This window comes from Alteromonas lipotrueiana, from assembly GCF_019249245.1.
Classification (GTDB): domain Bacteria; phylum Pseudomonadota; class Gammaproteobacteria; order Enterobacterales; family Alteromonadaceae; genus Alteromonas; species Alteromonas lipotrueiana.
Genome location: NZ_JAESDK010000017.1, coordinates 57672 through 107195, shown reverse-complemented (window position 1 = coordinate 107195; position 49524 = coordinate 57672). Strand labels below are relative to the sequence as shown.

Annotated in this window: 41 protein-coding genes, 1 tRNA gene and 2 pseudogenes (1 of these 44 cut by a window edge); 13 read left to right on the top strand and 31 right to left on the bottom strand. The window is 45.4% G+C overall.

What is annotated here, in order from left to right; genetic code table 11:
- Positions 1–97: 97 nt before the first annotated feature.
- Positions 98–844, bottom strand: a complete 747-nt coding sequence (locus tag JK130_RS12295) for an SDR family oxidoreductase (protein WP_218354620.1) — start codon at positions 842–844, stop codon at positions 98–100.
- Positions 845–962: 118 nt separating this feature from the next.
- Here JK130_RS12295 and JK130_RS12290 point away from each other — a divergent pair, with 118 nt between their 5' ends.
- Positions 963–1667 carry a hypothetical protein gene (locus JK130_RS12290; RefSeq protein ID WP_220099549.1) on the top strand — a complete coding sequence of 235 codons (705 nt, stop codon included), beginning with the start codon at positions 963–965 and terminating at the stop codon, positions 1665–1667.
- Positions 1668–1814: 147 nt separating this feature from the next.
- On the opposite strand, the pseudogene JK130_RS16680 reads toward JK130_RS12290, so the two are convergent.
- A pseudogene (locus tag JK130_RS16680) lies at positions 1815–2036 on the bottom strand (endonuclease III); the annotation flags it as partial.
- Between the two features lie 208 nt (positions 2037–2244).
- Between JK130_RS16680 and JK130_RS12285 the strand changes: the two are divergent.
- Positions 2245–2829, top strand: a complete 585-nt coding sequence (locus JK130_RS12285; protein WP_218354619.1) for a helix-turn-helix transcriptional regulator — start codon at positions 2245–2247, stop codon at positions 2827–2829.
- 112 nt (positions 2830–2941) lie between these two features.
- The gene (locus tag JK130_RS12280) at positions 2942–3268 is read left to right on the top strand and encodes a hypothetical protein (protein WP_218354618.1); all 327 of its coding nucleotides are present in this window, start codon (positions 2942–2944) and stop codon (positions 3266–3268) included.
- Positions 3269–3370: 102 nt separating this feature from the next.
- Here JK130_RS12280 and JK130_RS16675 read toward each other — a convergent pair.
- Positions 3371–3574: pseudogene (locus JK130_RS16675) on the bottom strand (endonuclease III); the annotation flags it as partial.
- Between the two features lie 268 nt (positions 3575–3842).
- Here JK130_RS16675 and JK130_RS12275 point away from each other — a divergent pair.
- Complete coding sequence (locus tag JK130_RS12275) at positions 3843–5273, top strand: serine hydrolase domain-containing protein (protein WP_218354617.1); 1431 nt, start codon at positions 3843–3845, stop codon at positions 5271–5273.
- Between the two features lie 69 nt (positions 5274–5342).
- On the opposite strand, the gene nth is transcribed toward JK130_RS12275, so the two are convergent.
- The 8 genes from nth to JK130_RS12235 all read right to left on the bottom strand — a co-directional run bounded on the left by nth (position 5343) and on the right by JK130_RS12235 (position 12489).
- Positions 5343–5975 carry an endonuclease III gene (gene nth, locus JK130_RS12270; protein WP_218354616.1) on the bottom strand — a complete coding sequence of 211 codons (633 nt, stop codon included), beginning with the start codon at positions 5973–5975 and terminating at the stop codon, positions 5343–5345.
- 9 nt (positions 5976–5984) lie between these two features.
- Positions 5985–6677, bottom strand: coding sequence for an electron transport complex subunit E (locus JK130_RS12265; protein ID WP_218354615.1), 693 nt, complete (start codon positions 6675–6677; stop codon positions 5985–5987).
- A 13-nt stretch (positions 6678–6690) separates the two neighbouring features.
- Complete coding sequence (rsxG, locus tag JK130_RS12260; RefSeq protein WP_218354614.1) at positions 6691–7329, bottom strand: electron transport complex subunit RsxG; 639 nt, start codon at positions 7327–7329, stop codon at positions 6691–6693.
- Positions 7330–7337: 8 nt separating this feature from the next.
- Positions 7338–8426 (bottom strand): electron transport complex subunit RsxD, encoded by a 1089-nt coding sequence (rsxD, locus tag JK130_RS12255; protein ID WP_218354613.1) that lies wholly within the window; start codon positions 8424–8426, stop codon positions 7338–7340.
- Complete coding sequence (gene rsxC / locus JK130_RS12250; RefSeq protein WP_218354612.1) at positions 8427–11027, bottom strand: electron transport complex subunit RsxC; 2601 nt, start codon at positions 11025–11027, stop codon at positions 8427–8429.
- 2 nt (positions 11028–11029) lie between these two features.
- The gene (gene rsxB, locus JK130_RS12245; protein WP_218354611.1) at positions 11030–11599 is read right to left on the bottom strand and encodes an electron transport complex subunit RsxB; all 570 of its coding nucleotides are present in this window, start codon (positions 11597–11599) and stop codon (positions 11030–11032) included.
- On the bottom strand, positions 11599–12180 hold the full coding sequence (gene rsxA, locus JK130_RS12240) for an electron transport complex subunit RsxA (protein ID WP_218354610.1): 582 nt from the start codon (positions 12178–12180) through the stop codon (positions 11599–11601). The genes rsxB and rsxA overlap by 1 nt, the downstream gene beginning before the upstream one ends.
- 232 nt (positions 12181–12412) lie before the next feature.
- A tRNA-Asn gene (locus JK130_RS12235) sits at positions 12413–12489 on the bottom strand.
- Between the two features lie 988 nt (positions 12490–13477).
- On the opposite strand from JK130_RS12235, the gene JK130_RS12230 reads away from it, so the two are divergent.
- From JK130_RS12230 to JK130_RS12220, 3 genes are all read left to right on the top strand, one after another.
- On the top strand, positions 13478–14842 hold the full coding sequence (locus tag JK130_RS12230) for an MATE family efflux transporter (RefSeq protein ID WP_484771502.1): 1365 nt from the start codon (positions 13478–13480) through the stop codon (positions 14840–14842).
- Positions 14843–14868: 26 nt separating this feature from the next.
- The gene (uvrB, locus tag JK130_RS12225) at positions 14869–16884 is read left to right on the top strand and encodes an excinuclease ABC subunit UvrB (RefSeq protein WP_218354609.1); all 2016 of its coding nucleotides are present in this window, start codon (positions 14869–14871) and stop codon (positions 16882–16884) included.
- Between the two features lie 176 nt (positions 16885–17060).
- A complete protein-coding gene (locus tag JK130_RS12220) occupies positions 17061–17987 on the top strand; it encodes a LysR family transcriptional regulator (RefSeq protein ID WP_218354608.1) in 927 nt (308 codons plus the stop codon).
- 106 nt (positions 17988–18093) lie between these two features.
- Here the strand turns inward: JK130_RS12220 and queC are convergent, their stop codons facing one another.
- Positions 18094–18753: a 7-cyano-7-deazaguanine synthase QueC gene (gene queC, locus JK130_RS12215; RefSeq protein WP_218354607.1), complete on the bottom strand. Its 660-nt coding sequence runs from the start codon at positions 18751–18753 to the stop codon at positions 18094–18096.
- 84 nt (positions 18754–18837) lie between these two features.
- Between queC and queE the strand changes: the two genes are divergently transcribed.
- Positions 18838–19518, top strand: a complete 681-nt coding sequence (gene queE / locus JK130_RS12210) for a 7-carboxy-7-deazaguanine synthase QueE (RefSeq protein ID WP_218354606.1) — start codon at positions 18838–18840, stop codon at positions 19516–19518.
- 21 nt (positions 19519–19539) lie between these two features.
- Positions 19540–20430 (top strand): type 2 periplasmic-binding domain-containing protein, encoded by an 891-nt coding sequence (locus tag JK130_RS12205; protein WP_218354605.1) that lies wholly within the window; start codon positions 19540–19542, stop codon positions 20428–20430.
- Between the two features lie 133 nt (positions 20431–20563).
- Here JK130_RS12205 and JK130_RS12200 read toward each other — a convergent pair whose 3' ends face one another.
- The 3 genes from JK130_RS12200 to JK130_RS12190 form a co-directional block, all read right to left on the bottom strand.
- Positions 20564–22978, bottom strand: coding sequence for a hypothetical protein (locus tag JK130_RS12200; RefSeq protein ID WP_218354604.1), 2415 nt, complete (start codon positions 22976–22978; stop codon positions 20564–20566).
- A 224-nt stretch (positions 22979–23202) separates the two neighbouring features.
- Positions 23203–24879: an asparagine synthase B gene (asnB, locus tag JK130_RS12195; protein ID WP_218354603.1), complete on the bottom strand. Its 1677-nt coding sequence runs from the start codon at positions 24877–24879 to the stop codon at positions 23203–23205.
- 290 nt (positions 24880–25169) lie between these two features.
- Positions 25170–26831 carry a M28 family metallopeptidase gene (locus tag JK130_RS12190; protein ID WP_218354602.1) on the bottom strand — a complete coding sequence of 554 codons (1662 nt, stop codon included), beginning with the start codon at positions 26829–26831 and terminating at the stop codon, positions 25170–25172.
- Between the two features lie 69 nt (positions 26832–26900).
- Between JK130_RS12190 and JK130_RS12185 the strand changes: the two genes are divergently transcribed.
- The gene (locus JK130_RS12185) at positions 26901–27767 is read left to right on the top strand and encodes a DUF3025 domain-containing protein (protein WP_218354601.1); all 867 of its coding nucleotides are present in this window, start codon (positions 26901–26903) and stop codon (positions 27765–27767) included.
- On the opposite strand, the gene JK130_RS12180 is transcribed toward JK130_RS12185, so the two are convergent.
- Positions 27764–28468 (bottom strand): YIP1 family protein, encoded by a 705-nt coding sequence (locus tag JK130_RS12180; RefSeq protein WP_218354600.1) that lies wholly within the window; start codon positions 28466–28468, stop codon positions 27764–27766. The genes JK130_RS12185 and JK130_RS12180 overlap by 4 nt on opposite strands.
- Positions 28469–28637: 169 nt before the next feature.
- On the opposite strand from JK130_RS12180, the gene JK130_RS12175 reads away from it, so the two are divergent.
- Both JK130_RS12175 and JK130_RS12170 read left to right on the top strand, forming a co-directional pair.
- Positions 28638–29420: an ABC transporter ATP-binding protein gene (locus tag JK130_RS12175; protein WP_218354599.1), complete on the top strand. Its 783-nt coding sequence runs from the start codon at positions 28638–28640 to the stop codon at positions 29418–29420.
- A complete protein-coding gene (locus JK130_RS12170; protein ID WP_218354598.1) occupies positions 29420–30613 on the top strand; it encodes an ABC transporter permease in 1194 nt (397 codons plus the stop codon). The genes JK130_RS12175 and JK130_RS12170 overlap by 1 nt, the downstream gene beginning before the upstream one ends.
- 190 nt (positions 30614–30803) lie before the next feature.
- Here the strand turns inward: JK130_RS12170 and JK130_RS12165 are convergent, their stop codons facing one another.
- From JK130_RS12165 to JK130_RS12095, 15 genes are all read right to left on the bottom strand, one after another.
- Positions 30804–32528 carry an SLC13 family permease gene (locus JK130_RS12165; protein WP_218354597.1) on the bottom strand — a complete coding sequence of 575 codons (1725 nt, stop codon included), beginning with the start codon at positions 32526–32528 and terminating at the stop codon, positions 30804–30806.
- An 18-nt stretch (positions 32529–32546) separates the two neighbouring features.
- Entirely contained in the window at positions 32547–33962 is a 1416-nt protein-coding gene (cysN, locus tag JK130_RS12160) for a sulfate adenylyltransferase subunit CysN (protein ID WP_218354596.1), read from the bottom strand.
- A 2-nt stretch (positions 33963–33964) separates the two neighbouring features.
- On the bottom strand, positions 33965–34753 hold the full coding sequence (gene cysQ, locus JK130_RS12155; RefSeq protein WP_218354595.1) for a 3'(2'),5'-bisphosphate nucleotidase CysQ: 789 nt from the start codon (positions 34751–34753) through the stop codon (positions 33965–33967).
- On the bottom strand, positions 34753–35346 hold the full coding sequence (gene cysC / locus JK130_RS12150; RefSeq protein WP_218354594.1) for an adenylyl-sulfate kinase: 594 nt from the start codon (positions 35344–35346) through the stop codon (positions 34753–34755). The genes cysQ and cysC overlap by 1 nt, the downstream gene beginning before the upstream one ends.
- 1 nt (position 35347) lies before the next feature.
- A complete protein-coding gene (gene cysD / locus JK130_RS12145) occupies positions 35348–36262 on the bottom strand; it encodes a sulfate adenylyltransferase subunit CysD (RefSeq protein WP_218354593.1) in 915 nt (304 codons plus the stop codon).
- A 309-nt stretch (positions 36263–36571) separates the two neighbouring features.
- A complete protein-coding gene (putP, locus tag JK130_RS12140) occupies positions 36572–38086 on the bottom strand; it encodes a sodium/proline symporter PutP (protein WP_218354592.1) in 1515 nt (504 codons plus the stop codon).
- Between the two features lie 144 nt (positions 38087–38230).
- Positions 38231–38938 carry a DUF3379 family protein gene (locus JK130_RS12135; protein WP_218354591.1) on the bottom strand — a complete coding sequence of 236 codons (708 nt, stop codon included), beginning with the start codon at positions 38936–38938 and terminating at the stop codon, positions 38231–38233.
- On the bottom strand, positions 38931–39443 hold the full coding sequence (locus JK130_RS12130) for a sigma-70 family RNA polymerase sigma factor (RefSeq protein WP_246587790.1): 513 nt from the start codon (positions 39441–39443) through the stop codon (positions 38931–38933). The genes JK130_RS12135 and JK130_RS12130 overlap by 8 nt, the downstream gene beginning before the upstream one ends.
- 163 nt (positions 39444–39606) lie before the next feature.
- Entirely contained in the window at positions 39607–41472 is a 1866-nt protein-coding gene (locus JK130_RS12125) for a DUF885 domain-containing protein (protein ID WP_218354589.1), read from the bottom strand.
- 40 nt (positions 41473–41512) lie between these two features.
- The gene (locus JK130_RS12120; protein WP_218354588.1) at positions 41513–43216 is read right to left on the bottom strand and encodes a BatD family protein; all 1704 of its coding nucleotides are present in this window, start codon (positions 43214–43216) and stop codon (positions 41513–41515) included.
- Positions 43216–45219 (bottom strand): vWA domain-containing protein, encoded by a 2004-nt coding sequence (locus JK130_RS12115; RefSeq protein WP_246587789.1) that lies wholly within the window; start codon positions 45217–45219, stop codon positions 43216–43218. The genes JK130_RS12120 and JK130_RS12115 overlap by 1 nt, the downstream gene beginning before the upstream one ends.
- An 8-nt stretch (positions 45220–45227) precedes the next feature.
- Positions 45228–46244 carry a vWA domain-containing protein gene (locus JK130_RS12110; RefSeq protein WP_218354586.1) on the bottom strand — a complete coding sequence of 339 codons (1017 nt, stop codon included), beginning with the start codon at positions 46242–46244 and terminating at the stop codon, positions 45228–45230.
- Positions 46237–46764 carry a DUF4381 domain-containing protein gene (locus tag JK130_RS12105; RefSeq protein WP_218354585.1) on the bottom strand — a complete coding sequence of 176 codons (528 nt, stop codon included), beginning with the start codon at positions 46762–46764 and terminating at the stop codon, positions 46237–46239. Before JK130_RS12105 ends, JK130_RS12110 begins: the two co-directional genes overlap by 8 nt.
- The gene (locus tag JK130_RS12100; RefSeq protein WP_218354625.1) at positions 46761–47717 is read right to left on the bottom strand and encodes a DUF58 domain-containing protein; all 957 of its coding nucleotides are present in this window, start codon (positions 47715–47717) and stop codon (positions 46761–46763) included. The genes JK130_RS12105 and JK130_RS12100 overlap by 4 nt, the downstream gene beginning before the upstream one ends.
- Before the next feature lie 4 nt (positions 47718–47721).
- Positions 47722–48678: an AAA family ATPase gene (locus JK130_RS12095; protein ID WP_218354584.1), complete on the bottom strand. Its 957-nt coding sequence runs from the start codon at positions 48676–48678 to the stop codon at positions 47722–47724.
- Positions 48679–49048: 370 nt separating this feature from the next.
- On the opposite strand from JK130_RS12095, the gene fadI reads away from it, so the two are divergent.
- Positions 49049–49524, top strand: partial view of an acetyl-CoA C-acyltransferase FadI gene (gene fadI / locus JK130_RS12090; protein ID WP_218354583.1) — the start only. The gene runs 835 nt beyond the window's last position; 476 of the gene's 1311 nt are visible here — the first part of the coding sequence; the start codon lies at positions 49049–49051; its stop codon lies beyond the right edge, outside the window.

Sequence of the window (49524 nt, the reverse complement as noted above, 5' to 3'; positions counted from 1 at the left end):
TTGTCTGATATTGGCATTCCGATATCCTTCTAAGGAGTTGATAAGAATGCCATTTACACAGATATTTTTACACTCTCGGCAAATTTCTTTGGGCCCTTCAAAGACCGCCAGAACAATCAATACAACTCCCTGTCACGTATGATGACCTCTCGCTTGCTAACCATACAATCGTTTCAGCGACTTCCTCAGGTGTTCCACCTCTTCCCATTGGTATAACATTTTTCAATCTTTCTACTCTATCGACTTCACCGCCCAAAGCGTGCATGGTCGTTTTTATTAAAGCCGGTCGTACACCATTTACTCTTATCCCTTCCCCTGCCACTTCTAGCGCTGAGCCGCGTGTAAAAGAGTCTATAGCGCCTTTAGAAGCCGCATAATCCACATATTCATTGGGTGCCCCAGACTTGGCCGCAATTGATGACACATTTATAATTGAGCCTCCTATTCCCCCATCTTTTGTCGACATTCTTTTTATTGCCTCTTTCGTACACAGGAAGCAAGACATCACATTTACTTCCAGAATACGCTTAAATCGCTCGGGTGAAATGCCTTCCAGCCGGCTTTGCACCTCCAAAATACCTGCGTTGTTCACCAGCACTGCCAGCCGACCCAATTTGTCGACAGCGTCAAACAGCTTTGAAACGTCATGCTCCTGCGATACATCCGCCTGTACGGCTATACATTCACTTCCTTTCTGTATTATTTGTTGTTTTATAATTCCTGCGTCTCGTTGCGAATCCTTGTAGTTGAGTACAATTGAAAACCCCTCGTCAGCCAAACGCATTGCTGTTTTAGCCCCAATTCCTTTACCACTGCCGGTAATAAGCGCGACACTTTTACTCATACGTTTTACCCAAAGATGTTATATTGTCGACAATATTATAAAAATAAAACACTTAAATAATAAAAAATACACTTTTAATGTTATTTTGTCGACATGTTAATTTCCTTGGGGAATAGGTTTGGATTATTACAACATCGCCGGAACAGTAAACACAGCGTTTATAATCGTGAGTTGGTATGGGGTATTTTCACAGTTAAGAAAAATATGGAAAAGAAAACGTACTTGCGACAATAACGTGCGTCCCACAGAGCTTTTGTCATTAAACCAGTTTACGGTAAGTTATCTGGCCTATTTATCTTTTTTTGTATACGGATACTCAATAGAGCCATTTAACCACTATATTGTCTGGCCCAGATTGATAGCGTCTTTACTGGTACTACAAATCATCACAGAAATTTTGTTAGACAGAAAATCAGCAAGATCTGCCATAAGCTTTGCTATCGCGGCTAGTAGCCTCATTCTGGCATTTATCGGCTTCATCTATGGCGAAACTATCTCAGACCAGGGAAAGTTATTATCTACCGCTATCATACTTGTGGTTTCAGCTTTAATTGCTCAAGGCTACTTCTATCAAATAAGGCTCATTGTAAAATCCGGTCACGCAGGAGCGGTCGATCTTAAAATGAGCCAGTTCATATTTATGATGGATATATCCACTATCGTATTTGCTTTAAGTATGGGGATAGCAGAAAGCTGGCCGCTGCTATTGTTAGCCGCTACAAGCGGTGTGACAAAGCTAATTATTATGTATCTTTTTAGATGGGTTGAAATGAGTCCGCTTGCTGCAAAGCGCAGAAACTCCAGACTATATCAAAGGGGTTGATAGGAGTTATTACCAAAACGGAAGGAATGTTATAACCGAGCTCACGGGCTTAAGCTGCGTAAGTGATTCAACGTCTGCTTTCACATATAGTGAGGCTCAGTGTTGGTGAATGCGAAGGTCCGCAATTCGCTTAAAGCGGTAGCAAAATTATTCCGTCTTATCCTTAAACTCGCACAAGTCTTCGATGATGCATGAGCCGCAGCGGAGCGTACGGGCCATACAGGTATAGTGGCGGTGTAAAATCAGCATGGTGAACATCCACTTTAGACTCTTTGGGCGAGACTTTTTCCAGTGGCTGTTCCATTGCTACCAACTGTTTGCCTTTGCCAGTTTGGTTCGGCTGGAAAACCGAAAAATGTGTGTGTCCACAATGTGGGTATTAAACCGCTCCTGAAAACTGCGTAGAACTCTCAGTAATGCAATAGTGGTTTAGAAACATACCGCCATGTAACCCCTTGTAATGGCGAGGGATTGGGGGCCTGTCGGTTAGTTGTCGTGATAATGGCGGCGCTTTGTCGTAAACAAATGAGGACTGTTCCTTTAGTGTTAGTTTCGAATTAACCAAAGGAATAGCGAAATGGATATGAAAATAAATTCGAGGTTAGTGGTAGGGCTTAGAAAGCAAAAAGCCTGGAGCCAGCAGCAGTTGTCTATCGTCTCAGGTGTCAGTTTAAGAACAATCCAAAGAGTAGAAAATGAAGGTAATGCGTCATTAGAAACGGTGAAGTCCATCGCATCTGCCTTTGAAACTGACATCCAGACGATTACCAAAGAGCCTGCTAAAGCTAAAACTTTTCACAGTAGCGCTCTTGCTGCGATGGCTTTTTTTGCCACTATCGTATTTGGTGTGTTGGCGACATCTTCAACTACCGCTGCCACCGGTATAGAGATTCAGTCAGATACTGTACGGCAATCTTATGATAAGACAGAGACCAGGTTTAAGGGCGGGGTTAGCGTATTTATACCCGAAAATATGGCTTTTGAAATATCAGCCATTGAGCATAACGACGTATTGTCGGACGAGCCATATCAACTGCGCTTAACCTCAAAAGGCATGGCGCTTTCAATACAAAACGCACGTATTATCCGGGCAGATGAAGGTGTGATAATAAAAGCGATTGAAGTAAAATCCAGTTCAGTAAGTCCCTATAGGGGCGGGTAGCAATGCAATAAAGGTTTCATTTTGCTCGTTGAAAACATCTTTCATGGGGCCGCAGCGCTTATATGTTCTGCGTGTTCTGGTCCTTTAACTTAGCATCAGGTATCAGTTTCGTATGAAATATCCAGTGACGCCCGATGGACGATATATGGTGGTTCGAGGACGGTTATGGCGGGTGGCCAATCCGAATCTTTCTGAGGCCGACCGTGCCTCATATGTTGGGGATTTAATGAACGCTCGCCGCGAAGTCAAAGCGGCTAAGGCTGCAAAGGATGAACCCCGGCTGGCCGTTGCGCGACGCTCGGTAGATGCCGCAAAAGTCGCCTTGGGCGAGCGCGGGCCTGTATGGTGGAACGATGGTGCCAAGGATTTTAACCGTTACCTGGCCAAAAATACTCCGTACCGCGTTTGGTACAAACAACTAAACCCATCAACGGATTAAAGGCCTGTGGGTACAACTTGTTGCGTAGAAAATTATGACTCTGATCGAGGGCGGCTCAAGCGTGGTTTCTGACTATCTGCGATTTATTTAAGGAAAATAGATCTACTCAGTGTTGTTGTCCTTGAACTCACACAACTCTTCGATAATACACGAACCCGAGCCAGGCTTTCTCGCGCTTCAGATATAACAGCCGTACAAAGTTAGTCAGCAGTGAACGTCAACTTTGAATTTTTTGCCTATCATATCTTTGCCTATGGCCAGTTTGAAGCGCCGGAAAATGTGGGTGTCGACGGCGATGGTGGGCCACCGAATTAGAATAAAAGTAAATGGAGTTATTTTTGGGCTAAAGATCAGTCAATGGATACTCCCCTTTTATTACACCCATATAAAATAGGCCTTTCTATCCATAACTTGGTTAAGAGCAAGAACAAGTAGCTAAGATCAATAATAAGTGGTTGAATTAATTAGGTTAAGATTCTTATTTTGTTATTTTCTGTTAAATATCAATTGGTTGTATTGTGGTGTGGACTTTGCTGTAAATGCCGTAAGGTATAATTAAAAGAACACTAAATCTATGAAAAATCTTACAATTTTAATATTAATCTTATACTCAGTGCTAACTATAATCGTGCATGCGAGTGAGGATATCCAAAAGGATGTCGGTACAGTTTTAAGGGACCTTGTAGACTCAAACCACCTGATTGGGACGCATTTTGTCGCAGTCGTTAATGAAAATGGCTTGTTATTTACAGAGCATCAATCAAACAGACCAAGGCCTTTGAATAATGATATTCAGTTTCTAGTAGCGTCTCATACAAAGGCAATGACTAGTACACTCTTGGCGACACTTCATGAAAATAAGGAAATAAATTTATTTAAGTCGGGAAATCAATACAAAAGAAGCATTTTAATCAACAAAAGGTTACAAGCTAAAAGTATCACTTTAGATCAATTGCTAACGCATACAGCAGGATTTACAAGTGTTCAACACACATTTAAAACTGCATTCTTAGGCTATGAAAACAAGAATGAGTTAGTTGAGTCTTTGAACTATAACACTCTAGTTGCGCCTGATTTTCAGTTCAGATATTCAAATACAGGCCCAATTGTTGCCTCAATGATTGTCGAAGCAGAGCTAGATAAAAGCTGGGGCGAACTGATGAAATCGCATTTATTCATGCCACTTGGCATGACCAGTACCTCGACAAAAATCAACAGCGACATATTGCCATCTATCGTCACGGGTAAAGACGGTAAGATATTTCGTCAAGGTCACTATAAAACGAATAAAACAATGCACGCTTCTGGTGGAGTGGTGTCAACTATAAATGATCTCTCTTTATGGCTGAAAGCAAACATAAACCAAGACTCTAAGGCGTTTGGCGGAAATAATGTATTTGAATATCTCCATAAAAAACAAGTCGAGCAAGACAATACTTATTTTACTTACCAGCGAAGCGGCTATTCATTAGGCTGGGATATCGCAAATTATAATGGTGAAGTGCTCCTAACTCGGTTTGGTAACTATGCTGGATATAGCATCCATGTTTCCTTTATGCCAAAACAAAAATTAGGCGTTATTGCTTTTACGAATCAAGATATAGCGTATGTGCTACCTCATGTTATTGCCAACTACGCCTATAACTCGATCACGGGCAAGAGTAATAAATTATCGCTCTTACAGCAGGAGTCTAAAAGGCTCGAACAATCAATAAGAAAATCGCTCTCCGCTGCTCCTGATGTTAGCCAAATATTGACTTCGAGTAATTTGCCATCGAACATCATAGGCGCTTATGAGAATGAAAATAAATGGCCTGTAATGAATATCTTTTTGGAAAACGATCAAGCTAAAGTGAGTTGGGGAGAATTAATAGGCTTACTGCTAAAAGTGGACGGGAAATACAAAGCTCACCTTGGGTCATTGCAAAGACCTCTAACTATAAAAATCGAAAATGATGGGAAAATAGGGCTTAAAAATGGTTCTCTACCTTATACGAAAATTTAGTTTTTCATTTTGTTGGTCGGCTATATCAGAAATAGCCGACAGTTTGTAGAGGTTTCCAATCTTCCCTGCTTACTCAGTCTTGTCCTTAAACTCACAAAGATCTTCAATAATACACGACCCACAGCGTGGTTTACGAGCAATACAGGTATATCTTCCGTGTAAAATTAACCAGTGGTGAACGTCCACTTTAAACTCTTTGGGCACGACTTTTTCCAGTTTTTGTTCCACCGCCACCACATCTTTGCCCATGGCTAATTTAGTGCGGTTGGAAACCCGAAAAATGTGCGTGTCTACGGCGATGGTGGGCCAGCCAAAAGCCGTGTTTAGCACTACGTTAGCGGTTTTGCGGCCTACGCCTGGCAGGGCCTCTAATGCTTCGCGACTCTGGGGTACTTCGCCCCGGTGCTTATCAAGCAAAATACGGCACATTTTGTGAACATTTTCGGCTTTAGCGTTATACAGCCCGATGGTTTTGATGTACTGCTTTAGCCCGTCTATCCCTAAATCCCAAATAGTCTGAGGCGTATTTGCTACCGGAAACAGCTTGTTGGTCGCTTTATTTACGCCCACATCAGTAGACTGCGCCGAGAGGGTAACTGCCACTAACAGCTCAAACGGACTGGAATAATTCAGCTCGGTGGTGGGATTTGGATTGGCATCACGCAGCCGTGAAAGCAGCGCTTTTCGTTTAGTATTGTTCATAATTATCAGTTAGCTGTCGGCCGTAATTCGGATTCGTGTCACTTTGTCGGTGGGGGCGGTCTGACGCGCAGCAGCCCGGTTATCAATTATATTTTTAGCCGCAATTAAAAGTCCCATCCCGATAAAGGCCCCGGGAGGCAATATCGCCAACAAAAATGGCTGATCGGTAACAAATATCTCCAATGGCCAGTTTTTGGCTATAGGACCAAACAAACGATCGGCCCCGGCGAGTAACGTACCCGAACCCAGAATTTCACGCATGGCTCCTAATAGCATAAGAACAATAGTGAAGCCGACTCCCATCATCAATCCATCAAATGCCGCCGGCGCCACTGGATTTTTTGAGGCGAAGGCCTCGGCGCGACCAATAATGGCGCAGTTGGTAACAATCAGCGGAATAAAAATACCTAACGATAAATACAACTCGTAGGTGAACGCGTTCATTAACAACTGAATGATAGTAACAAAGGCAGCAATTACCATTACAAAAACCGGAATACGGATCTCGTTACGTACAAAGTTTCGAACCACCGAAACGGTGACATTAGAGCCAATCAAGACGGCGGTGGTCGCCAGACCCAGCGCCAGGCCGTTAATTAATGTCGCTGTAACGGCCAAAAGCGGACACAAACCCAGCAGCTGAACCAGCGCAGGGTTATTTTTCCAGATTCCAGAGGATGCCAAATCCTGATATTGATTCATAGTCGCCTCTTAATTATGCCGCGGGATCCTGATAACAGTCCGCCGCACGGGTAAACAATGCTTGTTGATGGTCTTTAACATACAGGAGGGTACGCCGTACCTGATCAACCACCGCCCGAGGAGTAATGGTTGCCCCGGTAAACTGGTCAAATTCACCGCCGTCTTTTTCAACCTGCCAGGCGCTCTGCTCATTGGCATTAAAGGTTTTACCGGTAAATGATAATATCCAGTCACTGATGGCCAGCTCAATTTTATCGCCCAGCCCGGGTGTTTCTTTATGCTCTACTGCCCGTACACCTAGCACCGTAAGCTCAGTGGTGACGCCTACCACCAACCGAATATTGCCACTGTAACCATCTGGCGCAGTGGTCTGAATAGCCAGCGCTGCGGGTTTATCGTCCATGCGTGCCCGATAAACCCGGTGCGGCTGATTACGGCCTAGTATGGGTGCATCTACCACCGTACAATCCTGGTGCAACGTATTATTGTAATAGTCTGCAGGTACCACCTCGTTAAGCACACTTAGCAAACGTTGGCGTTGTTGCTGCGCTATTTTATCTTTGGTTCCCACAAAAGTCAGGCTGATAAGCGCGGTAGTTACCAGCGCAAAAATCGTTAGCATAACGCCATTTTTTGAAATGGTTTTTATCATTGCCAACATTACCTCTTGCTGGTAGAACGTGGGTTACGGTCGCGGCCGTAGGTACGTGGCTTGGTGTAATAATCAATCAAAGGCACTGCCATATTCATAATAATAACGGCAAATGCTACCGCATCAGGATAACCACCAAAGGTGCGAATGATAACCAACCAAAAGCCAATAGCAGCGCCAAACACCAACCGGCCTTTGTCTGTAGTTGAAGCCGACACCGGATCGGTGGCGATAAAAAAAGCGCCAACCAGTAAACTGCCGTTAAAAATATGAAATAAGGGCGAGGCGTAATGATCCATGTCCAGTAGATGCAATAACCCAGAAACCACCACAACACTGCCAATCATGGCCCCGGGAATATGCCAGTTGATGACTTTTAAGCGTAGCAGTACCAGACCACCCAACAGGTAGGCAACACTTAACCACGCCCAGCCCGCGCCCAAACTCGCCGCGAAGCCGCCGTTGAATATTGGCTCAAGTAAGGCTTCATGATAGGTCTGGCCACTGGCCAGCCCGGTTTTTACTGTATCCAGCGGGGTGGCCATCGTCACGCCGTCGGCCACGGTGCGCACCTGCGTAATATCAAGCCCACTGTTTGTATAGCCGGTAAAAATGAGCATTAACGTATCAATAAAACCCAAGGGTTCGGCCAGCATCGACATAGGCGGAAGCCACATGGTCATGGCAACCGGAAAAGAAATCAACAACACCACATACCCAATCATGGCAGGATTGAACATATTAAAACCCAGTCCGCCGTACAGCTGTTTAGCAATAGCGATGGCAAAGAAGGTACCAATAATAGTCATCCACCAGGGTAGAGTGGGGGGAATGCTAATGGCAATAAGCAGCGCCGTGACCACCGCGCTATAGTCACCCAGCGTGCGCTCTACATGCTTTTGTCGAAGTGTTAAAATTAATCCTTCGACAAGCAGGGCGGTAGCAACAGTAAGCGTGGCCTGAATAACCAGCCCCCAGCCAAACACCACCACCTGCAATATCATAGCAGGCAGCATGGCATAAATTACCAGTCGCATGACCTGGCCGGTATCACGTTTAACTCGCTGATGCGGTGAGCTGCTTAGAAATAATTTCATCTAGGTTTTATTCTCATCTGATGCGGCTTTACGAGCAGCTTGCTTGGCTTTTGCTTTAGCAACCGCGGCGGCAACCCGATCATCTTTAGAGGCAGGTTTGACCGGATCTGACTGCTGGTCGCCGTTATCTGACTCAGAGGGTGAGGGTATAGTCGCCTGCTGGGCTTTTTTAGCTTTGGCTTTCGCTACCGCAGCGGCGATCCGTTGCTGTTTTTGCTGATCAGCGTTTTGGCTCGCGTCTTTAGCCGCATTTTTTGTAGTCTTCGTTTTATCTGTACCCTCATCCTGACCAGAAGAAGAGATAACCTCATCGCTGGCAGAATTCCCGTTTTGTAACGCTTTTTTCGCTTTGGCGCGGGCAACAGCAGCGGCAATACGGCGTTGTTTTTCTGTTTCGGGGCCTTGTTTTAAAACCGGCTCGGTAACTGACTTTTCGGAATTTTCGACACACGGTTCTGCAGACTCTTCGGGCTGCATACCTGCTGCTTTGCTATCAGCATCAGCCTGGTTATTGCCATGACTCTCAGCAGTTGAATCTTGTGAATGTTTGGCGGCCTTCTTAGCTTTAGCACGAGCGACAGCCGCCGCTACCTGCGCTTTTTTGTCAGCCGTTTGGTCTTTGCCAGTATCAGCCTGGCTATTATCATGATCTTCAGCAGTTAAATCTTGTGAATGTTTGGCGGCCTTCTTAGCTTTAGCACGCGCGACAGCCGCTGCTACCTGCGCTTTTTTGTCCGCCGTTTGGTCTTTGCCAGTATCAGCCTGGCTATTATCATGATCTTCAGCAGTTGAATCTTGTGAATGTTTGGCGGCCTTCTTAGCTTTAGCACGAGCGACAGCCGCCGCTACCTGCGCTTTTTTGTCCGCCGTTTTATCTTCGCTTGCCACTGGAGTGGAGCTGTCATCAACTTTGTTGGTTTCTGAGTCTTGAGTATGTTGTGCCGCTTTTTTGGCTTTTGCTCTGGCAATAGCCGCAGACACCTGTTGCTTTTTCGATTCAGGCGCATCGCTACCCGAAGTGTCAGATACCTGTGTCGGTGTTTGTTGCTTTTTGGCTTTAGCGCGAGCAAGGGCAGCCGCGACTTTATCTTTAGGAGCCTCGTCAGATTTTCCGGACGCAGCGGCAGCTCGCGCCTCTTTCGCTTTACGGTGCTTTTCTTCGCGCTCAATTTTTTCACGTTCAAGACGGGCTTTTCGCGCCTCAAACCGTTCTTTGGCTTTTTCGGCCTTCGCTTTTTCGTCGCGCTGAACGCGAATTTCTGATTTTGCCTGCCGATAGTAATGTACCAATGGAATTTCGCTGGGGCAGACGTAAGCACAGGCACCGCATTCAATGCAGTCAAACAAGTCGTACTCTTCGGCTTTGTCGTATTCGCGCGCTTTGGCGTGCCAGAATATTTGTTGGGGCAAAAGGCTGGCCGGGCAGGCGTCGGCGCAAGCACCGCATCGAATGCAGGCACGTTCGTCCTCACCCTGGGTTAACTCGCCCGTGGCCGGCACCAATACACAGTTGGTAATTTTTACTACCGGAACCTGGGCATCGTTCAGAGTGAAGCCCATCATGGGCCCGCCCATAATAACCTGCGGCAGGGTTTGTTTACTGCCGTTGTACCCTGCATAGCCTAGTAAATGATTGATAGGGGTTCCGATAAGCGCCCATACATTATGCGGATTATCCAACGCTTCGCCGGTTAGTGTAACAACTCGCTCAATGAGAGGTTTACCCTGAAATACGGCATCGGCTACCGCATAGCAGGTTCCCACATTGAACATCACCACACCAATGTCGATGGGCAAACCTTCACGCGGCACTTCCCGGCCAGTCACTGCCTGAATGAGCTGTTTCTCGCCGCCAGCGGGATATTTGGTAGGAACACTGACTATTTTAATCTGAGGCTTGTCCTGACAGGCAATCTTCATCGCCTCCAGCGCTTCAGGTTTGTTGTCTTCCAAAGCCACAATAACCAGCTGTGGGCTGATTAAGTGCTGCAACACATCAATTCCCTGGCGCACCTGCCAGGCATGTTCACGCATTAGCCGGTCGTCAGCACTGATATAGGGCTCACACTCAGCGCCATTGATAATTAAAAATTCCGGCGCTTTCGTATTTGCAGCTTTAATATGAGTAGGAAAGCCCGCTCCCCCCATACCAGAGATACCTGCATGACATAAGGCTTCAATTATCTGTGTATCGGGCAAGTCTTTGTATTGCCCCAGGGGCGTCAGCTCTGTCCATTTGTCATCGCCGTCGGGCTCTAGGGTCACCGTGGGTTCGCTCAGACCACTGGGGTGGGCAATAGTGCGATCGCTTATTTGGCGCACTGTCCCGGAAGTGGGCGCGTGTACCGGGATAGCGAAGGGATGTGCACTAGTTGTAAGTGGCTCGCCTTTTTTTACCCGTTGTCCTACTTCAACAGCCAGACGCCCCTGGGTGCCAATATGCTGACGTATTGGAATAATAAGTTCGGGGGGCAACGGCGGGCGGGCAATAGCCTGGCGGTTCGACAGCGTTTTCCGGTCTTCAGGATGCACGCCCCCAGGAAATGAATACAGTTTGCCAGTTTCAAGTCGCTGGGTGATGGTGTCAAAGTCAGGATGCATTGCTACGACACCATCTTAATAGGGATATCGCCCTGTTCTGACTTTTTGAAGTCCCAGGTCCAGTTTGTGGGAGTTGGCTCTACAGGCACCATATCAATACAGTCGACCGGGCAGGGGTCTACGCATAAATCGCACCCGGTGCATTCACGTTCAATTACCGTGTGCATGTGTTTGGCCGCGCCTAAAATCGCATCTACCGGACACGCCTGAATGCACTTAGTGCAGCCAATACACTCGTCTTCGCGAATAAAAGCCACTTTTTTGGTGTCTTCTTCACCATGAGCGGCGTCTAACGGTTTTGCTTCAACACCCATCAGGTTAGCTAAATCTTTGATGGTAGACTCGCCCCCAGGGGGGCATTTGTTAATTTCGTCGCCATCTGCAATGGCTTGAGCATAAGGCCGACAACCCGGGTACCCACATTGCCCGCACTGAGTTTGCGGTAAGATTTCATCTATTTGATCAACCAGAGGGTCCGCTTCAACTTTAAAACGAATACTGGCATAACCCAGTAGCAGGCCGAACACTAATGCCAGCAAGCCAATGGCGATTAACGCGATGGTCATTGTCATTAAAATTTCACCAATCCACTAAAACCCATAAATGCCAGCGACATAAGACCGGCCGTCACCATTGCGATAGATGCGCCTTTAAACGGGGCGGGTACATCAGCGGCAGCCAATCGTTCACGCATGGCAGCAAATAAAATCAAAACTAAAGAAAAGCCGACGGCGGCGCCGAAACCATAAATCAGACTTTCCATAAAATTATGTTGTTCGGTTAAATTAAGTAACGCCACACCCAGAACCGCACAATTGGTTGTAATCAGCGGTAAAAATATTCCCAGCAATCGATAAAGTGTGGGACTGGTTTTGTGTACAACCATTTCGGTAAACTGAACCACCACGGCTATCACTAAAATAAACGCCAAAGTACGAAGATAACCCAAGCCCAAAGGCTGCAAAATATAGGTTTCGACCAAATAACTGGACACCGATGCCAGGGTCAGCACAAAAGTGGTGGCCATGGACATACCGATAGCGGTTTCAAGTTTGCTGGAGACCCCCATAAAAGGGCACAATCCAAGAAACTTGACCAGTACAAAGTTATTGACCAGCACTGTTCCAATAAGCAGAAGTAAAAAATCGGTCATGTGCTATTGAACGCTCCGCGTTTGCCGTGGTTTTAAGCGATATTCTACCGAGCAGACAAGGCAGATATCCGTGGTTAAAAAACGAGGGGTATTATCGCTGTTTGCAGCACGATTAACAACTTGATAAGAATAAGGTTATTCAATAAAAAACAAAGAAATAAAAATATCTGGAAGAAAAAGAAGAAGTTTGAATAAAACAATAAGATAAAAGAAAGGAAAAAACATCAAAAGTTGGCTCCCCCTCCCCGACTCGAACGGGGGACCTGCGGATTAACAGTCCGTCGCTCTAACCAACTGAGCTAAGGGGGAACAGCTTTTCAACGGAGGCGAATATTAAAGACCATCTTCCTTACTGTCAACTAACTTCATGAAAATTTTTATCAACTGCTCAAAAAGTAGCTTTTTTGAGATTGTTTGTATAAAAAGCCCGCGATATCAGGCCCTAAACGCTATGTGCCGTTATTTTTTATTTTTAAATAAAGGGTTGTTGAAAGGGGCATAGTAAGGCTCTTAAAACACTGGGCAATTAAAACGGCACTGTACTTATAACCAAAAAGTTATGGGGTTTGTGAAAATAATATTAACTTGTGCTGGATTACTGTTAATTTGTACAGTTATGCTGTATTGTGCAACCATAATATGATGTATCTAAGGTTAGTCGATACTTACCAAACTGTTCGTCCAATGGCGGGTATCTCACGTCGTTGCTGGGTTATAGGCACTTATCCACTAAAACTGTGGATAAGTATGTTGATAGACGGCCTGAATTCCCATAGCAAGCTTGATCAACCTATTGTCAATATACGCCATCAAAAAAAGAGCTATTATATTTTACGTTAAAAAACAATGGCTTGTTTGTTATAGCTTGATCGGTATTTTGATCTTACTCAGATCCATTAGACAAGCTTTAGCTTGTGTGTTAATTCGCCGTTCATTCCTTGTACAGGGCTATATTTTGCGGATTTTTGAGCAGTTGTTAACAGCTTGAATAGAATATTCAATTTTTGTCCACAGCTTCTATTCGCCATTGTCGGGTCTTATAAATTGTTATTGTGAAAATAGTAAGTGGCCTTTTGTTAATTCATTTAAAACCATCAATATCAAACCGTCTTAACTATTAATTAAACCCCATACCTTCAAAAGGGGTTTGATATGTCGAAGAAACGTTTTAGCGAATATTATAATATCTATGCTTAAGTTAAATAGCGGTTTTCATTCGCTTGCAGGTTTAAATAGCGGTTTTCATTCGCTTGCAGGTAAGGTGTAATAATACATTTTGTAATTATCAGAGAGTGCAGTGAACAAAGCCGGCGTGCGTAACAGAAATATAAATCTTACCGAAGGGCCGATAGGAGATACTTTGCGGCGCATGACCATCCCTATGATTTTAGGCATGATCATGATGATGAGCTTTGGGTTGATTGATACCTTTTTCGTTAGTCTGCTGGGTACTGAACAGTTGGCCGCCATCAGCTTTACGTTTCCCGTTACCTTTACGGTGATAAGCCTTAATATCGGGCTTGGCATCGGTACCTCGGCCATTATAGGCAAATTGCAGGGGGCCGGGGCGGTTAAAGACGCCAAGCTTTATGGTACGGGCTCGTTGATGCTGTCGGTATTACTGGTTGGTGCATTAGCTGCAATGGGTTATTGGTTAATAGAACCCATCTTCAAATATTTGAATGCCAGCGAAATGCTTATGCCCTATATTCGCGATTACATGGGTGTCTGGTATCTTTCGAGTGTATTTTTAAGTTTGCCGATGGTTGGCAACAGTATTTTACGTGCCTGCGGTGATACCCGCACGCCCAGCATTATTATGGCCTCAGGGGGGGCCTTAAATGCATTGCTCGATCCTGTTTTTATTTTTGGATTTGGCCCTGTACCCGCCATGGGTATTCAGGGGGCGGCGGTGGCCACCTTTATTGCCTGGATATTCGGGGCCAGCTGGATAATTTGGCTACTGGCCGTACGCCGACAGCTTATTATTCCCCGTCTGTTAACCCTGGCCGAGTTCAGACGAAGCTCGAAAGAGGTACTGCGCATAGGGTTGCCGGCTGCCGGAGCAAACATGCTCACGCCCATTGCCGGTGGGGTAATGACTGCGGTGGTTGCTACCTATGGCGCCGAAGCTGTGGCTGCCTGGGGGGTGGGTAACCGCTTAGAGTCTATTGCCAGTATTGTTATATTGTCATTGTCTATGACTCTGCCGCCGATAATTAGTCAAAACATCGGTGCCAATTTGTATCAACGCGTTGAACAAGCTTACATGGTGGCATTGAAATTCATTTTGATATGGCAGGTGGTTGTCTTTGCGCTGCTATGGGCCTCTTCGCACTGGATTGCACAAATTTTTGCTAATGAACAAGAAGTTGCACGGCTGATCAAACTATTTTTAGCCATTGTGCCATTAGGCTATGGCATGCAAGGGGTTATTATATTAACGAATTCCTCGTTAAATGCTATGCATCGGCCTATGACAGCATTGATGCTCAGTATCATCCGTCTGTTTGTTTTGTTCGTACCAGTTTCATACGTCGGCAGCGTCTTGTTTGATATCCCGGGCTTGTTCTGGGGAAATGTTGTCGCCAATGTACTTATGGCTGCAATTTCATATTGTTTGTTCAACACAATGCTTAAAAAACATCGACAACGTCAATAACGCTATATGCGGGAGAATGTCTATACATGAGTCGTGGATTCGAATTAGTCGCAAAATATCAACCAGCAGGCGATCAGCCCAAAGCCATTGAGTCACTTATCGATGGTTTAGACAGCGGACTTGCCACGCAAACCCTGCTTGGCGTTACCGGGTCAGGCAAAACGTTTACCATGGCCAATGTTATTGAGTCAGTTCAAAGGCCCACCTTAATTCTGGCGCACAATAAAACGCTGGCGGCGCAGTTGTATGGCGAGATGAAAGAATTTTTCCCCAATAACGCGGTAGAGTATTTTGTTTCTTATTACGACTATTATCAGCCTGAAGCTTATGTGCCCAGTACCGATACTTTCATAGAAAAAGACTCTTCAATTAACGAACATATTGAGCAAATGCGGTTGTCTGCTACCAAAGCGCTGATGGAGCGACGTGATGTAGTAATTGTAGCCAGCGTGTCTGCCATATATGGACTTGGCGATCCCGAGTCCTATATGAAAATGCTTCTGCATTTGCGCCAGGGCGATACTATGGATCAGCGCGATATTTTACGTCGTCTGGCTGAGTTGCAATACAGTCGTAACGATATTGCCTTTGAGCGCGGTAACTTCAGGGTTCGGGGTGATGTCATTGATATTTTTCCTGCTGACTCAGAAAAACAAGCGGTGCGGGTTGAGCTGTTCGATGATGAAATTGACACCATCAGCTTATTTGATCCATTAACCGGCGAGGTTGAGAAAAAGGTGGTGCGCGCTACTGTATTTCCCAAAACGCACTATGTAACACCACGCGAAAAAATTCTTGAAGCCATAGAACGTATTAAAGAAGAGCTAAAAGAACGTAAAGAACAGCTGAAAAGTGTCAATAAGTTACTTGAAGAGCAGCGTATTTCTCAGCGTACTCAGTTTGATGTCGAAATGATGCTGGAGCTGGGTTATTGCTCAGGCATTGAAAACTATTCACGTTATTTGTCTGGCCGCGCACCTGGCGAGCCGCCCCCCACGTTGCTGGATTATTTTCCTGCAGACGGATTAATGTTTATTGATGAGTCTCATGTGACGGTTTCGCAGGTCGGGGCCATGTACAAGGGCGACCGGTCTCGGAAAGAAACCCTGGTAGAATACGGATTCAGGTTGCCCTCGGCGCTGGACAACAGGCCTCTAAAATTTGATGAGTTTGAACAAATTTGCCCGCAGACGGTGTATGTATCAGCCACGCCCGGTAAGTATGAATTAGAAAAATGCGATAATGATGTGGTAGAGCAGGTCGTGCGGCCCACCGGGTTACTTGATCCAGAGATTGAAGTCAGACCTGTAGCCACACAAGTAGATGATGTTTTATCTGAAATCAGTAAGCGTGTTGAAGTTGACGAACGTGTACTTATTACCACCCTTACTAAGCGTATGGCTGAGGATTTAAGCGAATACCTGAACGAACATGGAGTGAAGGTACGCTACCTGCACTCTGATATTGACACCGTTGAGCGTATGGAAATTATCCGTGATTTACGCTTGGGTAAATTTGATGTTTTGGTGGGTATCAACTTGCTTCGTGAAGGTCTGGATATGCCAGAGGTGTCATTGGTCGCTATTTTAGATGCTGACAAAGAAGGCTTTTTGCGCGCCGAGCGTTCGCTTATTCAAACCATAGGTCGGGCAGCCCGCCATTTAAATGGCCGTGCTATTTTGTATGGCGATACGATCACCAAGTCAATGCAAAAAGCCATAGACGAAACTCAGCGCCGGCGTGAAAAACAACGTGCTCACAATGAAGCCAACGGAATTACTCCGCAAAGTCTTAATAAACCTATTACCGATATTATGGATTTGGGCGACAGTAAAACCAGCGATCCGGGTAGAGTACGGTTGCGAAAAATAGGCGATAAGAAAAAGTCAGCCGATGCGCCTAATCCTACTGATCTTATGGCGCGAATTTCAGAACTTGAAAAACAAATGTTTGAATCTGCCAGAGAGCTGGAATTTGAAAAAGCCGCATCGATTCGTGATGAAGTTGAAACATTGCGAAAACAAGTTGTGGCCCTTTCTTAAATTATCGACTGATAATGACTATTAATATTACCCGCGGCAGGGCAATACTGTCGCGAGTTTTTTACCCTAAATTCTATAGCGATTTAATTAAACTGTTAAAATGTCGTTGTAATCCTTCGAAGTGTTGCCTATTATGTGACTTGAGTATCTATAACTATACCTAAAGCGGTGCGTTCATGTTAAATCGATTACAAGAGTCAGACATCAAACTCTTACGTGTCTTTTATGCTGTGGCAAGCTGTAACGGCTTTACAGCCGCAGAGCCTGTTCTGCGAATGCAAAGACCCAATATCAGTGCAGCAATAAAAAAACTTGAAGAAAGATTAGACTTAGTGCTTTGTCATCGGGGCCGAGGTGGTTTTCAGATGACCAAAGAGGGCGAAGTTGTGTTTCAGGAAACAAAACGCATCTTTAACGCCTTCGATAACTTCGTATTTAACCTGAAATCGCTTCATGATGATTATTCAGGCCATATTACATTGGTCCTGATGTCAGGCTTGCCACTCTCTATTCACTTAGCGGTAAGCAAAGCAGTGAAAAGCACCATGAAAAAATTTGACGATATTCATGTGAATATCCAGACACGTTTGTACAATGAAGTCGAACATGTCGCACTATCAGGCGAATGCCATTTGGTTATTTCGACCTATGATATGGTGAAGCCTGAATCGGTTACTTTTCATCCTATTGGTGTGAAGTGTCAGGGCCGACTGTATTGCTCACCCACACACTCATTGGCAAAGTATCGCGATTGTGCGCTGCCTGAAGAAGTGAAAATTGAAGATTACCCAGCCATCGGATTGTCTGGGTTGTCGTCAGCAAACTACATTGAAGATGACCAGCGCCTGGCTATTCAGACATTTTCTGACTCTTACGACGCTGCAATGTCTGCGGTAATGACAGGCGAATACATCGGTTTATTACCTGACTTTATGGCAAAAGAGCAGGGGGCCAGTTTAGGTCTTGTTCCTATTGCTAATGGCAGCTTGTTCAACTTTGAACACGAACTGTTTGTAATGAACGGTAAAAATACCCGTCTGAACCCAGTACTTCGACATTGTATAAAAGAGCTAACTTACTTTATTGCAGAAAGTCAGAAGTAATCTAGTAGCAAAGCCGGTGCAAGCATATTTACTGCACCGGCCTGGCGACTATCTTGTTCCAGGCATTTTAAATGTAACAAACACCAGCGTTTTATTATCTAATTATCTAGGCTTCATACTCAAGCGGGTCGGTGGCATTGTTGGCGCTAAATGCCGCCAAACGTTCCTGACATGCACCGCACTTTCCACATGCTTTTGTTCGTCCATTGTAACAGGTCCAGGTTTGTCCATAATCTAAGCCCATAGTTAACCCGTCAGCTAAAATATCATCTTTAGAGTTGTGCAGGTACGGCGTCATTATTTCAACTGGTGTGTAGTTGGCAATACCACATACATCATTCATTTTTTCGACAAACTCAGGGCGGCAGTCAGGGTAAATGGCATGATCGCCAGAGTGCGCGCCGTAATACACCTTTTCAGCTTCCATAGATACAGCGTAGCCAACGGCTAACGAAAGTAAAATCATATTGCGATTAGGCACCACCGTAGTTTGCATACTTGGCTCTTCATAATGCCCTTCAGGAACGTCAATATCGCTGGTCAGTGCTGAACCACCAACAATACTGTTTATGGCTGAAATATCGACAATTTTATGGGCGATGCCGAGTTTTTCACACACCTGTGCAGCATAATCGAGCTCTTTCTTATGACGCTGGCCATAATCGAACGACAGTGCGTAAGACGTTTTTCCTTCCTTCAACGCTTTGTGCAGCACCGTAAAAGAATCCATTCCACCTGAATAGATAACGACCACTTTTTCTGACATGATAAAGTTTTCCTAAAATTAGCTCCGCATATCGGGCTGAATCTTGGTAAAATTCAGCGCAGATACAGCAGTAAGGGGCGTCAGTTGACCACACCACAGTTAAGCATTAACGAAGTTTTTGAAACAATCCAGGGTGAAGGCATTCACACTGGGGTACCCTCAATCTTTTTACGCCTGCAAGGGTGCCCGGTTGGCTGCCCTTGGTGCGATACAAAACACACCTGGTCATTAGATGATGCTTTTTTAACTACCGCCGATAAGGTTGTAACTAAGACAAAAGAAAGTGAGGCTTTTTTTAATGCCGATGAAATTGCGATACTAACGCTGTTTAATAATCTGAAGTATACCGCGAAACACGTGGTTATCACAGGCGGCGAGCCCTGCATGTACGATTTAACAGCCTTAACGAATTTCTTGCATGAACATGGTTATAGTACACAAATAGAAACAAGCGGCACTTACGAGATTCGCTGCGCTGACAAAACCTGGGTCACGGTATCGCCAAAGGTGGATATGAAAGCCGGTATGCCGGTACTTACCAGTGCCTTACAAAGGGCGGATGAAATAAAGCACCCGGTAGCTATGCAACGTCACATTGATGAGTTAGATTCATTACTTAGCCGACTTGATGCACAGCGCCGTCCTCCGGTTTGTTTGCAGCCTATTTCACAGCAACAACGAGCCACAGATTTAGTTATTAAAACGTGTATAGAGCGTAACTGGCGATTGTCGTTACAGACGCACAAGTACATTGGTATCGAATAAACAGGCGAGGGAGTGGGGAACATGTTTAAGCGGGTTAAAATATCTGCACTGAAGTGTTTAACGGGTGCTGCATTGCTGGGCGCGGTATGTGCGCCTGTTCAGGCTGCTCTTTGGACCATTATTTACCCCCGCCCTTTAGCCGAAAATGACCTTAGAGCAGAATATCCTATTGCGCTGCTTACATTAGCGCTAGAGAAAACCGGCGTTAAATACAAGCTACGGGCTTCAGATCGGATTTTGTTGCAGGGAAAAGCCCTAAGACAATTAAAAGAAAATCGCGAAGTTAATGTAGTCTGGAGCGTGACCGATGCGCAAAGAGAAAAAGAATTACTACCTGTTCGCATTCCAATAGCTAAAGGACTTATTGGTTGGCGGGTATTTTTGACGACAAAAACCCAGTTAGGTAGTTTTAGTCAAATTAATACATTGCGTGGTTTGTTATCAAAAACACCGGTGCAGGGCGAAGAATGGCCCGACACAAAAATTCTGCAGGCAAATGGCTTTAATGTCTTTACAGTACCCGAATACCCCGAAGCCTTCGATATTCTGGCTACTGGCCGGGCTAATTTTTTTCCAAGATCGGTAATAGAGATACAAAATGAACTGGACAGCGCGGAGATTAGCCCCGACATTGTCACCGAGCCCAGACTGAGTTTGTATTACCCTAGTGCCATGTATTTTTTTGTTAATCGTGGTAACCCAACCCTTGCCCGCCTGATACAAACCGGATTGCAACGCGCTATAGACGATGGTTCTTTTGATGCTTTATTTGAGTCAACATATCAGGAGACCCTTCAGAAACTTCGGGTTTCTAAACGTAAAGTTTTTCGGTTAGAAAATCCTTCGTTACCGAAACAAACTCCACTTGACGATGAGGCGTTATGGCATTTGCCAGCAAAGCTTGATAAGTAAGTGAAGTGACGATGCACGAACTTTGTTTTTCCTGCGACGACAACGTTTATAGAAGCAGTAAAACAACGTAATCAACAGACATAAAAAAAGAGCGGGAAAAACCGCTCTTTTTATCGATATTAAAAATATCAGCTTATTTTTTCAGGCCTATGCGTCGACGCAATCCTACCAGCGCTATAGATAGAAGTCCTAGAACCGATAGCGAGCCACCGCCTCCAGAATCGCCGCCAGATGATGTGTCAGGATCTGTACCGCCATCTGAACCACCGCCAGTGTCGCCGCCTGAACCGCCGCCAGAGCCGCCACCTGAACCGCCACCAGAGCCGCCGCCAGTGTCACCACCTGAACCGCCACCCGTGTCACCACCGTCTGAATCAGATTGTGTTGAAGCGACAAAACCTACGTTTTTATACAAAACGTTGTCACCAAATCCGACTTTCAGCATGACGATTTGTTCGTTCTTTCCGTCAAACAGATCGGCCGGAGCAGTAACCGTGACTGTTGACTCGCCGTCAGCATTGCTCACAGAAAAATCAGGTGTCCAGTCGCTAAATGCGTCAGTAAGTACCGAAACAGAAACATCATCATTAGATAGTGTTTCAGTAATCGTTACACCAACCTCACCACCAGCGCTGGTTACTTTACCTACCAATTCATCGCTATAAGCACGCGGGATGGCGTTAAACATGCCACGCATATCAAGGTGCAAAGAGTCTACATCAGTAGTGCCTTCAAGCCCGATGTTCATGGTAATGAGTTGCGGCTGTAATTCAGTTGCAGTAAGCGATGCAACCCAATCAAGCGCATTTCGATAATCTTCGTCTATCGAGATAGTTAGCGTGCGCTCATTTCCAGAACCAGAAACCTCTGCATTCATGAACTTACGGATGTCGGCAGCCGCATCAGCATCGTCATAAGCAATATTGGCATATTGAATGCCAACCAGCTTAGTGATGAATAAATCTAATTCACTGTTTTGAACACTTGCATCTTCAACATAAATTGAAGCTGTTGACGTAGAACCTGGGACGGTTGAAATATTAACGTTATCAACATGCATCGGTGACGCGGAATCATACTCCTGCATTACCCGAACAATAGGTAACACGTTGTCGTCAAATTCTACCCAGTTGATAACAACCAAACAGCCGTTAGTTTCGCCATCTAATGTCAGGCTTGATGTGTTCGCATCAGACTCAAGTGGAACCGAACGTTCAATATTGTACGCCGACAAATCTGAGCGATACAGGTTACAGTTGTAAGATGACTGAATGACATCTTGTTCAACATTACCTGGTAGTGGTTCCCAGTTCAGGGTAACCGAAGAGTCGGTAATATCTAATGTAGAGCTACTTTTTAGGTTGGTCGAGTTAGCCAGTATAGGACCTGCTTTACGCAAGAACTCAGCGTTATCAGCCGCATCGCTGCCACTTTCTACACCAATGGTAATGCCATCAACAGTTTGTGTTGGGTCTGAAAAACGTGCCACCCGAATTGCTTCAGGGTTGCTATAAGACGCCATTATAGTAGCGACTTCATCGGCTTCTACAAACGCATAGGGCAAGGCACCCGGAAACGCTTCCTCTAATGAACTGCGTTCATGATTCAACGCCAAATTATGGCCCAAGGCATGGGTTAAATTGGTGTTGCTAAAGGGGGTGTAACGCAAATGCGATTCTTTAATAAAAAACAGAAACTGTTCAGCTTCAGCTTCGTTAGCGTTTGGAATAACAAGTGAGCTTGAGCGAGTAAACTGACCCTCGTCAAAATCGCTTAAATGGACCGTGTTAATAAAGTCAGACTCGCCGGCGCCATACTCAGCTTTAGCCATAGCATCGTCATCGGCAAAAAAATCACCTTCATCATCATCTATCAGATAAAAGTTTTTTACCGACACAGTGAATCCGTTAACATTTGCGGTACCAAGAGCATCGTTAAAAATCTGAACGTCTTGTGGAAGTATCGCTAATGGACTGGTATCAGTAGCAGAGTCTGCAGCGGCAGCTTCAGCCTCGACAAATGTTGCAGCTGATATGAAAAACGCTACACCGGTTTCATCTGGCGTATCGAATCCGCCATCTGTTGATAGGTTGGTGCTTTGCATTCTTTCAGGGCGCAGTTCAGACCATTTGGCCGCAGTAGAGCGCGGCGCCACTGATGGCACGCTGGCTTCTTTACCAAACGTGTTTAATTTGTACTGTGTAAGAGCAGCAGAATTACTACTGACACTCAGGGATTTGGGAATGCCGTCATCAATTAACGTCGCGCTAATTTTCTCGCCGCGCTTTCGCAGCAATAATGAATTTGCATTATTGGTAGACGCGTAGGTAAAAGTAGTACCGAACCGATCTTGCTGCGCCGATTTAAACCGAAAAGCGGTGTCGTTTACAACAATATCAGACTGATAAGTCAAAGCATTTTCCAGGCTGCCAGCGCTTACAGAAGTGACAGATTCACTTTTAGTACTGTAATTAGCATCTGATGCGGCCAACCCGTTAGGGGAAAAAGCCATTGCGATGGCTATAGATAGTGTCGCCTGTTTAAGCATAGGTTTCCTTTTAAAATTGCCCATGGACATCCATAAGCAACCCTTTTCTATTGATCTCCCAATTAATAGCTCGCTGGAATACGCAGGGATCATTCTTAAACTACAAAAATTGGGTGATAAAATGCAAAGTTAATGTTTTATATACAAAAAAAGCCCGCATATTGCGAGCTCTAAGAATAGCATAAATTTCAGTCAACGAATACGTATGACACTATCTTCAAATTTTACCCTTTGGTAGAAGAATGCACATCTTTCATTGAACGGCCGGAGGGATCTGCATTGTTTTTAAAACTTTCATCCCACTCCAATGCTTCTACTGTACTGCAGGCTATTGATTTACCGCCAGGAACACAGCGTGCGGCACTTTCCTGGGGAAAGTAATCTTCGAAAATAGTGCGGTAGTAATAGCCTTCTTTGGTATCCGGAGTGTTAACCGGAAAACGAAACTCAGCAGCGGCCAGTTGTTGATCGCTCACTTTATCCTCAACATACTCACGTAGCGAATCTATCCAGGAGTAGCCCACGCCATCGCCAAACTGCTCCTTTTGACGCCACAGAACCTCTTCGGGAAGGGTACTGCCATCGTCAAAGGCTTTGCGTAAAATCCATTTTTCCATGCGACCGTTTAAACACATTTTATCTTGAGGATTCAAACGCATGGCAACATCAATAAACGACTTATCTAAAAACGGAACCCGTGCCTCAACACCCCAGGCACTGGTGGCTTTGTTGGCCCGGGCACAATCGAACATGTGCAGGCGTTCCAGTTTTCGAACAGTTTCTTCGTGAAACTCTTTGGCATTAGGGGCTTTATGAAAGTAAAGATAGCCACCAAAAATTTCATCAGCGCCTTCGCCCGACAAGACCATTTTGATGCCCATGGCTTTTATCTGGCGGCTCATTAAATACATCGGCGTTGCCGCACGAATGGTAGTAACATCGTACGTTTCAAGCTTGTAGATGACGTCGCGAATTGCATCTAAACCTTCTTGAACGGTAAAGTTTACCTCGTGGTGCACGGTACCTATCATGTCAGCGACTTTTTTAGCGGCAATTAAATCTGGTGCATCTTTCAGGCCTACCGCAAAACTGTGCAAACGTGGCCACCAGGCATCGCTTTTGTCTTCATCTTCTACCCGTTTAGCCACATACTGAGCCGCCACCGCCGATACTAATGACGAGTCAAGACCGCCAGAAAGTAACACAGCATAAGGGACATCAGACATAAGATGCGACTTAACCGACTTTTCAAACGCGGTTTTTAATTCAGTTAAATCGGTGGAGTTGTCTTTAACGTTGTCATAGTCCATCCAATCGCGCTGATAATAATGAGTCAGCTTTTTGTCTTTGCTCCACAAATAATGGCCTGGAGGAAATTCGCTAATCGTTTTACAGATTGGGGCTAATGCTTTCATTTCTGATGCAACATAGAAGTTGCCATGTTCATCGTAGCCGGTATAAAGCGGAATAATGCCCATATGGTCGCGGGCGATTAAGTACGCGTCTTGTTCATTATCATAAAGAACAAAAGCAAACATGCCGTGTAATTTGTCTATAAAGCTGGCGCCGTATTGTTTGAAAAGCGGCAAAATAACTTCGCAATCTGAGCGCGTTTTGAAAGGATAGTCAGAATCTACTAACTCATTGGCTAACTGGCGGTGATTATAAATTTCGCCGTTTACTGCAAGCACCTGCTCTTCGTTGTCGCTAAGCAGAGGTTGAGCGCCGGTTTCAACATCAACAATCGATAATCGTTCGTGACACAAAATGGTATTATCATTATTCCAGACGCCTGACCAGTCTGGGCCACGGTGACGTAGCAATTTTGCAAGATCCAATGCCTGAGTTCTCAACTCAGAAACATCGGTTTTAATATCCAGTATACCGAAAATACCACACATAAAACGAGCTCTCTTCTATCACAGTTTGAATTTAGGTGTTCTGTCGGGCTTTTACAAAAACATTATGGCGGAGGGACGTATTATTATGAGTATATTGCTACCGCGTTCTAATGAATGTGCCAGCCTGTGCATAAATTGCAACTACATTCTGTCCAGAGCGGCTAAAAACTAAAGTTTTAACGCATTGATAGCAAAACAAAGACGTACTGTTAACAATAAAAAGCGCCACCGCAAGGGTGACGCTGAAGTTGTATCAGATAACACTGAAGAATTCTGGCAATTTTAATAAATCAGGGGCGCTGAAATTCACTTTGTTCATTCCATTGTGGCCACTGGTCAGCATTAGCCACACCCACGCCTACGTCAAACAACAACTGGGTGTCTTGTGCAATACCGCTTAAATCCCAGTCATCGCGGTATTCATCACATACCTGATGATAACAGCCAGTTACAATAACATTCATACGTTTGCGGTATTTAGCGGTTTGTTCATCAGCCGGATCGCTCCCACCCTCGGCATAAAGCGCCGGAACGCCTTGCTTAGCAAAGCTGAAGTGATCTGAACGGTAATAATAGCCAGCTTCAGGGGTATCTTCACCGGTCAGGTAGCGGTCCTGGCGTTCAGCAGCTGACTGTAAATAATCTTCCAACTCTGATTTTCCCTGTCCCACCACGGCGACATCTTTCGTTTTACCCAACACGTTCATCGCATCCATGTTGATGTTAGCAACGGTCTTTTCTAATGGGATAACCGGGTTGTCGGCGTAGTATTTAGAGCCAAGCAAGCCTTGTTCTTCAGCAGTTACAATTAAAAAGCTGACAGAACGGTCTGGGCGAGGGTTAAGATTACCAAAAGCCTGCGCCATGATCACGCTGGCCGCTGCACCGGTAGCATTGTCATGGGCGCCGTTGTAAATTTGGTCACCTTTCAACGCATCATCCTTACCCAGGTGATCCCAGTGCGCCGAGTAAATAATATGCTCATCAGGTTTTTCAGCGCCTGGCAAGGTGGCTATCACATTGTAGCTTGCTGACTTTTTGAATGTGTTTTCTACGGTGACCGACGCTTCAAGATTTAACGACTGATTGTATGGTCCCTGCTGTGCTTTGGCCTTTTGTTCAGAAAAATCTAAACCCGCATCAGCAAATACTTTTTTAGCAGCGTCCAGGGTTAACCAACCTTCCATAGCAACCCGGCTAGCGCCTTTATCAGGACTGACCAGACCATACTGAGGGCCACTCCAGCTGTTAGCGACAACCGACCAGGGGTAAGATGCCGGCGCTGTTTCATGAACAATCAAGGCGCCTTTTGCACCCTGACGACTTGCCTCTTCATATTTGTAGCTCCAGCGCCCATAGTAGGTCATGGTTTTGCCCTGAAACTTATCACCATCCGGATTTTCAAAACCAGGATCATTAACCAGAATCACCACGGTTTTGCCTTCTACGTCTAATCCGTCGTAGTCATTCCAATCATACTCAGGCGCGTTGACACCGTAGCCCACAAATACAAGTGGCGAGTCTGTTACCGCAATCTGTTTTTGCTCACGTTTTGAAGAGGCAACCATATCTTCTTTATACCGAAAGGTATTCTCACCTATGGTCATATTCATATCAGGATTGGCTGTTATCTCCATCAGCTCAACTTTTTGTAAAAAACTGTCCTGATTACCCGGCTCAAAACCCGCTTCTTTGAACGAATTAACTAAAAAATCAATGGTCTTTTGTTCACCTGCCGTCGTAGGTAAGCGTCCTTCAAATTCATCTGAAGAAAGGGTTTTTAAAGGATCTTTGATTTTCTCAGCAGTAATAGAAGCATAAACTTCATCAAAATTAGAGGGCGCATCTTGCTTGGTCTGTTCCTGAGGCGAGGGGGTGTTTGTTTGCTGTTCTGAGCATCCTGCTACGCCCACAAGGGCGGGCACTAATACCGATAAGAGAATTCTTTTCATTGTTCGTCTCTGATTGTCTACAATATTGGCCAGTATAGAGAAACAAACAGAGCGAACCAATACTCATTTATGAAATCAGACCATCTGAAGTGGCAACCTGACGAACTTATAGTGTCAGCCGCCGCGCCTGTAGTACGCACCTTAACCGAGTTAAAGCTTACTAAGTTGACCACCTTTCCGCGTGCGGGGCATCTTAACAGCCTATGCGTGAAGCGGTTTGAACACCAGTGGCCCGGCCCCAAATTTGTTGACCAGGCTAGCCTTGATTCGGGTGAGGCCCGATATTATGAGCAAATTATCGCCCAGGATGGTTGTATTCCTACCCGCGAAGACAGCTGGCACGACTGCTTTAACGCCTGCATATGGATGCAGTTCCCTAAGACTAAACACTATTTAAATGCACTTCATATGCAGGACATTAATAACTTTGGTGTACATCCGCGTACGGCAAGGCGTAACCATGTCACACATTTTGATGAATGCGGCGTAGTACTGGCAATACCCAGGCAGCATATGAATCAGGGTAATGAAATACTGCAACAACTTGCCACACATCAATGGAAGCAAGCGATGTATCATCAGCGTGACCTTTGGCAAAGTGTGATTTTTCCCTTTGTATTTGGGCATGCAAACCTAGAGATGATGCTAAACCCGTTTATCGGTTTAACCGGAAAATGGCTGGCGGTTTTGGTCGATGAAAACTTTGAGAATTTTACGGCATTTGAACAAACACAACATCTTGACCGTGTGCTGTTAAGTCGTATTCAACAGCTAGACGATTTCATCCCAGCGCGTTTGATGCCACCGTTACCTATTTTAGGTGTGCCGGGGTGGTGGTCTCAGCAAACTGAGACGTTTTATGACAACACCGAGTATTTCAGGCCCCAACCAAAAGGAAAAGGGCCAACCCCACAACTCCCGTTGAGCCTTAATTAGCTTATTATATTAATAATTGCCCAAATACCGTAAACGATGACATAAGGCGCGACCGCAATAATGGCTGATTTTTTAGTCGAAAAGCTGGTCCATTGCGAGATGCCCACTGTGGTTAAATAGACAGTCCAGATCGTGATAAGTGACGTTGCTGAAGCAAAGCCGTTCCATGGTGAAGAAAGCGGAATGTTCAGTAAATAAGCCAGAGATAATGGTTGCATGATAGACGGCGACATCTGGGGGTCGCTGGCCAGTGCGATAAGAATAACCGCAATAAGCGCTGAAACCAGAACTGGCATGCTTATCCACCAGCTAAAGCCATACCAGTCGGTAAAGCCCTGAACATTTTGCTCGTCTGACTTTGTGGCTAAATGCAGGTACAGCGCAATAAGAAGAAAATACAAAGGCAGACCAATCAGCGGCCCCGCTAGCGACAAAATAATATAAAAGCTTTGTTGCTGAGACTGACGAAATTGTTCAATTTCTGCCGGACTTACCTCACCCAGTGTCGAGGATAATAAGTTGACATAAAAACTAAAGTCGACCGTTGAAAAATACAAATAGCTAGGCAGTATCGAGGCCAGAACCACCAGCACAAACGGAAACCAGGACCAATTATTTTTAGTTGTTAAGGCGCGAAAGACGCCATTAGGTCTGTAAAAAATATCGTTACAAGCTTGAAAGGGATTAGTCACCGTGTGCATAGAAATCCTTATTACTGTTTTTATTTGATAATCCGTGAGTCCGTAGCATACCCGTTTTTCATCTTCTGTGAACTGTACCGACACATTCTGAAGCACTTTTTATAAGATTGGATTAAATAGATAAGTTAAAGTGCACACTGGGAAAAAACTAAAAAAAGGGAAGCGCTCAATGATTGAGATAACCCAGTTGGCGAAAAAATTTGCGGTAGAAAATCCAAAAAAGCTTAGCGAACAGGAACAAAAAGATCCTCGCTTAAAAGGGAAATATTTTCATTCGGTTCGTGATGTTTCATTGAAATGTGAAAAAGGCCAGGTGTTAGGCCTTTTAGGACCAAACGGCGCGGGTAAAACAACAACATTACGCATGTTGTCTACTGCGTTAAAACCAGACAGTGGTGATATAAAAATTGATGGGCGCAGTGTGGTTTCAACACCATTGATTGCCCGAAAGTCTATTGGCTTTTTATCAGGGGCCACTGGTTTGTATGGCCGCCTTACCGGCCGCGAAAATATTACCTATTTTGGTCAATTACACGGTATGTCTAAAAAGGTTATCAGCAACAAAATTGACGAGCTTGCAAGTTTACTGGAGCTAGAAACTTTTTTAGACCGTAAATGCGATAATTACTCCACCGGCATGAAGCAAAAAACAGCGATTGCCCGCGCCGTTATTCACGATCCTGATTTGGTGGTACTGGACGAACCCACTACCGGGCTGGATATTATGGCTGCCCAGACCGTTCTGGATTTTATACAGCGCTTAAAAAGTAAAGGTATTCCTGTCATTTTTTCTACCCACCATCTACAAGAGGTTGCCGAGCTATGCGACAGGGTTTGTGTGATAAGTCATGGTCAAACTGGCTTTGATGGCACGTTAAATGAGTTTAAGGCATTGGCCCCAGCCTCACTCAATCAGTCTTTTTTATCGGTCATTGCCGGGAGTAATAACTAATGTGGATGGTTTACCTTAAAGAGCTGAAAGAAGTCATCAGAGATAAAAAAACCATGTTCTTTATGATTCTGCTGCCTTTGCTTATTTTCCCGGTTATTTTTGGTGGCGTGGTGTATTTCACCAGCAAAGCGACCGAAGAAGCCAAAACAAAAACGCTCACCTACGCGATAGAAAACCCGCAAGCCGCCTCCCAGCTTAACGAGGCTTTGTTGTCTGAAAAAGGACTGGAACGTATAGACTTGCCTGAAAATCAGACCATTACAGACTGGATAAAGGCAGAGCAGGCTGACTTTGTGTTGGTGGTTCCTGAAGATTACAGCAATAAACCGTTAGAGACAGGCAGCAATGAATTACAGTTGTACTATAACGGCGCTGGGTTTAACGCTATTAAACAACGCCTGAATACGCTTATAGAGCCTATAGCAACGGCGTCACGCACCCAGGCATTTGAGTCTCTTCAGGTCAACGAGACACAACAGCAAAAGCTGCTGGAGCCTATTATTCTGACCGAGGTTAACGTGGCTGATAAACGCGAAAACCTGGGCGAAATTGTAGGCGGGATGGTTGCCTACGTGGTATTCATTTTATGTCTTCAGGGCGCCATGATTCCGGCGGCAGACCTTGGCGCCGGAGAAAAAGAACGCGGCACATTAGAAACCTTGCTTATCTCGCCCATAGACAGACACAAACTCGTATTGGGTAAATTCTTTACTATTGCGACAGCAGGCGTGACCACATCACTGGTGACGGTGCTCAGTATGGCTGTGTGGGGCATATTGGTAGGTCAAAGTCTGGCGATTGAGGCCATTACCGAGTTTATGGGCGCCATCGGGTTTGTCGACTTTTTACTTATCTTTTTAATGTTGGTTCCGGTGGTGGCGATATTCTCGGCAATACTACTGAGCCTGTCCATCTATGCCAAAACCTTCAAAGAAGCACAGGGTTATATGGGGCCGATGATGATGGTCATCATCGTGCCCATCATTCTTGCTTTAATGCCGGGCATTAAGCTTGAAGGGGTATGGGCCTGGGTACCGCTTACTAATGTAGCACTGGCAATGAAAGAGCTCATTAAAGGGACTATGGATTATTTTCAGCTTATTGCGATATTTGGCTCTACAGCCATAATTGCTGGCCTGTTATTAGGGTTTTGTGTGTTCTGGTTTAACAAAGAAAAAGTTCTGTTTCGCTAGCTAATAATTTATCAAACAGAGGGGCGTTGGATTCTGGTCTCGCTGAGTATGCGCTACAAGTTATTTAGCGATAAATACGTTGATTGGTAATACAAATGCAAGTATGAAAAGGGGCGCTGAATTCAGCGCCCCTTTTTTATATCGGTATTTATTGTGGCATTTCTACCTAATTTACCGTTTTAATCATTCACTAGAAGTAATAAGCATTCAGCATCAATAACACAATGGTGGAATACAGGAGTGATATAGGCAAACCACATTTTATAAAATGGCTAAAGCGGTAATTGGTGGCGTTAAATACCAATAAATTGGTTTGGTAACCATAGGGCGAAATAAAGCTGGCACTTGCGGCAAACGCGACCGCCAGAGCAAAGGGCATTAGCGGCGCCTGAATAATACCGACCAATCCATACGCAAACGGGAACATCAGGGCTGCGGCCGCATTATTGGTGACAAATTCGGTTAACAGCAAGGTAGCGATGTACACCACAATTAAAGCAACGAACCAGTCTGTGTCAGACAAATACGGAATTAACATCTGCGTAGAAAGCTTAATAACACCGGAATTTTCCAGTGCGGTTGCTAAGCTGAGGGCCCCTACAATAACCACGATTAAGTTAAGCGGTAAATTGCGTTTTACCTCGCCGTTTGAAGTTACCCTTGCCCCAATTAAAACAGCCGCAAAAAACAACAGTCCAATAGCCAGAGATAAAATATTAGCAGCAGACAGGGCAACAACGGTCAAAAATCCCCCCAGCGTGATCCACTCCTGCAGACCGCCCAAAGGACGATTGATTTTTTGTTCTGACAAAATAAAGAAGTTTTTCGATAAATTCTGGCGGGACTGAAAATCAGGGCCTGCGGCCAATAATAGAAAATCTCCGGCCTGCAATTTTATCTCCCCGAGTTTTCCTGACAATTGTTCACCATCGCGACGAATCGCTACCACAGCGGCATCAAACAACGCCCGAAAGCCCAGCGCTTTAATTGACTGACCGATAACCTGAGCTCGGTTGGCAATAATAACCTCGGTTAAATTTTCACGTAATAGTCCATCTGCCTCTGCAAAGGTAGTGAGTCCTTTAATGTGACTAAGGTTATCCAGCTTTTGTACGTTGCCCGTAAATATCAGCTTGTCTTTGTCTAAAATAACCAAATCAGGAGAAACCGGAGTAATCAGCTGACCATCACGAATAATTTCGATTAAAAATAACTCAGGAAGATTTCTTAAGTGGTTCTCTTCTACGGTTTTGCCTATTAATTCAGAGCCGGTTACCACTTCAGCTTCTACCGTGTAGGCACGGTAATCCGCTTTTTTATTCGCAATATTTGGCAGTAAAGGGCTGATGAAGAACAATAAAACACCACAACTTAACCCTGCAACCAGACCAAATAAGGTAAAGTCCCAAAAGGCAAAGCCGGGGTGTCCCTGCTCTTGTAAAAAGCTGTCTACAATAAGATTGGTCGAGGTACCAATTAAGGTAACGGTGCCGCCCAATATAGCCGCATAAGACAACGGAATTAATAATCTTGAGGCGGGGTGATACTGATTTTGTTTAACCGGACCAATTAAGCTGGCCACAATGGCGGTATTGTTTAATAACGCCGAAGAGAAAAAAGTTAACCCAAATAATCGCCAGTAAGAAGCCGTAAAGCTGGCGGTCACCAGTTTTCGACCTAACCGCTTAATAAGCGCGGTTTTGTCAATGGCACTGCTGACTAAAAGCAGCAATACCAGGGTAATAAGACCTTTGTTTGTCAGGTTCTTCAATATGTCATCAAAGGTAACCTGTTGCATAATAAGAAGCCCCAGCATAGCCAGGGCAAATATTGTAGAGGGGCGCTGGTGAGTAAGCACCAACGCAAAAATAGTGCTGAAGAACGCCCCCAGCACTATTATTTGATTTACATCCATATTGTTTAAAGCCTGAAGTTACAGCTTGCTGATATCAAGTGCATTCCAGTGCGGAAAATGCTTACGAACCAGCTCGTTAAACTCAAGTTCAAACTCAGAGTAATTGACCGACTTATGCTGTTTGTCGGCAGCCAGTTCGTCGATAATCATCCCTGCGCCAACGGTGCCGTTAGTCATACGATCAATAATCACAAACGAACCAGTACCTGGATTACGCTCGTATGAGTCACACGCGATTTCCTGAGTAAATTTCAGGTCAACCACACCAATTTCGTTTAAGTTAAGATGCGCCGCCCCTTTATGTTCCAGGGTATTTACGTCGATTTGATACTCAACTTCAGCTATCGCACCGGTGGTCATTTTGGTTGCAAATTTAAAGCTGTATTGTTTGTTCGGCATCATTGGCTCTTCAGCCATCCACACCAGGTGCGCTTTAAACTGAGCAGACGACAATGGCAGATTCCCCGATTTCACAATCATATCGCCCCGTGAAATATCAATTTCGTCTTCAAGGGTCAGGGTTACTGCTTGTGGGGTATACGCCCATTCTTGCTCACCTTCAAAGGTAACAATAGATTTTACCTTTGAGGTTTTCATTGAGGGCAGGGCAGTAACTTCATCGCCAGGTTTAATCTGGCCTGAAACCACTGTGCCTGCGAACCCGCGAAAATCCAGATTTGGACGATTTACATACTGCACCGGAAAACGAAAATCATCGGCATTGACATATTTGCCCACTTCTATGTTTTCAAGCAACTCCATTAATGGGGTTCCTGTAAACCACGGGGTGTTTTCGCTCTTATTGACAATATTGTCGCCATCTAAGGCTGAAATTGGAATAAACCGAATATCAGGAATGTTCAAATCTGCTGCAAAATCCAGATACTGTTGTTTGATTTCTTCGTATTTGTCTTCGCTAAAACCAATCAAATCCATTTTATTGATGGCCACAATGACATGCTTAATACCAAGCAAACTGGCTAAAAATGAATGGCGTTTGGTTTGGGTTTTAACGCCAGCACGGGCGTCGACCATTAAAATAGCTAAATCACAGGTCGAGGCACCGGTTACCATGTTACGGGTATACTGTTCGTGTCCTGGCGTGTCTGCAATAATAAACTTACGTTTATCGGTAGAGAAATACCGATAAGCCACATCAATAGTGATGCCTTGCTCACGCTCTGACTGCAAACCATCCACCAACAATGCCAGGTCGATTTTTTCGCCAGTGGTGCCCATTTTTTTGCTGTCTTTAGTTACCGCAGCCAATTGATCTTCGTAGATCATTTTTGAGTCATGTAACAACCGGCCAATCAACGTACTTTTGCCGTCATCAACGCTGCCGCAGGTCAAAAAACGTAATAAATCTTTCTTTTCATGTTGTTCCAGATAAGCCAGAACGTCTTCTTTCAATAAACTGTTTTCGCTATTCATGCTTATGCGCTCACTAGGAAAAAGGGATTCAACACAGACTCTTTCTGATTATAAGAAAGAGGTTCGGCGTTTTTATTTAAAGGATCTTTTGGATTCAGCACCGTAACGGTAGCGCCGGCGGCTAGCGCTACGGCATGGGCAGCACCGGTGTCCCATTCAGATGTTGGCCCCAGGCGAGGGTACATATGGGCCTCACCCGTCGCCACCAAACACAGTTTTAACGAACTGCCCATAGCGACCAATTCGGTTTCGCCTTCAAGCTGAGCTAATAACTGCTGTATTTCGGGACTTTGATGAGAGCGGCTGCCAACAATCTTCCAGGTATCGCCAGACTGATGAGGCTGAGCTGAGATAGCCGTCTGACCTTGCTCATCAATTTGCCATGCGCCTTTGCCGACTACACCAACATAACTGGTGGCCTTTGCCGGTGCATAGACTACACCCATCACGGGTTCGCCATTATCAATTAACGCAATATTGACCGTAAACTCCCCGTTTTTCTTGATAAACTCTTTAGTTCCATCAAGGGGGTCAACTAACCAGTAACGCTGCCAGGTTTGTCGTTCTTCCCAGCTAATATCGGCCGACTCTTCAGACAAAATGGGTAGGTCTGACAATTGCTCTAACTCGGCCACAATAATTTTGTGTGCCGCTAAATCAGCTTCAGTCAGTGGGCTGGTATCTTGTTTTTCATAGATGGTAAAATCTTTGTCGTAAATCGACATAATTTCATCGCCAGCCTGACGGGCGATGCGCAGAATTTGCTCTGCCAATGGGTCAGGTAAAGCCATTATACAAGTCCTTTTTCGACCAATAAATGATACAACCGCTCTGCGGTATCCTCGGCACTTTCATCTTGATATTTAAGATGAACTTCAGGGTTCGCAGGCGCTTCATAAGTAGAATCGATACCGGTAAAATGTTTGATCTCACCGTTACGGGCTTTTTTGTATAAGCCTTTCGGGTCACGCTGCTCACAAACTTCTAACGGCGTGTCGACAAACACTTCAATAAATTCGTTGTCATCGAGCAGGTTTCGACAAAAATCCCGGTCAGTTTGAAAAGGCGAGATAAACGCGGTGATAACCAGGCTTCCTGCATCCACAAACAAACGCGCAACCTCACTGATGCGTCGAATATTTTCGACCCGGTCTTTATCTGAAAAGCCTAAATCGCCACACAAACCATGGCGGACATTATCGCCGTCAAGCAGGTAGGTGTGCCGGTTATTATCAACCAGCTTTTTCTCAAGCAGATTGGCCAGGGTTGATTTTCCAGAGCCGCTTAAACCAGTAAGCCAGATAACCCTGGGTTGCTGACCAAGTTGTTGGCTACGGGTCTGTTTAGTGACCTCGTGTTGATGCCAGACAATATCGGTAGCCATATTAGAAATACCCTTCCATTTTTTTCTTTTCCATCGACCCGGCGCTGTCATGGTCGATAACCCGGCCCTGACGTTCAGAGGTTTTGGTAAGCAGCATTTCCTGAATTACCTCGGGTAAAGAGGCAGCTTCTGACTCTACCGCACCGGTAAGTGGGTAGCAGCCCAATGTACGAAAGCGAACTGAACGCATTTGCGGCTCTTCACCTGGCTCCATTGGCATTCTGTCATCATCAACCATAATAAGAACACCATCACGTTCTACCACCGGCCGAGGTTTGGCCAGGTACAAAGAAGGAATATCAATGTTCTCAAGATAAATATATTGCCAGATGTCTAGCTCGGTCCAGTTAGACATGGGGAACACACGAATACTTTCACCCTTATTCACTTTAGAATTGTAGATATTCCACAATTCGGGGCGCTGATTTTTTGGGTCCCAGCGGTGATTGCTGTCGCGAAACGAATACACTCGCTCTTTAGCCCGCGACTTTTCTTCATCGCGACGTGCGCCACCAAAGGCAGCATCAAACTTGTGTTCGTTTAACGCCTGCTTTAACGCCTGGGTTTTCATGACGTCAGTGTGCACTGAACTTCCGTGAGAAAAAGGGCCCACGCCCTGGGCTACGCCTTCAGGATTTTTATGAACCAGAAGATCAAAGCCGTATTTTTCTGCCTGACGGTCACGAAACTCGATCATTTCCTGGAATTTCCAGGTCGTGTCAACATGAAGAAGAGGAAACGGGATTTTACCCGGCGAGAATGCCTTTCTGGCTAAATGCAGTAAGACCGAAGAATCCTTACCTACCGAGTACAGCATAACAGGGTTATCAAACTCTGCAGCGACCTCGCGAAAGATATGGATGCTCTCGGCTTCGAGTTGTTTCAAATGCGTAATAGACGGTATTTCTGAAGTCATTGTCGAGTCCGATAGTTAAGGTTATATACGAAACGATTATATGTATAGAACACTAGCATATTTAGATCAAAAAGTGCTATGCCATTTAGCTATACGAAATAGCACTTTTATGCCAGTTAGTAAGCACGCGCCCACGTTAGATTGATGTTGAATAAGCGCAACGCGCGATTATGAGTAATTGTGGGGCGATAAAAGTAATGCAATATCGATGCATGTTATTCAAACGCACTCAAGTGCATGGGGTAATAGCGGCCACAAAAAAGCCACTTCATTTGAAGTGGCTTTTTTTACTGAACAAAGAACTATCGATTAGCGCAGTTCTTCATCCATTTTTTTCTGAAATGCATCAAAGGTATCTTCAACACCTTCACGAGGCTTGCCAGATTTAGACAAAATCATGATAGTGATACAAGACAGTACAAAGCCAGGGACAATTTCATACATCCAGGCACTAAGTGGTTTACCGTCAATCTGGAATGGCGCGTAAATCCAGAACAATACGGTTAAGGCACCAACAACCATGCCACCCAGGGCAGCGCGACGGGTCATGCTACGTTTAAACAAACTAAACAATACCAGTGGACCAAATGCTGCGCCAAAACCAGCCCATGCGTTACTAACCAGTGTCAAAATGGTGCTGTCTCGATCATAGGCCAGATAAATAGCAACGGCAGCCACGACTACCACCGATAAACGACCGGCAACAACCAGTTCGGTATCTGACGCATTACGACGCAAAAACGCCTGGTAAAAATCGCTGGTTAATGAACTTGAAGTAACCAGCAGCTGCGATGAGATTGTACTCATAATAGCGGCCAGAATTGCGGCAAGTAAGAAACCACCAATTAATGGATGAAAGAGAATCTGAGACAGATAAATAAAGATTGTTTCAGGGTCTATCTGCACATCGCCTTGCGCAGTGACATAAGCCAGACCAAACAAACCGGTAATCAAGGCACCGATAATAGAAACAATCATCCAGCTCATGCCGATGTTACGTGCGGCCGGAACATCTTTGACGCTACGAATCGCCATGAATCGCACGATTATGTGTGGTTGACCAAAGTAACCTAAGCCCCACGCCAGCAGGGAAATAATACCTATTATGGTCAGGTCTTTCTTGGTGCTGGCATCGGCAAACGGGTTAAGCAAATCAGGGTCGATGGCCCGCACAGCCTGAACTGCTTCATTAAATCCGCCCAGCTCCATAACGGTAACAATAGGTACCATTACCAATGACACAAACATGATACAACCCTGTACAAAGTCGGTCATGCTTACCGCCATAAAACCACCCACTAGCGTGTAAAGCACCACCACAGCAGTAGTCACATACAAACCGGTTTCGTAGGTTAACCCAAATGAAGATTCGAACAGTTTACCGCCGGCAACAACACCTGAAGAGGTATACAGGGTGAAAAACACAACAATAACAACCGATGCGATGACACGCAGTAACCGGCTATTGTCATCGAATCGATTCTCAAAGTAATCGGGCAGGGTAATTGCGTTGTTGGCAATTTCGGTATAGACCCGCAACCGTGGCGCTACCAGCAGATAGTTTGCTAATGCACCTAATACTAAACCAATGGCAATCCATCCGGCAGACAGTCCTGAGACAAACATCGCTCCGGGAAGACCCATCAGCATCCAGCCACTCATGTCTGAGGCGCCAGCAGAAAGCGCGGTTACCGCGGGGCCTAACTGTCGTCCACCCAATATATAGCCTTCGACATTAGTGTCTGTTTGCCTGTAGGCAAATAAGCCAATGCCAATCATGGCTGCAAAGTAAAGCCCTAATGAAATTATAGTACCTGTGGCCATAAATCCTTCCTTATTTTTTTTGGCATGCTAACAGGAACTTACGTAAGTCTCCATGAATGGGGGCAACTTGAAGGTGAATTAATTTGAAAAATGCGGGTTGGGAATAGCAAAAAGCCACTATGTGAAGTGGCTTAAATTGCTGTATCAGGCTGAAAATCTTATGCTTTTTCGTACTCTTTCTGATAATGGGTTTAAGTCAGCGTTTTTGTCCCCGACCACCAAAATGCTTGCTCTTTGTAAATCAAACCGGGTACCTTGAAAGTTGTTATTACCAAATTGTTCCGGGGCCTGATTTGCTTTTTCAGAAGGTAAAATAAACACCGACATGGGGCCTTGCTCGGTATCCAGTATTAAATGTAAGCTGCGAACCGACTGTAGATGACAAAAATTAGCCACCTGGATATTGCCTAACGTGCTGACTAATCGTCCCCCAAAGCTAGCGAGCTTTGCATTCACCTGCTCAATATTAACGGAATAACGGTTCTCCGGTAGTTCCTGGTTAAGATGAGTAACATGTGCCAAAGCCTGAGTTTCAAGGCTTGGCGGCCGTTGTACCAACCATAATGTGCTCATTACGCCTATTACCAATGCAATTGACGCGGCTAAGGCAGTATACCAGCGCTGTGTTTTGCGTCTTGCGTTAAAATCGTCAGTGGCTTGTTGCCAAATTAGTTTGTGGGCCAGACCCTCAGGTACGGGTATTTTTGCTGCCTGTTTCAACTCGTTATTCATTTGGCGAATGTGATCGCGAAAAGCTTGTTTATCAGGATCGGCTTCGGCGGCTTTAATGACCTCAGGGTCTAAGGTGTCGGGGTCGGCATAAATTCGACGCCGAAATTCTAACTCATCCATTTTGATGGCCTCGTACTTCTGGTGTCTTAACAAGGGTATCTTTAAGTTGATTACGGGCTCTGAACAAGCGTGTCATCACCGTATTTTTGTTCAGATTAAGCTGAGCTGCAATTTCTTCGCCACTGTACCCAAAAATAAGCTGCAAAATTAGCGGCTCACGATACTCCAACGTGAGTCCTGCCAGTAACCGATGCACTTCATTTTGTTGCACCGTGCTATCGGCAAAACACGTTTCATCCACTATGGCGGCTTCATCGTACTCGACAATATCCAGCTGTTTTTTTTCAAACCGACGGGCGTTTTCACGGCGAACTATAGTGATAAGCCAGGCTTTTGCTGCCTTTTCGTCTTTTAGCGCATCTAACGAGCGCCAGGCCCGTAAAAACGTTTCTTGGGCAATATCTTCAGCAATGCTTTTATCTTTCGCCAAATAATAAGCATAGCGGTAAATATCGGCATGAAAAGCATGTACTAAGGCTTCGTAGCGTTGTTGTTTTTGTTTCATGCCAGATAAGACCCGCACGCCTTGCAATTTATTTCGTGAGATGGGCATTTTTTAAAGATGCAGTAAAATAGTGCTATGAGCATAGCCGATTTAGCGGTACTGGCAATAAAAAACCCCGGCGATCGCCGGGGTTTATACTTAATCAATAACGTAAAATCAGAGTTTATTGATTTTTGGTTTTTTCAATCCACCCATTTATTTTGTCGGTCAGTACTGCCAGAGACACAGGCCCATCTTTAAGAATTTCGTCGTGAAATTCAGGGTAGCTGAATTTTTCGCCTAATTCTTGTTGGGCTTTTTCGCGCAATTCCATAATTTTCAGTTTACCAATCATGTACGCGGTAGCCTGGCCCGGCAGCGCAATATAACGCTCAATGGCCTTTTGTGCATCGTACTTGGGGTTTGGCGTATTCTGGACTAAATAATCAACCGCTTTCTCACGCGACCATTGCTTTGCATGGATACCCGTGTCGACCACTAAACGACAAGCGCGCCACAATTCCATAGCCAGACGCCCAAAATCAGAATAGGGGTCTTTATAAAAGCCCATGTCTTTCGCCAGCTCTTCGCTGTATAACCCCCAGCCTTCGGTATAAGCGGTCGCGCTTAAGAACTTTTGAAACATAGGAATGCCTTCAAGCTCTTGCGCAATGGCACGTTGCATATGGTGACCTGGAATACCTTCATGATATGCCAGCGCCTCCATTTGATAGGTTGGCATAGAGCTCATATCGTAAAGGTTGGCGTAGTATATCCCCGGGCGCGACCCATCCTGAGCCGGGCTTTGATAAAATGCTTTACCCGCCGATTGTTCGCGAAACGCTTCAACTCGTTTTACAATCATTTTAGCCTGAGGCGTGAGACCGAAATATTCGGGTAAGGCTTCACGCATATTATCGATATGTTGTTTGGCCTCGGTCAAATAGCGCTGACGACCTTCCTGGCTGTCTTCATAGTAAAATTGCTCATCGGTACGCATGAATTCAAAAAATTCCTGTAGCGTGCCGTCAAACTCTACCTCTTTCATGATGTCTTTCATTTCTTCATGAATACGTGCGACATTTTCAACGCCAATTTGGTGTACTTCTTCGGCGCTAAGATCGGTGGTGGTGTACCAGCTTAAACGATTGTCATACCAGGCTTTGCCTTCTGGTAAGCGCCAGACACCGTCCCCCTCTGGGGTAAGCTTTTCCTGGCTTTCTAATTCGCTTATCAGCGACTGATAAGCAGGCCGTACAGAGGTAAGCAGGGCTGCTTTTGCTTCAGCCAGCAAGTTTTGTTTTACCGTATCTTCGACATCCAGCTCGTTAATTTTGCCGTTAATATCTTCCCATAAAGTTGATGGAGACTCAGAAGTGTCAAACGGGGCGCCAGAAATAACATTTTCTGAGGCTTGAATCATTTGTTCATACGCCCACTTGGGAGGAAATACTTTTGCTTTTTCACGCAACTTCATTTGATCAATAACCTGATCAAAATAGCTATCGACTTTGTCTAACCGACTTATATAGGCTTTAGCATCGTCTTCGTTTTTAACGCTATGAATGTTTATCAAAAAGCTTGGGACCATGGTGTGAGGACCGCGAAACTGATTGATAACATAGTTATGATGGCGAAACTCGTCGTTCTCGATGCTGCGCTCAAGCTCGTAACGATATAGCTCTACACTTAGCTTTTCCTGTTCGTCTAAGTTTTGCGTATCAAAAGTATCCAACTCTTCCAGACGATTTTTTGATATAGCTATTTTTTGTTCTTTAGCTTCTTCGCTTACATCGTCCCATTCGCCATAATCCCATTTATAACCCAGATAGCTCTGCGAAACAGGAGAACGCTTAAGATCTTCCTCAAAGGTGCGTTCAAAAAACGCACTAAGCCGCTCAGACTCAGTTTGAGCACTCATTTGAGACTGATTTTCAGAGCTTTGACTCGCGTTTTTATTCGAGGCGTTTTCTTGCGGTGCGGGTGAACAGGCCATTAATCCGCTAATAGCCAGTGCTAACGCACTTAAACAAAATGTATTCTTTTTCATAAAAACTCCCTGGATTGATGTCATAACTGCTTTGTTCTTATTAATACAGCGGTGACAACGGTTGCTGTTGTTGTGTTTTTTGTTGTAAGTATTGTTGGCGCACTGCTTTAAGTGCACTTTGTAACGTTTGCGGGCGCCATTGTTCAGGGTGCGGACCGTATAATGTTGCCAGCATGGTATCTACGTGAGGCTGCAGGGGCGCGGTAAGCGCCCAGTCCGCAGGCCGGTTAAGTGGCTGGGGAGCGCTGTCTAATTGTTGAAGCCAGTAATTTAAAGCCCCCACCACAGCGTTTGCCTGGCCCGCCGATACAGCTTGCTCAAGCTTAAAGTAAGCTTTGCTTTCGCCGGAAGAATCTGAATCCGGTGTAACTGGGTGTGTGGTGTGCTTAAGTTGCTTAAGCTTTCTTTGATAATAAACAATAACCCACCCTAACAAGATTAACGTCAAAACCCAAAGCGCTAAGGGTATCCAGAACCAGACAGACAGGGGGTTTTGTGTTTGCACCACCTCGGGTGAATCTGCCTCAGGGACGGGTTTAGTAGCGTTGGGGTTATTTTCAACCACGGGCTTTACCGGGTTTGAATCTGGTAAAACGTTGCCATCAGCTACCACTTCAATACTTCGCGCCTTTAATGTGGCATATTCGGTTTGTTTAGTTAATACATTAAACCAGGGAACGGTAATCTCGGGAAGTACATACTTACCCGCTTTGGTGGGAATAATTGCTACCGAGGTTACCCGTTGTGCGATCAGCGTATTGTCTTTATCTACCGTGGCGGTCTGGCTTTGATCCGGATAAACTTTAAAACCGGGAGGATAATGTTCGGGAAACTCCGGAAGCTGCTCTTCAACTACTCCCATAGCGGTAAGGGTCATGGTTCGGGTGACAGGTTCGCCTACGGTAAATTTTTGCGCTTGCGGCCATTCTTCATGAATATCCACAAACTCGCTGGGAAGCCAATGGTAATCTATGTCGTCGGGTTTAGGGCTAACCGTTAATGTAATATCTGGACCCAACCGGTTAATTGTTTGTGTGCGATTAAAAAAGCCAAAGCGTTGGCCGGAGTTGGGGGCAAGAACCTCTCCGGAGAACACCGGGCCCTGAATGGTAAATTCGCCTGAGCGTTGCGGAACCACCGCAAAATTTCTTTCAATAACCTGATAGCGTCTGCCATTAACAATTTCAGTGCTACGCTGGTCTTCGCCTAAGGGGCTGATTTGCGCCTGTTCAAGTTTTGGCGCTTGCAGGCTGCCACGCTCAATGTCTGTGGCCAGGTATAACTTCACCGTATAGCGTATCTGCTGATTCAGATACACTTCATTGGTATCCACGCTGGTAGTCACATAAAAATCGCGGGCTGGCTCATCATTTGCCTGACTTACCGGAATCACTTTAACCTGTATAGGCTGGGTTTGCTGGCCTTCAATGGTGAAGGACGGAATGGTGAAGGTTCCTTTTTCTCTGGGGAATAACGTGGTGGTCCAGGTGGTGGTTTTGCTATGGGTACCATTAATGATACTGGTTCGATTGCTAATGGAGGTCCGGCCGACAACAAAGTCAGTTAGCAAGGGCGAGCTGTCAAAAGCATCACGAGAGGGATCGCCTGCTGCAATAACCGACAATCGAATTGCCTCATCCACCATTACCGGGTTTTTATCTATCTGAGCCCGTACATTTGTAACCTGGGCCTGACTCGGGACACTTATTATCAGGATTACAAGGAAGGTGACCAACTGTTTCATTACCACTCACTCCGATTAGAGGGGGGACGCCGATTGCGTCGCTGCTGAGCCTCAAGCTGCATTTTTCGTTTAAGTAAGAATGCCGGATCATCGGGTATTCTTTTTTTCAGGTTTTCTAACCTTTGTAAATTTTCTTTTTCTTCATCGCTAAGCTCTGCCTGAGACGCTACCTGGGCGTCAGTCTCAGATTGACCCTGCTCAGATGTGTCAGGTTCAGGTTTGTCAAACTGCCCCTGCTCTGGTCCATCTGCTTCAGACTCAGAGGGCGATGTCTGTTCTGTATCATCTGTTGTGTCTGCTTCAGGCTTTTGCGCCGGGTTCTGTTGGGTGTCAGAAGCGCCAGCCTCATTAGTGGCGGGTTTTGTCGGGTCGCTGTCGCTGGCACTATCGCTCTTGTCAGTTTTATCGCTGTCGTCCGCTTCGCCACTGTTGCTATTTTCGCTATTATCGGTGTTTTCTTTGTTATCACCTGATTGTTGATTCTGCGAGTCAGAACCTGACTGAGACTGATCGTTGGCGTTTTGGTTTTCGTTGTTTTGTTGTTGTTGTTGTTGTTGTTGTTGTTGTTGTTGCTGTTGCTGTTGCTTCAATAGCTGTTCAACAATGGATTTATTGTGCAGTGCTTCTTCATGGTTTGCATTTTTAGACAAGGCTTTATCATAAGCTTTTATCGCTTGTTCATACTGCCCTGATTTAGCCAGAGCATTGCCATGATTGTAAGCGCCTACTGCTGTTTCAGCGTTTTCGTATAACGCCGCTGCACTGTCAAAGTTGCCAGCTTTATATTGGGCTGCGGCTTGCCATGAGTCTTCTTCGAATGTGTCGGCAGCTTGTTCATATGCGTCTTTTTCAAACAGTGCTAAACCTTGCTGATCAGCATTTTTAAACACCCGGCTAGGCCAATTTAAACTTTGCTCAGCTTGTGATTCAGTATTAACCGGATTCGCAGTTTGCGCAGCAACCGGCGTAGGCATGGTCAAAGAGAGCCCCACTAAAGTCACACAAAATACTGTGGCTCGTCTGAAACAAAGCAGAACCAAAGGCAAACAAAGTAACAGCAGATACGGGCCGTATTCTTGCCACTGATCACCACTATATTGGTTTTGCTGCTCTTCAGATAATTGCTTTTCGGTGTTTTGAAGGCTTCCGGCTAGCATTTTAATATCGCTTTCCCGCGCTGAGATTTCAGTAAATATACCCCCAGAATTTGAGGCCAGAGGCTCTAATGAATCAACCCGCAATCGGGGGATTACAATCTGCCCGCGAGTATCTTTTAGTAACTCACCGCTTGCCTGTTTTATAGGCGCACCTTGTTGGGTTCCTACTGCCAGTATATTTACGGTAAAGGGCAGGGTGGCGATATATTCTTGTAATTCCTGCTGCTGAGCACGGCTGATTCCATCTGTTATCCAGAAGATGTTTCCTTGCTGGTAGCCAGCATTGGTCAGCAATGTACTGGCTTGTTCAATACCGCTAATAGGGTCGCTGCCCGGTACTGGCATAATTTCAGGGCTTAGACTGGGAATAAGCGCAGTGAGGTTCTTGTAATCTGCGGTTAGGGGACTGATAGTGAAGGCATCACCCGCATAAGCCACCAGACCGGTTTCACCCTCGCTGATGCTTTTTACCAAATCCATAGCTTTGTATTTTGCGCGGGTAAGCCGGTCTGGTGAAATATCGGTTGCCCGCATTGATAATGACATATCCATGACCACCACCTGGCCGGCCTTAACCTGATATACAGGCTGCGGTAAACGTTGCCAGGTAGGGCCGGCTAATGCCAAAGAGGCCAGTATCCACCCAGTTAGCAAAACAAAATGTAATGAAGACCCCTGACCAGACCGTCCCACATCAACCATCTTTTGGTATAAATGCGGGGCTATAACACCCTGCCAACCCGACTGCCGTATGCGCAATTGACGATAGCTCAGCCATACCAGAACGAGTAACGGGATGGCGAGTAGCCACCATGGTCGTAAAAAATGAAATTCCTGCCATGCCATATTAATCATTATTCACTATATTGTGCGTTTGATTCGGTTTGCGTGCGTCTTCGGGCTTTAAGTAGCAAAACGGCCAATGCCATTACGCTGATCAGCAAAGCCAGTGCTAAAGGGTAATAATAAAGAGCACTCAAAGGCCGCAATTTTTGGCTATCGCCTTTAATTGGTTCAAGCTCATCAAGTCGGCTGTATATTTGTTCGAGTTCCTGCGCATCGCGAGCACGAAAATATTTACCTCCCGTGGCTGACGCAATATCGGTCAGCATGTCTTCATCAAGCTCCCGGGACGGATTTACCTGACGACGACCAAAAAAGTTTTCTACAACCATTTGGTCAGCGCCCACTCCGATAGTGTAAACAGTAACACCACTTTCAACGGCTAATTCTTTTGCTTGGGCGGGTGTAATATTGCCGATGGTATTGCGACCATCTGTAAGCAAAATAACAACTTTATTGGTTTTTTCGCGAGCTTCCAGACGCTTTACTGCTAAACCTATCGCATCGCCAATTGCGGTCTGCTCGCCCACCAGACCAATAACCGATTCGTCAAGTAACTGTGCTACCGTATTGCGGTCAAATGTCAGGGGCGCTTGTAAATAAGCCGTATCAGCAAACAAAATCAGCCCTAAACGGTCTGAAACCCGGCGCTCAATAAAGTTGGCCAGCACAGACTTTGTCATGGTCAGTCTGTCTACCTGACGACCGTTGATGTTCATATCATCAATTTTCATGCTGCCCGACAAATCTACTGCCAGCATCATTTCGCGCCCTTCGCTAGAGATACTGACCGGTTCACCCAACCATTGTGGACGCGCAGCTGCCACAACCAACAATAACCAAATGAGCCATAACCAAATTGAAGCGGTGGCCAAACGGGCAGGGGGCTCAGAAGGCTGGGAGCTGACCGATAACAAATGGGGTACCAGCAGTGCACTTTCATCGGCGCCCGATTTGGCCGGCAGCCATTGCACCAACAACGGTAAAGGCAGCAAAAAAAGCAACCACCACCAGGCAAACTCAAACATGACTAGCCTCAGGGGTTACATTTTGCTGTGCATACCCATGGCGTCTGAAGTCTGCTTTTTTTAACCAATACTCGGCCGCCTTTTTACACTGGGGAAATTGGTTTTTCTGCGGTTTAGCAGGCTGATAAAGCATAGATTGCAGATGGCCAAGATCGTTGGCGGCCTGGGTCTGATGACTGGGTTTTAATTGCTTTAACAAAAACTGAGTCCAGCGCTGACCATATAAACCGGCGAGTTTTGGCGCCGGGTAATAGCTGATCGCGGTGCGCTTTAAAAGCTGATTGATTTGCGAAGGCCAGTCGTCGGCTTCCACACCTATATGGTTTAGCTCGTGTAATGCCTGACGCCTGGCTGCATTAAAGCGTCGCTGGCGTAGTAACCACACGGTCAGTATGACGGCGGCTGTCAAAACTGTGAATATCACTACCCACCAGCCCCAGGCAAGGGGCCAATACGACACGGTTTCCGGAATTTGGATATCTTTTAGCTGAGCCAGAAGCTGTTGTTCTTGTTCATTCATCGGTTATTTTTACTTTGCACAAAGAGTTGATGTTCCAGAGGTGAAGATGCACTAATTTCCTGAAGCGAAATGCCAGCTTCACGGTGCACGCGCGCAATGTGTTGATGTTGCAGCTGTTGTTGCTGTTGATAACGCTGTTGTAATTGGCTATTGCCCAACAACCAGGTTTGACGCTGCTGACCGTCAGAAACACTGACCTGCCGTTGACCCATAATGGTAGGTAATGCATGTTCAAATGGGTCGGTAATCTTTATCGATTTTACTTCGCTGTGCCGGGCAAGGTGCGCCAGATGCTGTGAAGAGGTATCGTCAAAAGAATGAAAATCAGAGATAACATACATCAGGCTGCCAGGTTTGACTAAACGGCGCGCCCTCGCGCACGCATCGGTAAAAGGAATAGCGGATGTCATGCCCGCCGCTTTACTATAATGGCTTTGAAGCTGAATGAGTTCATGACAAAGCGACAAAACTGCGCGTTTTCGTGACATGGGTTTGCATTCGCGATGACGTTCGCTGTTAAACAGCAAGCCGCCTAGCTTATCGCCGCGCTGTACTGCCGACCACGCAATAAGTGCCGATAAATGCGCGGCCTGGATACTTTTAAGCAGTAATTGTGTACCAAATTGCATTGACGTTGAAAGATCGCAAAGAATAAAAACCGGTCTTTCTCTTTCTTCACGATAAATTTTTGTATGGGTTTTACCGGTGCGGGCGGTTACCCGCCAGTCTATCGCACGAATGTCATCTCCAGCCTGGTAATGGCGTGCCTCATCAAACTCCATACCCCGGCCCTTATGCTTACTCAAGTATCCGCCCGAAAGCGCCGAGCGATGAGATTTGCCAGGCTTCAGATTCAGCAGATAGGAAAGTTGACGGTATCTAAGCAGTTCACCCGTCGTAAGCTCGATGCCGTTACTGTGTAGAGATGCCAGCAGTTGCGATTTGTTCTTCATAAAGCTACGGAACAGCCACCAGTTGAACAACACGATCAAGCACCTGATTGGCGGTTACGCCCTGAGCCTCAGCTTGATAAGACAATATAATCCGATGGCGAAGCACGTTGTGAAATACCGCCTGAATATCATCAGGACCCACAAATTCGCGACCCGCTAACCAGGCGTGAGCACGGGCACAGCGGTCAAGTGCGATAGTAGCGCGTGGACTTACTCCAAACTCTATCCAGTCACCAAGTTCGGTATCGTATTTTTCAGGCGTTCGGGTCGCCACCACCAGTTCAACAATATAACGCTCAAGCTCCGGCGCCATGTGCAGGTTAATGGCTTGTTTGCGAGCGGCAAAAATATCGGCCTGAGTCAGTTTAGTTAAAGTGGGCGAGCTCTTTTGACGTTCTTCGTCACGGGTTAACTGCAAAATTTGTAATTCAGTTTGCGCCTGCGGGTAGTCAATTTCAATATGCATTAAGAAACGGTCTAGTTGTGCTTCAGGCAAAGGGTAAGTGCCTTCTTGCTCCAACGGGTTCTGCGTGGCCATAACTAAAAACATTGCAGGCAAAGAATAGGTTTTGTTTCCCACCGTAATTTGGCGTTCTGCCATGGCCTCTAACAGCGCCGATTGCACTTTAGCGGGCGCCCGGTTTATTTCATCGGCTAGTACAAGGTTATGAAACAATGGTCCCTTTTGAAAAACAAACTCCCCGGTTTCAGGCCGATAAATATCGGTTCCGGTTAAGTCGGCAGGAAGTAAGTCAGGTGTAAATTGTACCCGGTGAAAGTCAGCATCCATACCATTTGCCAACGCATTTATTGCACGTGTTTTCGCCAGGCCGGGAGGGCCTTCTACCAATAAATGGCCGTCGGCTAGCATCGCAATAAGCAGGCTTCGGGTAAGTTGAGTCTGGCCAATTATCTGCGAATCCAGATAGGCGTGAAGTTGCTGAAACTGCTCTGCTGCCATAGCGTATTAATTTCCTGATCAAATAGCTGTGTTAATCACTACTAATATATGAAATAAAAGCATTAATATTATTTATTATTTGTTTCATATAAGGTCATCACCGATTACTTCAAGTTATTCTTAAAAGAATGCTTTGTAATTAGATAAAAAAATGGTCGTTGTATGACCTATGGAACAACGGTAACACGAGAATAAAGACAGAGTCTTTACGATGAGACAATTGGCAAATATAAACGACTGGAAAGCGGTGAGTCTTCCAAATGCTGTGGTAAAAGGCATTGTGAGGCTATTTGCTATTTTATCGATTGTCTGTAGAATCCTTTAAATCACAGGTCAGACCACTTAGTGTGGCAAATGGTTCAGGTACAATATGGCGACTAAACAGCAGATAACGACACGTCAGGGCGATCGAATTGCGATTGTTTCTGGTTTAAGAACACCTTTTGCAAAAATGGCTACGTATTTTCATGGCGTACCCGCCGTCGATTTAGGCAAAATGGTAGTAAATGAGCTTCTTATCAGAAACGGGGTCTCCCCGGATCTGGTTGATCAGGTAGTGTATGGCCAGGTGGTTCAGATGCCTGAAGCACCTAATATTGCGCGTGAAATTGTGCTTGGCACCGGCATGAATGTGCGCACAGATGCTTACAGCGTATCACGCGCGTGTGCCACCAGCTTCCAGTCTACGGTAAATATTGCCGAAAGTATGATGGCTGGAAATATTCAGGTAGGCATTGCTGGTGGCGCTGACTCAACGTCAGTGTCTCCTATTGGCGTATCTAAAAATTTAGCTCGGGCACTGGTTGATTTACAAAAAACAAAAACGATGGGCCAGAAGCTAAATGT

Coding starts and splice junctions, on each gene's coding strand:
- rsxG (WP_218354614.1), bottom strand. CDS start 7,329: ATGATAAAAACCATTTCAAAAAATGGCGTTATGCTAACGATTTTTGCG.
- rsxA (WP_218354610.1), bottom strand. CDS start 12,180: ATGACCGATTTTTTACTTCTGCTTATTGGAACAGTGCTGGTCAATAAC.
- JK130_RS12165 (WP_218354597.1), bottom strand. CDS start 32,528: ATGGATGTAAATCAAATAATAGTGCTGGGGGCGTTCTTCAGCACTATT.
- cysC (WP_218354594.1), bottom strand. CDS start 35,346: ATGGCTACCGATATTGTCTGGCATCAACACGAGGTCACTAAACAGACC.
- JK130_RS12285 (WP_218354619.1), top strand. CDS start 2,245: ATGGATATGAAAATAAATTCGAGGTTAGTGGTAGGGCTTAGAAAGCAA.
- putP (WP_218354592.1), bottom strand. CDS start 38,086: ATGGCCACAGGTACTATAATTTCATTAGGGCTTTACTTTGCAGCCATG.
- JK130_RS12100 (WP_218354625.1), bottom strand. CDS start 47,717: ATGAAGAACAAATCGCAACTGCTGGCATCTCTACACAGTAACGGCATC.
- rsxD (WP_218354613.1), bottom strand. CDS start 8,426: ATGAAATTATTTCTAAGCAGCTCACCGCATCAGCGAGTTAAACGTGAT.
- rsxC (WP_218354612.1), bottom strand. CDS start 11,027: ATGCATCCTGACTTTGACACCATCACCCAGCGACTTGAAACTGGCAAA.
- cysN (WP_218354596.1), bottom strand. CDS start 33,962: ATGAATAGCGAAAACAGTTTATTGAAAGAAGACGTTCTGGCTTATCTG.
- uvrB (WP_218354609.1), top strand. CDS start 14,869: ATGAGTCGTGGATTCGAATTAGTCGCAAAATATCAACCAGCAGGCGAT.
- JK130_RS12265 (WP_218354615.1), bottom strand. CDS start 6,677: ATGAATCAATATCAGGATTTGGCATCCTCTGGAATCTGGAAAAATAAC.
- JK130_RS12205 (WP_218354605.1), top strand. CDS start 19,540: ATGTTTAAGCGGGTTAAAATATCTGCACTGAAGTGTTTAACGGGTGCT.
- queC (WP_218354607.1), bottom strand. CDS start 18,753: ATGTCAGAAAAAGTGGTCGTTATCTATTCAGGTGGAATGGATTCTTTT.
- JK130_RS12120 (WP_218354588.1), bottom strand. CDS start 43,216: ATGAAACAGTTGGTCACCTTCCTTGTAATCCTGATAATAAGTGTCCCG.
- JK130_RS12280 (WP_218354618.1), top strand. CDS start 2,942: ATGAAATATCCAGTGACGCCCGATGGACGATATATGGTGGTTCGAGGA.
- JK130_RS12125 (WP_218354589.1), bottom strand. CDS start 41,472: ATGAAAAAGAATACATTTTGTTTAAGTGCGTTAGCACTGGCTATTAGC.
- JK130_RS12190 (WP_218354602.1), bottom strand. CDS start 26,831: ATGAAAAGAATTCTCTTATCGGTATTAGTGCCCGCCCTTGTGGGCGTA.
- rsxB (WP_218354611.1), bottom strand. CDS start 11,599: ATGACAATGACCATCGCGTTAATCGCCATTGGCTTGCTGGCATTAGTG.
- JK130_RS12135 (WP_218354591.1), bottom strand. CDS start 38,938: ATGGATGAGTTAGAATTTCGGCGTCGAATTTATGCCGACCCCGACACC.
- nth (WP_218354616.1), bottom strand. CDS start 5,975: ATGAACAATACTAAACGAAAAGCGCTGCTTTCACGGCTGCGTGATGCC.
- JK130_RS12200 (WP_218354604.1), bottom strand. CDS start 22,978: ATGCTTAAACAGGCGACACTATCTATAGCCATCGCAATGGCTTTTTCC.
- JK130_RS12130 (WP_246587790.1), bottom strand. CDS start 39,443: ATGAAACAAAAACAACAACGCTACGAAGCCTTAGTACATGCTTTTCAT.
- JK130_RS12295 (WP_218354620.1), bottom strand. CDS start 844: ATGAGTAAAAGTGTCGCGCTTATTACCGGCAGTGGTAAAGGAATTGGG.
- JK130_RS12170 (WP_218354598.1), top strand. CDS start 29,420: ATGTGGATGGTTTACCTTAAAGAGCTGAAAGAAGTCATCAGAGATAAA.
- JK130_RS12105 (WP_218354585.1), bottom strand. CDS start 46,764: ATGAATGAACAAGAACAACAGCTTCTGGCTCAGCTAAAAGATATCCAA.
- JK130_RS12275 (WP_218354617.1), top strand. CDS start 3,843: ATGAAAAATCTTACAATTTTAATATTAATCTTATACTCAGTGCTAACT.
- cysQ (WP_218354595.1), bottom strand. CDS start 34,753: ATGGCTTTACCTGACCCATTGGCAGAGCAAATTCTGCGCATCGCCCGT.
- cysD (WP_218354593.1), bottom strand. CDS start 36,262: ATGACTTCAGAAATACCGTCTATTACGCATTTGAAACAACTCGAAGCC.
- asnB (WP_218354603.1), bottom strand. CDS start 24,879: ATGTGTGGTATTTTCGGTATACTGGATATTAAAACCGATGTTTCTGAG.
- JK130_RS12095 (WP_218354584.1), bottom strand. CDS start 48,678: ATGGCAGCAGAGCAGTTTCAGCAACTTCACGCCTATCTGGATTCGCAG.
- JK130_RS12110 (WP_218354586.1), bottom strand. CDS start 46,244: ATGTTTGAGTTTGCCTGGTGGTGGTTGCTTTTTTTGCTGCCTTTACCG.
- JK130_RS12115 (WP_246587789.1), bottom strand. CDS start 45,219: ATGGCATGGCAGGAATTTCATTTTTTACGACCATGGTGGCTACTCGCC.
- JK130_RS12180 (WP_218354600.1), bottom strand. CDS start 28,468: ATGCACACGGTGACTAATCCCTTTCAAGCTTGTAACGATATTTTTTAC.
- JK130_RS12220 (WP_218354608.1), top strand. CDS start 17,061: ATGTTAAATCGATTACAAGAGTCAGACATCAAACTCTTACGTGTCTTT.
- JK130_RS12185 (WP_218354601.1), top strand. CDS start 26,901: ATGAAATCAGACCATCTGAAGTGGCAACCTGACGAACTTATAGTGTCA.
- JK130_RS12175 (WP_218354599.1), top strand. CDS start 28,638: ATGATTGAGATAACCCAGTTGGCGAAAAAATTTGCGGTAGAAAATCCA.